At 68.0% G+C, this 48,354-nt stretch carries 43 protein-coding genes and 1 pseudogene; 11 read left to right on the top strand and 33 right to left on the bottom strand.

The features are described 5' to 3' along the window. The 3 genes and pseudogenes from NAM01S_RS14490 to NAM01S_RS14500 form a co-directional block, all read right to left on the bottom strand. A pseudogene (locus NAM01S_RS14490) lies at window positions 1-2,655 on the bottom strand (hypothetical protein); the annotation flags it as partial. 17 nt (window positions 2,656-2,672) lie between these two features. Then, entirely contained in the window at window positions 2,673-3,185 is a 513-nt protein-coding gene (locus tag NAM01S_RS14495) for a YbaB/EbfC family nucleoid-associated protein (RefSeq protein ID WP_169810854.1), read from the bottom strand. A 58-nt stretch (window positions 3,186-3,243) separates the two neighbouring features. Further along, a complete protein-coding gene (locus NAM01S_RS14500; protein WP_067785176.1) occupies window positions 3,244-3,564 on the bottom strand; it encodes a hypothetical protein in 321 nt (106 codons plus the stop codon). A 320-nt stretch (window positions 3,565-3,884) separates the two neighbouring features. Here NAM01S_RS14500 and dtd point away from each other — a divergent pair, with 320 nt between their 5' ends. Beyond that, the gene (gene dtd, locus NAM01S_RS14505) at window positions 3,885-4,316 is read left to right on the top strand and encodes a D-aminoacyl-tRNA deacylase (protein ID WP_067785181.1); all 432 of its coding nucleotides are present in this window, start codon (window positions 3,885-3,887) and stop codon (window positions 4,314-4,316) included. Between the two features lie 151 nt (window positions 4,317-4,467). After that, the gene (locus NAM01S_RS14510) at window positions 4,468-5,973 is read left to right on the top strand and encodes a hypothetical protein (protein WP_067785184.1); all 1,506 of its coding nucleotides are present in this window, start codon (window positions 4,468-4,470) and stop codon (window positions 5,971-5,973) included. Between the two features lie 907 nt (window positions 5,974-6,880). Here the strand turns inward: NAM01S_RS14510 and NAM01S_RS14515 are convergent. From NAM01S_RS14515 to NAM01S_RS14575, 13 genes are all read right to left on the bottom strand, one after another. Next, entirely contained in the window at window positions 6,881-7,228 is a 348-nt protein-coding gene (locus NAM01S_RS14515) for a type II toxin-antitoxin system PemK/MazF family toxin (RefSeq protein ID WP_174554807.1), read from the bottom strand. Then, window positions 7,225-7,443 (bottom strand): ribbon-helix-helix protein, CopG family, encoded by a 219-nt coding sequence (locus NAM01S_RS14520; RefSeq protein ID WP_067785190.1) that lies wholly within the window; start codon window positions 7,441-7,443, stop codon window positions 7,225-7,227. The genes NAM01S_RS14515 and NAM01S_RS14520 overlap by 4 nt, the downstream gene beginning before the upstream one ends. A 48-nt stretch (window positions 7,444-7,491) precedes the next feature. Beyond that, complete coding sequence (map, locus tag NAM01S_RS14525; protein WP_067785192.1) at window positions 7,492-8,295, bottom strand: type I methionyl aminopeptidase; 804 nt, start codon at window positions 8,293-8,295, stop codon at window positions 7,492-7,494. A gap of 29 nt (window positions 8,296-8,324) precedes the next feature. Continuing rightward, window positions 8,325-8,870 (bottom strand): adenylate kinase, encoded by a 546-nt coding sequence (locus NAM01S_RS14530; protein ID WP_067785195.1) that lies wholly within the window; start codon window positions 8,868-8,870, stop codon window positions 8,325-8,327. Then, a complete protein-coding gene (secY, locus tag NAM01S_RS14535) occupies window positions 8,867-10,189 on the bottom strand; it encodes a preprotein translocase subunit SecY (protein WP_067785198.1) in 1,323 nt (440 codons plus the stop codon). Before secY ends, NAM01S_RS14530 begins: the two co-directional genes overlap by 4 nt. A gap of 178 nt (window positions 10,190-10,367) precedes the next feature. Continuing rightward, entirely contained in the window at window positions 10,368-10,811 is a 444-nt protein-coding gene (gene rplO, locus NAM01S_RS14540) for a 50S ribosomal protein L15 (protein ID WP_067785201.1), read from the bottom strand. Window position 10,812: 1 nt separating this feature from the next. After that, window positions 10,813-10,992 (bottom strand): 50S ribosomal protein L30, encoded by a 180-nt coding sequence (gene rpmD / locus NAM01S_RS14545; RefSeq protein ID WP_014349110.1) that lies wholly within the window; start codon window positions 10,990-10,992, stop codon window positions 10,813-10,815. A 2-nt stretch (window positions 10,993-10,994) separates the two neighbouring features. Further along, the gene (gene rpsE / locus NAM01S_RS14550; RefSeq protein WP_067785204.1) at window positions 10,995-11,642 is read right to left on the bottom strand and encodes a 30S ribosomal protein S5; all 648 of its coding nucleotides are present in this window, start codon (window positions 11,640-11,642) and stop codon (window positions 10,995-10,997) included. A 31-nt stretch (window positions 11,643-11,673) separates the two neighbouring features. After that, window positions 11,674-12,081, bottom strand: coding sequence for a 50S ribosomal protein L18 (gene rplR, locus NAM01S_RS14555; protein ID WP_067785206.1), 408 nt, complete (start codon window positions 12,079-12,081; stop codon window positions 11,674-11,676). Between the two features lie 2 nt (window positions 12,082-12,083). Beyond that, the gene (gene rplF, locus NAM01S_RS14560; RefSeq protein WP_067785209.1) at window positions 12,084-12,623 is read right to left on the bottom strand and encodes a 50S ribosomal protein L6; all 540 of its coding nucleotides are present in this window, start codon (window positions 12,621-12,623) and stop codon (window positions 12,084-12,086) included. A gap of 14 nt (window positions 12,624-12,637) precedes the next feature. Continuing rightward, on the bottom strand, window positions 12,638-13,036 hold the full coding sequence (rpsH, locus tag NAM01S_RS14565) for a 30S ribosomal protein S8 (protein WP_067785212.1): 399 nt from the start codon (window positions 13,034-13,036) through the stop codon (window positions 12,638-12,640). 253 nt (window positions 13,037-13,289) lie between these two features. Beyond that, the gene (locus tag NAM01S_RS14570; protein ID WP_067785215.1) at window positions 13,290-13,610 is read right to left on the bottom strand and encodes a type II toxin-antitoxin system PemK/MazF family toxin; all 321 of its coding nucleotides are present in this window, start codon (window positions 13,608-13,610) and stop codon (window positions 13,290-13,292) included. After that, window positions 13,607-13,831: a hypothetical protein gene (locus NAM01S_RS14575; protein WP_067785218.1), complete on the bottom strand. Its 225-nt coding sequence runs from the start codon at window positions 13,829-13,831 to the stop codon at window positions 13,607-13,609. Before NAM01S_RS14575 ends, NAM01S_RS14570 begins: the two co-directional genes overlap by 4 nt. 561 nt (window positions 13,832-14,392) lie before the next feature. Between NAM01S_RS14575 and NAM01S_RS14580 the strand changes: the two genes are divergently transcribed. From NAM01S_RS14580 to NAM01S_RS14590, 3 genes are read left to right on the top strand one after another with little or no spacing between them, the layout of a single operon-like run. Continuing rightward, on the top strand, window positions 14,393-14,899 hold the full coding sequence (locus NAM01S_RS14580) for a hypothetical protein (RefSeq protein ID WP_067785221.1): 507 nt from the start codon (window positions 14,393-14,395) through the stop codon (window positions 14,897-14,899). Between the two features lies 1 nt (window position 14,900). Continuing rightward, on the top strand, window positions 14,901-16,076 hold the full coding sequence (locus NAM01S_RS14585) for an MAB_1171c family putative transporter (RefSeq protein ID WP_067785224.1): 1,176 nt from the start codon (window positions 14,901-14,903) through the stop codon (window positions 16,074-16,076). Between the two features lie 8 nt (window positions 16,077-16,084). Next, window positions 16,085-17,497, top strand: coding sequence for a cytochrome P450 (locus NAM01S_RS14590; protein WP_067785227.1), 1,413 nt, complete (start codon window positions 16,085-16,087; stop codon window positions 17,495-17,497). Window positions 17,498-17,933: 436 nt separating this feature from the next. Here NAM01S_RS14590 and NAM01S_RS14595 read toward each other — a convergent pair whose 3' ends face one another. The 6 genes from NAM01S_RS14595 to rplN all read right to left on the bottom strand — a co-directional run bounded on the left by NAM01S_RS14595 (window position 17,934) and on the right by rplN (window position 21,158). Further along, on the bottom strand, window positions 17,934-18,173 hold the full coding sequence (locus NAM01S_RS14595) for a hypothetical protein (protein WP_157107743.1): 240 nt from the start codon (window positions 18,171-18,173) through the stop codon (window positions 17,934-17,936). A gap of 120 nt (window positions 18,174-18,293) precedes the next feature. Beyond that, the gene (locus NAM01S_RS14600) at window positions 18,294-19,574 is read right to left on the bottom strand and encodes a Fic family protein (RefSeq protein WP_067785234.1); all 1,281 of its coding nucleotides are present in this window, start codon (window positions 19,572-19,574) and stop codon (window positions 18,294-18,296) included. Window positions 19,575-19,719: 145 nt separating this feature from the next. Next, window positions 19,720-19,905 carry a type Z 30S ribosomal protein S14 gene (locus NAM01S_RS14605; RefSeq protein ID WP_014981705.1) on the bottom strand — a complete coding sequence of 62 codons (186 nt, stop codon included), beginning with the start codon at window positions 19,903-19,905 and terminating at the stop codon, window positions 19,720-19,722. Window positions 19,906-19,908: 3 nt separating this feature from the next. Continuing rightward, on the bottom strand, window positions 19,909-20,472 hold the full coding sequence (rplE, locus tag NAM01S_RS14610) for a 50S ribosomal protein L5 (protein WP_067785237.1): 564 nt from the start codon (window positions 20,470-20,472) through the stop codon (window positions 19,909-19,911). Window position 20,473: 1 nt separating this feature from the next. Further along, window positions 20,474-20,788, bottom strand: a complete 315-nt coding sequence (gene rplX, locus NAM01S_RS14615; RefSeq protein ID WP_067785240.1) for a 50S ribosomal protein L24 — start codon at window positions 20,786-20,788, stop codon at window positions 20,474-20,476. 1 nt (window position 20,789) lies between these two features. Then, a complete protein-coding gene (gene rplN / locus NAM01S_RS14620; protein ID WP_014981702.1) occupies window positions 20,790-21,158 on the bottom strand; it encodes a 50S ribosomal protein L14 in 369 nt (122 codons plus the stop codon). Window positions 21,159-21,488: 330 nt separating this feature from the next. Here rplN and NAM01S_RS14625 point away from each other — a divergent pair, with 330 nt between their 5' ends. After that, a complete protein-coding gene (locus NAM01S_RS14625) occupies window positions 21,489-23,534 on the top strand; it encodes a M13 family metallopeptidase (protein ID WP_253798659.1) in 2,046 nt (681 codons plus the stop codon). Between the two features lie 49 nt (window positions 23,535-23,583). Here the strand turns inward: NAM01S_RS14625 and NAM01S_RS35955 are convergent, their stop codons facing one another. The 3 genes from NAM01S_RS35955 to NAM01S_RS35025 all read right to left on the bottom strand — a co-directional run bounded on the left by NAM01S_RS35955 (window position 23,584) and on the right by NAM01S_RS35025 (window position 25,134). Beyond that, the gene (locus NAM01S_RS35955) at window positions 23,584-23,775 is read right to left on the bottom strand and encodes a hypothetical protein (protein ID WP_067785243.1); all 192 of its coding nucleotides are present in this window, start codon (window positions 23,773-23,775) and stop codon (window positions 23,584-23,586) included. 70 nt (window positions 23,776-23,845) lie between these two features. Beyond that, window positions 23,846-24,934 carry a DUF6545 domain-containing protein gene (locus tag NAM01S_RS14635; RefSeq protein ID WP_157107744.1) on the bottom strand — a complete coding sequence of 363 codons (1,089 nt, stop codon included), beginning with the start codon at window positions 24,932-24,934 and terminating at the stop codon, window positions 23,846-23,848. Window positions 24,935-24,981: 47 nt separating this feature from the next. Continuing rightward, the gene (locus tag NAM01S_RS35025) at window positions 24,982-25,134 is read right to left on the bottom strand and encodes a hypothetical protein (RefSeq protein WP_157107745.1); all 153 of its coding nucleotides are present in this window, start codon (window positions 25,132-25,134) and stop codon (window positions 24,982-24,984) included. A 113-nt stretch (window positions 25,135-25,247) separates the two neighbouring features. Between NAM01S_RS35025 and NAM01S_RS14640 the strand changes: the two genes are divergently transcribed. Both NAM01S_RS14640 and NAM01S_RS14645 read left to right on the top strand, forming a co-directional pair. Beyond that, entirely contained in the window at window positions 25,248-26,228 is a 981-nt protein-coding gene (locus tag NAM01S_RS14640; RefSeq protein ID WP_067785249.1) for an ABC transporter substrate-binding protein, read from the top strand. Between the two features lie 32 nt (window positions 26,229-26,260). Continuing rightward, entirely contained in the window at window positions 26,261-27,643 is a 1,383-nt protein-coding gene (locus NAM01S_RS14645; RefSeq protein ID WP_067785252.1) for a SagB family peptide dehydrogenase, read from the top strand. Here NAM01S_RS14645 and NAM01S_RS14650 read toward each other — a convergent pair. The 7 genes from NAM01S_RS14650 to NAM01S_RS14680 all read right to left on the bottom strand — a co-directional run bounded on the left by NAM01S_RS14650 (window position 27,612) and on the right by NAM01S_RS14680 (window position 44,747). Next, entirely contained in the window at window positions 27,612-28,682 is a 1,071-nt protein-coding gene (locus NAM01S_RS14650) for an MAB_1171c family putative transporter (protein WP_067785255.1), read from the bottom strand. The genes NAM01S_RS14645 and NAM01S_RS14650 overlap by 32 nt on opposite strands. Window positions 28,683-28,740: 58 nt before the next feature. Continuing rightward, on the bottom strand, window positions 28,741-29,796 hold the full coding sequence (locus NAM01S_RS14655) for a DUF6545 domain-containing protein (protein ID WP_157107746.1): 1,056 nt from the start codon (window positions 29,794-29,796) through the stop codon (window positions 28,741-28,743). Between the two features lie 91 nt (window positions 29,797-29,887). After that, on the bottom strand, window positions 29,888-34,921 hold the full coding sequence (locus tag NAM01S_RS14660; protein WP_067785261.1) for a non-ribosomal peptide synthetase: 5,034 nt from the start codon (window positions 34,919-34,921) through the stop codon (window positions 29,888-29,890). A 41-nt stretch (window positions 34,922-34,962) separates the two neighbouring features. Further along, complete coding sequence (locus NAM01S_RS14665) at window positions 34,963-39,540, bottom strand: non-ribosomal peptide synthetase (protein WP_067785264.1); 4,578 nt, start codon at window positions 39,538-39,540, stop codon at window positions 34,963-34,965. 13 nt (window positions 39,541-39,553) lie between these two features. Continuing rightward, on the bottom strand, window positions 39,554-42,649 hold the full coding sequence (nbtC, locus tag NAM01S_RS14670; RefSeq protein ID WP_084482941.1) for a nocobactin polyketide synthase NbtC: 3,096 nt from the start codon (window positions 42,647-42,649) through the stop codon (window positions 39,554-39,556). After that, window positions 42,642-43,964 (bottom strand): beta-ketoacyl [acyl carrier protein] synthase domain-containing protein, encoded by a 1,323-nt coding sequence (locus NAM01S_RS14675; RefSeq protein ID WP_067785269.1) that lies wholly within the window; start codon window positions 43,962-43,964, stop codon window positions 42,642-42,644. Before NAM01S_RS14675 ends, nbtC begins: the two co-directional genes overlap by 8 nt. Window positions 43,965-43,991: 27 nt before the next feature. Beyond that, window positions 43,992-44,747 carry a thioesterase II family protein gene (locus NAM01S_RS14680; protein WP_067785271.1) on the bottom strand — a complete coding sequence of 252 codons (756 nt, stop codon included), beginning with the start codon at window positions 44,745-44,747 and terminating at the stop codon, window positions 43,992-43,994. A gap of 172 nt (window positions 44,748-44,919) precedes the next feature. Here NAM01S_RS14680 and NAM01S_RS14685 point away from each other — a divergent pair, with 172 nt between their 5' ends. Beyond that, the gene (locus tag NAM01S_RS14685; protein WP_067785273.1) at window positions 44,920-45,585 is read left to right on the top strand and encodes a GNAT family N-acetyltransferase; all 666 of its coding nucleotides are present in this window, start codon (window positions 44,920-44,922) and stop codon (window positions 45,583-45,585) included. A 3-nt stretch (window positions 45,586-45,588) separates the two neighbouring features. On the opposite strand, the gene NAM01S_RS14690 is transcribed toward NAM01S_RS14685, so the two are convergent. After that, complete coding sequence (locus tag NAM01S_RS14690) at window positions 45,589-46,875, bottom strand: SidA/IucD/PvdA family monooxygenase (protein ID WP_067785283.1); 1,287 nt, start codon at window positions 46,873-46,875, stop codon at window positions 45,589-45,591. A gap of 157 nt (window positions 46,876-47,032) precedes the next feature. Between NAM01S_RS14690 and NAM01S_RS14695 the strand changes: the two genes are divergently transcribed. Both NAM01S_RS14695 and NAM01S_RS14700 read left to right on the top strand, forming a co-directional pair. Then, a complete protein-coding gene (locus tag NAM01S_RS14695) occupies window positions 47,033-47,500 on the top strand; it encodes an MTB12 C-terminal domain-containing protein (RefSeq protein ID WP_067785275.1) in 468 nt (155 codons plus the stop codon). 96 nt (window positions 47,501-47,596) lie between these two features. Beyond that, on the top strand, window positions 47,597-48,304 hold the full coding sequence (locus NAM01S_RS14700; RefSeq protein ID WP_067785277.1) for a siderophore-interacting protein: 708 nt from the start codon (window positions 47,597-47,599) through the stop codon (window positions 48,302-48,304). Window positions 48,305-48,354 lie beyond the last annotated feature (50 nt).

The raw sequence follows: 48,354 nt of genomic DNA on the forward strand, positions 1-48,354 counted from the left end.
ACCCGTGTCCGCGTCGGGGGCGGGGGTCCTGGCGTCGGGGTCGAGATCCGGATCCAGGTCTGGATCGGGGTCGCGGTCGGGGTCCGGTCGAGAAGCCGGGTCGGTATTCGAACTCGTGTCGGGCGCGAGCGCCGCCCGATCACCGTCGGTGGCCGGGCGTGAACTGCTCGGTGCGGGTCGGCTAGGCGGCGCCGGTGGCGGCGGGGACAGCGCGAGAGCTGCGGCGGCCGGGTCCACCGCGAGAGCGCCGTCCTGATCGGATCGGTCGTCCGTATCCGGCTGTCGGGCAGTCGAATCCGTTCCGGCGCGGGAATCCGCCCCGGCGTCCGAATCCGACCTGCCGTCCGAATTCGCCGCGCTATCCGAATCCGCCCCGTGGTTCGAATCCGCTTCGCCGTCCGGCCGCGTCGTCGCCGGGTCGGGTGAAACCAGGTCGGCAGGGTCCACCTGCACCTGCCGCTGATCGCTCGCCGCGGCGTCGTCCTCGGCCTGCGAGCGGGCTTGCGGCGCTTCGGAATCCGCGATTCGCGCCTGAACCGGCCCGGCTTGGTCCGACAAGCCGCCGGGGACATCGACCGCACGTGCGGAGCCAGCGTTCGCCCTCGACGCGCTGTCGCCGGTCGACACGGCACCGGCCCCGTCGGGCGGGACAGCGCGCGTCGTGCCGTCCAGCACGGCGGAACTCCCCTGCGCACCGACGGGACGGGAAGCACTCGACCCGGCGGCGCTACCGGACTGCTGCGCAGGAGCAGCGGACGAGGTGGGCGACGAAGACGCGGACGACGACGCACCGGGGGCGACGCTCGAGGCGGCGGAGCCTGCGACCGCGGGCGTCGAACCGGAAACGGCCGCACCCGGGGCGGCGGCACCCGTCGGCGCGCCAGGCATGCCCGCCCCGACCGGTCCGGCGTTCACCGCAGCGGCGCCAGGCGCCTGCGCCGCGGGCGACGCTCCGCCGACCCCGGTCGTACCGGTACCGGACAGGGGTGTCCCCGAATCGGTGACTCCGGCAGCCGACGTTCCCGGCGTCGAGCCGTCGGCTACGCGGTGGTCGCTCGCAGCGGAACTGCCCTCCGGCGCAGCCGAATCCGAAGCAGACGTCGCGGAATGACCAGCATGTGCACCGGAATCCGCACCCGTTTGCGCCGAGCCCCCGCCCGCTTGCGCGGAATCGGCGCCAACCTGCCCCGAATCTCCGGTCGGCGCAACCGAATGCGCGCCCGTGGCGGGTGCGCCGCCGTTCTGTGCGGCGGAATCACCGGCCGAGGAGTTCGAAGAGCCTTCGTAGGCACCGGAATTCGTAGCGGTTTGACCGGCAGGGGCCGCACTTTGCTGACCTGCCGAGTCACCGCCGGTGTCGTTCGAGCTCGCCGCACCGGCATCGGAAGTACCTGCTGTTCCGCCATATTGGCCGGCGTCCGGCGACCCGGACGGCCCCGTGGACGCGGCTGTGGTGCTCGGCGAACCAGCATCACTACCGGCAGTGGCATTAGCTCCAGAACCATTCGTTCCAGCGCTGGTGGTCCCCGCTCCGTTGGTCCCGCCGCCGTTGGCTCCACCATCGTTGGTGCCCGTACCATCGGCAGCGTTCGATGCGGGAACCGGGGACGTGCCGTCGGCGGCCGGTCCGGATCCAGGCAGCGTGCCGACCCGGACGGGTTCCCTGTTGAAGTTCATCGGCCCGTTGTGCTGCGTCTGGCCCCGTGCCCCGTAGACACCGCTCGGCCCCGCGCCGGAGATCGCGCCACCGACGAAGGAACGCGGATCCCAGTTCCCTGTCGCCCATGCCGCGACGAAAGCACCGGCCAAGCCGGCACCCGCACCAACGATCGCCCCGCCTGTGAAGCCGCGGACACCGCGGTTGTTCATCAGACTGGGCGCGATCCGGCCCATCGCCCGGTTCAATCCGAAGCCCGCACCACCACCGGCGCCACCCGCAAGCGCGGAAACCCAGGCGTTCTCCCAGATCGCTCCCGTGTCCCAGCCCTGGCTGTTCAGGCCCTCGGCGATGACGATGCCCTGCACCGCCACTTCTTGTGCCGTGCCCTGGAAGACTTCGACGATCGCTTCCTGGACGATCTCGTAGACGAGCTTCGAGACCACCTGCTTCGCCGCGTCCGACAGGAAGGTTCTGGCGAGCATGGCGGCGATCCGGCCCTCCAACCACCGCGCCATGGCTCGAAACACGGCTCGCGTCGCCGCGATGGCGCCGGCCTGCACGGCGCCCGCCCCCGGCCCCGCGAAGAAGGACAGGGCAAGCTCCGCCGCCAACCAGCTCAGCGAGAAGATCGCGTTCAGGTGATTCGCGTGAACCGCACCCGCGAAATCATCGACCGAGACGGCCAGATCGTTGAACGAGTTGCCCATCAACTCGATCGAACCGTGCTGCGGCGTCCCGCCTTTGGGCGTGTCGTCGTGAATCATCGACCGCAGCGAATCGACGATCTGCTGCCCGCCCTCACCCTGCGGATACGCGTGGACCACCGCAGCGGCGGCGACGTCCGCCTCCGCTATCGCCTCGGACAGGATCTCTTCGGCGATCTCCCGCAGCACAGCGGAAACCTTGACCACATCGTCGGGATCGATGCGCGTGATCTCCGCGCCCGCCACCCATTCGAGCCACGCGAGCTCCGGCGGGATCGCCCAATAACCCATCGAGAGGCCGATTCACGTCACCAGGCTTGGCCTGCGACGCTCTCCGTTGGCCCCCTGCCACCGCCGTGGTCGTAGCTCTCGACATCGGTGAACGTCATCACCTCGTCGCTCTCGGCGCGTTCCGACGAACCGGGGGGCGACAGCGAAACCGGCGGCTCCATGGGAATTTCGGCCTCGATATCCGGCATTCCTGGGATCACATCGGACAGTTTCGGCAGCCGTGCGCGCTCGTCGAACAGCGGCGCCGCGAGCGCCTTGCTCTTGGCGAACACCTCGTCGGCCGCCTGCTGCGCCATCCGGGTGACCGCCTTGGCGATCTGGTCGTAGCTCAGTTCATCGACGCGGTCGGAGAAGCGAGTCTCGATGACGACACCGTTGGCGTTCACCGTCACCGACACCGTCTTGTCGCGCGTGGTCGCGGTCGCCGTCAGCTTGACGCGCTCCCGCTGCGCTTCCGCGATATCCCGCATGCGGCCGCGGAAGTCCTCCAGCAGCCCGGCGATCTCCCCCTCCATACGCCCAGATGTCATGTCGCCCACTCCGAACTCCATGGCGGCGCCCAGAAGGCCCGCCTGCCACCACCGCCGCTCAGACCTGCTCGATTGCCTGCCGAGCGGCCTCCTCGTTCCGGTCGGCGGCGACCGCAGCCTCGTACTGGCCCTTCGACAGGTTCGCCCAGGACTCCGCCATGGTGCTGGTGCCGTCCACCGCACCTTGCAGCCGCTCCGTCAGGCCGGGACTACCGTTGCCCTTGACGTATTGGCTGCCGAAGTTGTCGCTGCCGATCACGGAAAGCAAGGTGCTCAGCTGGTCCTGAACCCGCCCGGAGATGTTCTCCAACCGAGCCCGGACCTTGTCGGTCTCGTACCCGGCGGTCCTCAGCTTCTCGGAGTAAGTCTCAGTCGTCATCTCGCACCTCTACCCCCGGGGTGGCAGGCCCACCGGTCGACTACGGTTCGAACTCCTGCGACGATGGCAGTCCAGTGCAACTCGTCAGTAACCTTTACATGAACTTAGGACAGCGTGGGAGTGACGCACAGATGCGCGACCACCTGCGGGCCGATAGCCTGACGAACGCCTGATGACCTGCGGCACAATCACATTGGCAGGTGCCCGAATGCCCCGACGCAACCGTTCACGCCCTGTTCACCCGAGGCACGGGAACGTCCTCGCAACCACCGTGAGCGCGCGTGCTCGAGTGCGCGTGCCGCGAGTGCGATGATCACCCGATGCGAGTTCTTGTACAGCGAGTGACCGCCGCGCAGGTGACCGTCGACGGCGAACTCGTCGGACGGATCGATCCCGACCCCCAGGGCTTGGTCGCGCTCGTCGGCGTGACCCACGACGACACCGAGGCGACCGCGAAAGCGTTGGCGGACAAGCTGTGGCGGCTGCGCATCCTGGACGGCGAGCGTTCCGCCGCGGACCTGAACGCGCCCGTGCTCGTCGTCAGCCAGTTCACCCTCTACGCCGACACCGCGAAGGGCCGCCGCCCGTCCTGGTCGGCAGCCGCGCCGGGTTCGGTCGCCGAACCGCTCGTCGACACCTTCGCCGAGGCGCTGCGTGCCCTCGGGGCGACCGTCGCGACGGGTCGTTTCGGCGCGCACATGCACATCGATCTCACCAACGACGGCCCCGTCACGCTCCTGCTGGAGGCCTGAGCACGCGGTTCGCGCCGAGTTAGCTGACAGCTAGCAGCGAGCCCTGTCGTTCCCGGGCGACGGCACCCGATTTGTGGCAGACTTTTCGCGAGAACAGGTGCGGCCGAAGGAACGACCGTCTGTGGAAGGTGATGCGGGAGTTGGGTTCGCGATGGATCTGAGTGCTGTCGAACGACAGGTTGCGGTCGATCGCAGTGCGGCCCGAGACCGAACGGTCGATTCCGAACTCCGCCTGGCCACTTCGCTCGTCGAACTGGCCAAGGCGCTGGTCGCCACGAAGAACGATCCCACCGCGCGCCGGGACCGCACCCTGGAGGCGCCCGCGCCCGCGCAGGAAGCGGTCGGCATCCGGTTGCACTGGCTGGCCGCCGGAATGGTCGAGGCGCGGTTCGCCGGTGAATTGCAAGAGTCCCTACGGGTCTTCGAACAGGTGACAAGGGCGGCCGGTCGCCGCGACCTGGCCACGACCACCATCCGTGGCGCCTGCGCCACGTATCGCCAAGTGGCACAAACCCATCCGCACGTGGCGGGTATGTGTGCCGACGGCCTCGGCAAGTGCGGCGTGTGGCTCGGCAGGCTGGACCAGGACGCGGCCGTCGCCGCCGTCGAGGACGCCGCCCGCATCCGCGCCGAGCTGGCCGCCGCCAACCCCGAACTGGCGGGCAAGTACCTGGCCAGCTTGAGCACGCTGCTGCGCACCCTGATGGTCGGCCGCTCTCGCAAGCAGGCGATAGCGATGTATCGCGAACGGTACGCCGCGTTCACCTCGACAAGCATGTCGATCCGTTTGCGCGCGTGCGGGATTCGTGATCTGGACCTCACGCCGAAGTCCTACAACGCGCTCGTCGAACTGGAGTGCCGCACCCTGGAGCAGGCCGGGCGGCTGACCCAGCAGCAGATCGTGCGCAAGTCCTCCGGCGACCTGTCCACGGTGGAGGAGATCAACTGGCGGCTTGCGCTGGTCGGGCTGCGGCCGCTCGCGCCGGGCGAGGATCCCGAACCGCCGTCGACTCCGGTCGAGATCGGCCCCACCTTCGGCGCGCTCGGCGTGCGCTGCCCGGATCGCGACGCGATGACGCAACTGCGCGCCGCCATCATCGAGGCCTACGCCCAAGACGACATCCAGCTCGTGGACAGCGCCACCTATCACAACTCCGACGACGAGGACTGGGTGCTCGGCGAGGCTGAACTCAACACGGCGAGCACGCTCGGCGACGACGTGGTGCTGATCGAGATGTCCTACGGCGGTTGGGTGACCGTGATGAGCCTGAACTGGGAGCTGGCTCCCGTCGGCAAACACCCGCTGGCCCTGCGGCTTTCCCAGCGCTGGCCGGTGGTCGGCGTGACGGCCACCGCGAACATGTCCTACGAGCTGTGCCGCTACGAGCACGGCAAGGCGACGCAATACGCGGCGCTCGGCCGCCCGGCCGGACCCGCCACGCTCGACGAGCCGCTCGCGCCGTTGGACTTCGGCGTGCTCGCCGCCTACGGCGCCAGCCACGCCACCGAGAACAAACTCCGCTCGGCGTTCGGCAACACGCAATCCTTCGCGAACCTGACCTACCTGCCCGGCGCGGGCATCCGGCAGCTGCGCAAGTCGATGACGCTCATCGACCATGATCACGTGCTGTTCTTCCGCAAAACCGGCCAGAGCTGAAACCGTCTCGGCGGCAGGTCATTCCGGGTAGCGCGGCGCGCCGCGCGCGTTGCTCGGACGTCAACTGCGGTCCGCTCCAGCGAGATTCGAGTAGTTCGCTACTCGGGAGCCGACCACCGCGCGGAACCTAATCTGACTGCATCGTCAGAGTCCACCGCGGAACAAAGGTCACCGCGGGGTTCACCGCGGAGCGAAAGTAGCCGCGGGACAAGGTCCACCGCGGAGCGAAAGTAGCCCGCGGGACAAGGTCCACCGCGGAGCGAAAGTAACCGCGAGACAAGGCCCACCGCGGAACGAAAGTAACCGCGAGACAAGGCCCGCCGCGGAGCAAACGTCACCGCGGAGGGTTCGCCGCGGAGCGAAAGTATCCGCGGAACAAGGTCCACCGCGGAGCAACAGTCACCGCCGGACAGAGTCGTCCGCGGAGCGAAAGTATCCGCAGAACAAGGTCCACCGCGGAGCAACAGTCACCGCCGGACAGAGTCGTCCGCGGAGCGAAAGTCACGCGGAGCGAGGGAGGTACAGAAACGCGAAACCGCCGAATCCCCAGCACCGCCGAAGGTTTCGGTCAGGCGCGCAAGGCGCGGGTGCAAGGAACGACGTCACCGATCCAGCGGCGAGCTGGGGATCGCCGGGCGACCGAGGACGGTCACCGCGGCGAGATCGACCGAGACGGGCCCGGCCCGCGGCGTCGGTGCGAATCGAGTCCTCGCCGCGCGAGCGAACGTCCGAACCGGGGAGCGTCGGTAATCGTTCCGACCGGTCGTGCCATGCGGGCGATGTCCGCCGGGAAACGTCCGGCGTCGACGGCAGCCGCGGAGATAGTGTGTTGCGCCCTTGCCATTTTCTCGTAGGGCAGCGTCCGGTCGGAGTGGCGACGCCGGCGGCCCGATCCGGCCGCAGCGTTCTACAGAGACAAATGCAGCCGTAGAGCGTTATCCAGCTCTTTCAGTTGGGTGGTCGTCACCCGCCCGAGCACCCGCCCCATTCGTTCCAGCGATACAGAGCGAACCTGCTCCGCTTGCGCTTTCGACGTAACACGCAGTCCGGGAACGTCTTCCAGCAAGACCTGGAACGGAAACACTCGCTCGACATTGCTGGTGACGGGAACCACCGTCAGCACACCGCGGCCGAGTTGCACGGCCCGTCGGTTGGCGCCGTCGTTGCTCACCACAACGGCGGGGCGCAACTTGCTGACCTCATTGCCACGGACCGGATCGAAATCGACGAGCACAAGGTCGCCGCGCCGCATCACGCCAACCCGTCGCCAGTGGCGATCGACCAGACGTTGTCATCATCGCTTGCGTCCCACTCGTCCCACGCCGCTTCGTAGGCGTCTTCGAGCGAACGGCTACGCAGCAGATCGATGGCCTTGTGGATCGCGGCGGACCGACCAGGCAGACCCGACCTGCATACCTCCGCGTCGAGCACCGCCACATCGTCTTCGGATAGGCTCACACTCAGTTTCATACCCCAATGCTACCCGGGTAGGAATCGCAGTGCTACCGCAAGGCGCCCCTACTCCGGGCGCGGGGTGAGGATGCGCGGCCCGTCCTCGGTGACCGCGACGGTGTGTTCCCAGTGCGCGGCGCGGCTGCCGTCGAGGGTGACGACTGTCCAGTCGTCGTCGAGCACCTTGGTCTGGGTGGTGCCGAGCGTGAGCATGGGTTCGATGGCAAGCACCGAGCCGACCACGAGCTTCGGGCCCTTGCCCGGCGCGCCCTCGTTCGCGAGGAACGGGTCCATATGCATCTCGCGGCCGATCGCGTGGCCGCCGTATCCGTCGACGATGCCGTAGGCGCGGCCGTGCAGTTCCTCGACGGCGCGGGTGCCCATCTCGATCGCGTGCGACACATCGGTCAGCCGGTTGCCAGGCACCATGGCGGCGATGCCCGCCTCCATGGACAGACGCGTCGCCTCGCTCAACAGTCGATCGGCCTCGATGATCTCGCCGACACCGAAGGTCCACGCGGAGTCGCCGTGCCAGCCGTCCAGGATTGCGCCGCAGTCGATCGAGATCAGGTCGCCCTCGACCAGGATCTCTTCCGCGGTCGGAATCCCGTGCACCACACGGTCGTTCACCGACGCGCAGATCGAGGCGGGGAAACCGTGGTAGCCCTTGAAGGACGGCACGGCGCCCGCGTCGCGGATCGTCTGCTCGGCGACCTCGTCCAGTTCCAGGGTCGAGACCCCTGGCTTGGCGGCCGCACGCACGGCGACGAGAGTGCGGCCGACCACCGCGCCCGCCGCCGCCATGGCGTCCAGCTCACCGGCGGTGCGGAACGGCACCACCTTCTTGCTCTTCTTGCGGCCGAAGACCATGACGGCTCAGCGCTCCCGAGACAGGGACATCAGTGACCCAGTGCGCGCAGCGCGCGGGCGTTGACCTCGTCCACCTCGCCGACGCCGTCCACCGTGACGACGAGACCGTCGTAGTGCTGCAGCAGCGGCTCGGTCTCCTCGCGGTACACCCGGAGCCGGTTGCGGATCACGCCCTCGTTGTCGTCGGCGCGGCCACGCGCCAGCATCCGCTCGACCACGGTGTCCTCGGCAACGACGAAGCACAGGACTGCGTCCAGCTTCTTGTCCATGTCGCCGAGGATCTTCTCCAAGGCCTCGGCCTGATCGATGGTGCGCGGGTAGCCGTCGAGCACGAAGCCGTTGGCGGCGTCGGGCTCGTTGACACGCTGCTCGACCATGCGGTTGGTCACGTCGCTGGGCACCAGATCGCCGGCGTCCATGTACTTCTGCGCCTCGCGCCCAAGCGGCGTCTGCTGGCCGATGTTCGCGCGGAAGAGATCCCCGGTCGAGATGTGCGGGACGCCCAGCTTCTCCGATAGCAGGACGGCCTGGGTGCCTTTGCCGGCACCCGGCGGACCGAGCAATACAACTCTCACTTGAGGAACCCTTCGTAATTTCGATTCATCAGCTGGCTTTCGATCTGCTTCACGGTGTCCAGGCCGACGCTCACCATGATCAGCACCGCGGTACCGCCGAACGGGAGGTTCTGGACGCCACCGGTGTTGCCGATATCGAGGAAGAGGTTCGGCAGGACTGCCACCAGACCGAGGTAGATGGAGCCGGGCAGGGTGATGCGGCTCAGGACGAAGTTCAGATAGTCGGCCGTCGGCTTACCGGGACGATACCCCGGGATGAAGCCACCGAACTTCTTCATCTCGTCGGCGCGTTCCTCCGGGTTGAAGGTGATCGCGACATAGAAGTAGGTGAAGAACACGATCAGGCCGAAGTAGATGGCGATGTACACCGGGTTGCTCGGGTTCACCAGGTACTTCTGAATGATCTCCTGCCACCAACTGGGGTCAGGGTTGTTCTGCGACGAGGTCAGCTGCGCGATCAGGTTGGGCAGATACAGCAGCGACGAAGCGAAGATGACCGGAATGACACCGGCCTGGTTGACCTTCAGCGGCAGGTAGGTCGAGGAGCCGCCGTACATCTTGCGGCCGACCACGCGCTTGGCGTACTGCACCGGAATGCGGCGCTGGCCCTGCTCGACGAAGATCACCGCGACGATGATGGCGAAGGCGGCGGCGCACACCAGGCCGAAGACCAGACCGCCTCGGCTGTCCAGGATGGCCTTGCCCTCGGTGGGGATGCGCGCGGCGATGCCCGCGAAGATCAGCAGGGACATACCGTTGCCGACGCCGCGCTCGGTGATCTGCTCACCGAACCACATGACGAGCGCCGCACCGGCGGTCATCACGAGCACGATGATGATCATGCCGAAGATGCTTGTGTCGGCGAGGATGTCCTGCTGGCAGCCCTGGAGCAGCTGGCCACGCGCGGCGAGGGCGACCAGACCGGTCGCTTGCAGCACGGCCAACGCGATCGACAGGTACCGCGTGTACTGCGTCATCTTCGTCTGGCCGGCTTGGCCTTCCTTGCGCAGTTCTTCGAACCGCGGGATGACGACGGTGAGCAGCTGAATGATGATGCTGGCGGTGATGTACGGCATGATGCCGATCGCGAAGACCGACAACTGCAGCAGCGCACCACCGGAGAACAGATTGATGAGCTGGTAGATGCCTGCGTTCTCACCGCCGGAGACCAGGTCGACACATTCCTGGACGGCCTTGTAGTCCACGCCGGGCGACGGCAACGCGGCACCGGCACGGTACAGCGCGACCAACCCCAGCGTGAAGAGAATCTTCCGCCGTAAGTCCGGAGTCCGGAAGGCCGATACGAAGGCGGAAAGCACAGATCCTCCTGGCGCGAACGACATGGTCATGACATGGATGTTTCAGCTTGTCCGAGTTCCACGCGGAACAGGAGGACGCCGAAAACCATGACGAGGCTTGGCAGACAACAATTGAACTCTAACAGTGGCACCGGACGAGCTCGTCACTCGTCCGGTGCCACTGCTTGTCAGAGTACCGTCAGCCCAGCTCGGTGACAGTGCCACCGGCGGCGGTGATCTTCTCCTTGGCGGCGCCGGTCACCTTGTCGACGGTCACCTGGACCGCGACGCCGATCTCGCCGTCACCGAGAACCTTGACCAGCTGGTTCTTGCGGACCGCGCCCGCGGCGACCAGCTCGGCCTTGCCGATCTGCCCGCCCTCGGGGAACAGCTCGGCGATCTTGCCGACGTTCACGACCTGGTACTCGGTACGGAACCGGTTCGTGAAGCCCTTGAGCTTGGGCAGCCGCATGTGCAGCGGCATCTGCCCACCCTCGAAGGCGGCGGGGACGTTCTTGCGAGCCTTGGTGCCCTTGGTACCGCGGCCCGCGGTCTTGCCCTTGGAGCCCTCACCGCGACCCACACGGGTCTTCTCGGTCTTGGCGCCGGGAGCCGGACGCAGGTGGTGCAACTTGATGGTCATGTCAGACCTCCTCAACTGTCACGAGGTGGCGCACGACGTTGATCAGCCCGCGGTTCTGGGCGTTGTCCTCACGCACGACGGACTTGCGGATGCCGCGCAGACCGAGGGTCCGCAGGCTGTCGCGCTGATTCTGCTTGGCGCCGATCGAACTCTTGATCTGGGTCACCTTGAGATCTGCCATGGTCAGGCTCCCTGTCCCGCACGCGCACGCAGCATGCCCGCCGGAGCGACGTCCTCGAGGGGCAGGCCACGACGGGCCGCGACCTCTTCCGGACGCTGCAGCTGCTTGAGCGCGGCCACCGTCGCGTGCACGACGTTGATCGCGTTGTCGCTACCGAGCGACTTGGCCAGAATGTCGTGAATGCCAGCGCATTCCAGCACGGCACGAGCCGCGCCACCGGCGATCACACCGGTACCGGGGGAAGCCGGGCGCAGCATGACCACGCCGGCCGCCGCCTCACCCTGAACCGGGTGGGTGATGGTCGAGCCGATCATCGGGACGCGGAAGAAGCCCTTGCGAGCCTCCTCGACGCCCTTCTGGATGGCCGCGGGAACTTCCTTGGCCTTGCCGTAGCCGACGCCGACCAGACCGTTGCCGTCGCCGACGATCACGAGGGCGGTGAAGCTGAAGCGACGACCACCCTTCACGACCTTGGAGACGCGGTTGATCGCGACGACGCGCTCGAGCTGGTTCTTCTCGGCCGCGTTGTCCCGACGGTCGCCGCCACCGCGACGATCGCCACCGCGACGATCGCCGCGGCCGCCCTCGGGGTTGCTGCCATTCTGTCCGGCGGGTCCGTTTCCGCCGTCACGCCGCTGACGTCCCGGCATCAGACGTTCCTTCCGTTCGCAATCTTCATCATCAGAACTTCAACCCGCCTTCGCGAGCGGCATCGGCCAGAGCGGCGATGCGGCCGTGGTAGTCGTGGCCACCACGGTCGAACACGACGGCCTCGACACCGGCAGCCTTGGCGCGGGCGGCGATCAGCTCGCCGACCTTCTTGCCCTTGGCGGTTTTGTCGCCCTCCACCGCGCGCACGTCGGCCTCGATCGAGGACGCGGCGGCGATGGTCTTGCCGAGCGAGTCGTCGACCAGCTGCGCGTGCAGGTGGCGCGAGGAGCGGTTGACCACCAGGCGCGGACGCTCGGTGGTGCCGGCGACCTTCTTGCGCAGGCGGAAGTGACGACGCGTCTTCGACAGACGACGCTGGGTCGAGGAGTCCTTGCCCAGCGGGATGCGCTTGGCCTTCTGGTTTTCGGTTTGCGCCATGATCACTTACCCGTCTTTCCGACCTTGCGGCGAACGACCTCGCCTGCGTAGCGGATGCCCTTGCCCTTGTACGGGTCGGGCTTGCGCAGGCCGTGGATGACCGCCGAAATCTGGCCGACCTTCTGCTTGTCGATTCCGGACACGGAGAACTTGGTGGGCGATTCCACCGCGAAGGTGATGCCCTCGGGAGCCTCGACGGGCACCGGGTGGCTGTAGCCGAGCGCGAACTCGAGGTTCGAGCCCTTGGCCTGCACGCGGTAACCGACGCCGAAGATTTCCATCTTCTTCTCGTAGCCCTTGGTCACGCCCTCGATCATGTTCGAGATCAGCGTGCGGGTCAGGCCGTGCAGCGAGCGGTTGCGGCGCTCGTCGTTCGGGCGGACGACCTCGAGCTGGCCGTCTTCGCCGCGGGCGACGGTGATCGGCTCGGCGACCACGTGCGACAGGGTGCCCTTGGGACCCTTCACCGACACGTTCTGGCCGTCGATGGTCACCTCGACACCGGACGGAACTGCGATGGGCTTCTTACCAATACGCGACATTGTCCTGACCTCCCTTACCAGACGTAAGCGAGGACTTCGCCGCCCACGCCGCTCTGTGCCGCCTGCTTGTCGGTCAGCAGACCCTGCGACGTGGAGATGATGGCCACGCCGAGGCCGCCCAGGACCTTGGGCAGGTTGGTGGATTTCGCGTACACACGCAGACCGGGCTTGGAGACGCGGCGCACGCCGGCGAGGCTGCGCTCACGGCTCGGGCCGTACTTGAGGTCGACGATGAGCGTCTTGCCCACCTGCGCGTCCTCGGTCCGGTAGTCGGCGATGTAACCCTCGCGCTTGAGGATCTCGGCGATGTTCGCCTTGAGCTTCGAGTGCGGAGCCTTCACCTGATCGTGGTACGCCGAGTTGGCGTTGCGCAGACGGGTCAGGAAGTCTGCGATCGGATCAGTCATGGTCATAGTTCGACCTCGACACCTTTCTCGCTGCGGTTCCCATACAGCACCCGCGCGCCCGGAAGCGCGCCAATGGTGGGCCTACAACAATTCGGCTGGTCCGGTCGGCAACTGCCGACCGGCGGGGTACGTATCGCCCGGATCGGTACACATGCGGACATGGAGGTGCCCAGGCAACCGCTCTAGTGTAGGCAATGGGCTGACCAGGACAAAATCGGGGTCGGACGACCCGAGCGACACCGGCCTACTTCAGCTAGCGCTAGAGAAGACCGAGTTTCAACATCAGACCGCGATCCAGGTCAGCGAGTTCCGCAGCATCCAAACTGCCCTTGAAATCTCCGAGTCGTTCCGGGGCGACGGTGTAGATTTGGTCCGTCAGCACCCGGGTACGAACCCCGTCGAACTCGATCTCCGGCCGATATACAGCCGGACCAGCGCTGGTCGAGGTGAGCGCGACGATTACAGTGCTCGCCGGGAACCTGTCGGACTGGATGATCACCGCGTAACGCTTGCCTTGCTGTTCATGGCCGCGCCCACCGGGCAGGGTTTTGATCTCATAGATCGCGCCCCGAAAGATCATGCGACGCCCATGAACCGCTGAATGGCGAGCATCTCGGCTTGATCGTCCGGATCCACAGCGAGCCGCTCTGCGTCAGCGGCGGCCTGCTCCAAGAGAAGTTCTTTATAAGTGCGCAGCAGCGCATAGCGGACCGCCTCTGAACGGGTCCGGCCCGAGTTCGCCGTCAGCTTGGCCAGAGCGGTCTCCATGGCCTCATCGGTGCGTACATTCAGCGTTCCCATCTACCCACTGTAACACAAATTGTGTCACATCGGCCTCGGGGAACGGTTTCGAAGCGCCGGAAACGGCTGCGGATCGCATAGAGATCGAAGCGGCTCCGCCACCATGCACCGAACAAGCGATCTGCAACGGCGGCGAGTTCGCCGAATTATTCTGTGCGACAACATCTTCGCCGATTCTTTGGCTTCGCGGAGTAGCTCGATCACGTAGCGAGCCCATCGTGGGTTCATCAGATACCCTGGGGCTCAACCGAACTCAGTCGCCATGCACTGTCGGCCGGAGACGGTTCTCGGCGGACGGCTTTCCGAGGATCGTGACCGCCCGATGCCGAGGAACGGTTGCATCGCCGTCGCCTAAAAGGCGGCGCATCCGACGACGAGGTCGGCGCCGCCATCGGAGCCGGCATACGAACACAGCAGCCAGGCGCAGCAAAGAGGTGCAATACATGCTGGTCAGTGAGGGTTCTCTCCGGCTTCGTCGCTACCCGCGTACAGCACCGCGGCAGAGCGGGGATCGGCGAAGCGAGCCGACCGGCGCGACGCCACTGAACAGATGACGGTGCAGTGGACCGACTGACCGCCGAATTCGAAGAGCTGGCCCGCGTCGTCGCGATTCCCTACCCATGGGACACCTCGGCATATGTCGCCCGCGTGGCCGAGTACCGAGGGCGCCCGATCCACCTGTGCGCGATCGATTCCGATGCTTTGGCGGGAACAGGTTGCGGCACCGGGTCCGGACTGTGGATCGCCCGTGAGCACGACGACGTCATCATGTACGGCGGCGAGACACCGTGGCACAACGACCAGATCATCGCCCACGAGATCGGGCACATGCTGCTCGGACACGGCGCCGACACCGACACCGCCGACGCCGCCGACCTCCCCTTGCACGAACTGATGCCGTCACTGTCGGCCGAAGCGATACGCAGCGTGCTGCGACGCGACGACTACGGCAGCGATCGTGAGCACGACGCCGAAGCCTTCGCCGACCTGCTGATGGTCCACGCAATGCTGCCCCGCCGGCGCGCGAGCCGGTTACGGTCGACCTTCTTTCGCGCACGGCACCGGTGAGATGACCTCCCCGATACCGGCGTACCTCACCGTGCCCATGATCGCGGGCATCGTCCTGACCATGATCGGTCGGTGGTCGCTGCTGCGCGACACCATCGTCGACCGGCTGATCAACCGTGCCATCGGCGCGTCGCTGGTCGGCATGCTGCTGCGCGAGTCGTGGTTCGAGCAAGCCCTGACCTCGGCACTTCCCGGTGACGACGACACCGTTGTACACCTCGCCCGGCAGCTCTCGTTCGGCGCGATCTTGCTCATCGTGTCCAACATCTACGGCATAGCGAAGCTGTGGGACGGTGCGGATCCGGACAGAGCCTGGCAAAGACAGCGTCGCTACGACTTGGTCGTCGCCACCGCAACCGTCACGATCCTCATCGCCGGAACACCGGCACGCCGCGCGAATCTACTGGTGGACCAGCTTCTCGGCTGGCCGACCGTAGTGCTCTGGATCGTGTTCTGCCTGCCCGTGGGTATCACCGCCGTACTCGTCGGCAGGATCTGCATGCGGGAGATGCTGACCGGAGACATCACCCGCCAGGAACGTGTGGTCTTCATCGTCATCTTGTGCACCGCCGTCGCCCTGGGGCTCGACGCGGGCAGCATCGTCATCGAGACGATCGGATGCGTGCTGACAGATCACCCGGTCCTCGATCCCGAAATGCGCCGCAAGGCTTGGTCCTTCGCCACCGCGACCTTCTTCGCGGTCAGCGTCTCGGCTATCCCCATGATCAGCACGCTCACCACGCGTCTCGGCTGCGATCGCACCGGCCGTTACCTTCGACGGCTGCGGCCACTGTGGAGCGACCTGACCGCCGCCGTACCCGAGGTCGTGCTCACCACCACGGCCCGAGGTCCGCTGGACCCCGCGATCCAGCTCCACCGCATGACGATGGAGATTCGCGACAGCCTGTTGCACCTGCGCCGCTACGTCACCATCGATGCGGCCGACTACCACGATCCGCAGGTCTATACCCGCCGCATCGCCGAGGCCATCACCGCGAAGACCACCGGCCGACCGCCCGTCGACAGCGCCGCGAAACCCGAGAACCGAGCGCAACCCGGCGTCCGGGACCTCGAGGCCGAGCTCCACGAACTGCTCGCGCTCGCACACGCATGGTCGCGGGTCCGCGGCCTGATCGCCACCCATGGCCCGCGGCGCGACGCGTCGCGGGCCCGATAGGAGTTGCCATGGCAGTTCGCACGCCCTCGACCACCGAGTCCAGAGCTCCGCTTCCGCATCCGCGGTGGCGGTTGCCGGTGGTCGGCGATCTGCTCACCACCGACCCGGTCAAGCCCACCCAGATGTCGATGCGTGATGCGCAGACGCTCGGGCCTATCTTCGAGCGAAGGATCATGGACTGGCCCATGATCGTTGTCTCCGGCGCCGACCTGATCGCCGAGATCAACGACGAGAAGAACTGGACCAAGCACGTCGGGGTGCTTTTCAAGAAGATCCGGCCCGTCGCCCGTGACGGCCTGTTCACCGCGTACAACAGCGAGCCGAACTGGCAGAAGGCCCACAACATCCTCGCCCCCTCCTTCACCAAGGAGGCCATGATCGGTTATCACGACACGATGAACGCGGTGGCCGGGGACCTGATCGCCTACTGGGCTTCGCGCCGGGGCCAGTGGGTCGACGTCGCGGAGGACATGAACCGCTTCACCCTCGAGGTCATCAGCAAGTGCGGATTCGACTTCACCTTCGACTCGTTCACCCGCGATAAGACCCACCCGTTCGTGGCGACCATGTTGCGGGGACTGCGGTACATCAACAGCAACGCCAACCTTCCGCCGTTCATCCAGAAGACCATCGGCCGCCCCGCCGCCGTCCAGCACAAACGCGACATCGCCTACGTCCACAAGGTCGTCGACGAGATCATCGCCACCCGAAAGTCCAGCGGCACGGTCGGCAAGCACGGTGACCTGCTCGACCGCATGCTCACGGTTCCGGACCCCGAGACCGGCGAGAACCTCGACGACCTGAACATCCGCAATCAGATCCTGACCTTCCTCGTGGCCGGACACGAGACCAGCGCGGGCGTGCTCGCCTTCGCGCTCTACGAGATCGCACGCAATCCCGAGATCGCCGCGAAGGCACGCAAGGAGCTGGCCGAGCGATTCCCCGGCCAGACCCACCCGACGATCGCATTCGACGACGTCGCGAAACTGCGGTACATCCGGCGCATTGTCGACGAGACCCTGCGGCTGTGGCCGATCGCGCCGGGTTACTTCCGGGAGGCTCGCCACGACGTGGTCATCGGCGACGGCCGCTACCACTTCAAGGCCGGTGAGTGGGTTCTGGTCCTGACACTCCAGGCCCACCGGGACAAAGCGGTGTGGGGCGAGGACGCCGAGGAATTCGATCCGGACCGCTGGCTACCCGGCCGCCAGCGCGACCAGCGCGCCTACAAGCCCTTCGGCACCGGGTTACGCGCCTGCATCGGCCGCCAGTTCGCCTACCACGAAGTGATGCTCGCCCTGGCCCACCTCCTGCACGCATTCGACTTCGAGCACGACCCCGGCTACAAGCTCGACATCAAGGAGCAGATCACGCTCAAGCCTTCGGGATTCGAGCTACGGGTGGCGCCCCGCGCCAGCTGAAACCCTCCAAGCCTGCGCCATCGCCGTGGGCGAGAGTTCAGGCGACCGCCTCCTAGCGAGTCGGTCGGCGGGGCACCGGGTGGCTGGGATCCGAGGTTCGCGTGCCGCCGTCCGGACTGGCGGGGCAGCGTTCAGAATTCGAGCTCATCCCAGGGGATATGGATATGTCGAGATCGATTCCGTGCGACTTCCCGGCCATCCATTTGCCGATCAGGAGGTAATTGGCTGGGTGCAGAGGCCGTACGCCCGGCGGAAGTTGTCCATGAGTGGTCCCCAGCGCATAGGCATGGACATAGCGGATCGCGCTGCGATTCGCTCGATCTGCGGACTCGGCATAAGCGCCATCGTAATCCAGGGGGCGAGTAGCGAACTGCGCATCGAACGCGCGAAAGCGCGGACTCCGGGAGTCCACGCTTTCGCCTTACCTGGCCGACGCTCAGCGGCAAGTCGGGTTCGGGTGCGGCTGCGTGCTGCCCCACGGACCACACAACAGCAGCTTGAGCAGCCCCAGCGGGAGGTCGATGGCCGCGGAGCCGGTGCCCGAGGAACCGGAATCGGCAACCGGTGCGGCCTGCGGCGCCACGGGAGCCGGAGCCGCCATCGCGGGCGCGGCACCCGCGCCCAGGATGGCCACAGACGCGACGGCGACAGCGAATTTTGTTGCGAGATGGTTCATTTCATCCTCCATGTGATGGTCCACACGGAAGATCGGTAATCAGAAACGTTTGTTACTACCATTTGAGATGACGCCCCGATCCGAAGCTGTTCTTAACATTGCCCAGGTCCCTGATCAGAGTTAGCGGGAGGGGCGACGGGGTACCGGGCGGTTCGGCTCCGAAGTCCGCGTGTCACCGTCTGGACTGGCGAGGCGGCGTTCCAGGGCGGTGAACGCGGTGATCGCTTCTGGCGACTCGAAGGCTCGGTTGCGGCGGCCGATGGTGAGCTGGCGCAGGATTCCGGCCTCGGTCAACCGGTCGACCGCGGCGTTCGTGGCGGGGAAACTGCGTCCGATGAGGGCGGCCGCGGTGGACACGGTCAGAATCGGGGCTCCGATGAGCTTCCCGAGCAGCAGGTCCAGTGCGGAGTTCGCGCGCACCGGCGCCACGCGCTCTCGCCAAGATTTCTGCAGGGCAGCGGCTTTCACCTCGAAAGCGGTCGCGTCGCCGGCCGCCCGGGTGCACGCCGCGGCGAAGCGCGCCACCCAGGTGTTCAGGTCGTCGGTGGCCGACCCAGAGTCGGCCGGACCGATGTGCCGGAAGCGATTCAGGCCATCGATATAGCTGTCACTCCACGTGGCGAGCACCAGAGACACGGGCGCGATGACACGTTCGGCCACACCGCGGCGGCGCAATACGAGATGGATCAGCGCCCGTCCGGTGCGGCCGTTACCGTCGATGAACGGATGGATGGTCTCGAACTGCGCATGCGCAATCGCCGCTTGCGCGACAGCAGGCAGGTCGTCGCTGTTGCAGAAGTCGATCAGGTCTTTCATCAACTCGCGCACGTATTCCGGCGGCGGCGGTACGAAGGCGGCCGAGCACGGGTTGAAGGAACTGCCGCCGATCCAGTTCTGTTCGTCGCGCAGGCATCCGCCGTGGTGTGCGAGCTTGGTGCCTGCCAGCAGTCGGCGATGGACCTCGAGCAGCACGCCTTCGCTGATCGGTTGGCCGCGACCGACGGCGTTGGTGGCCACCGCCATCGCATCGATATTCGCCAGCACCTCGGTGGCCGTCACATCGGAGGATTCGCCTTCCAGCTGCCGGGCGGCCTCCGCGCGTAGGAGTCGACGCGCGCCTATCTCGAGGCCCTCGATCCGCGAAGAGGCGACAGCCTCGGCGCGAAGCAGCAGTCGAGACAGCGCTTCCGTCTCGATCAGCGCCTTGGCCTCAGCGTCCAGCCGGGCAATAGCCACCTCCGCATCGACGACATCGGCAGCGGTCTCGCTGGTCAGAACGATGGGTCGCCCGACCAACGGATCGGGCAGGTACGCCTGGTAGGTGCCGGAACCACGGTCCCTGCGAGACAGACCGCCGCCATCCAGCTTGCCCACCCAGCGCAGCTGAACAAGCTTCGCCATGGCTCCTCCTTATTTAAGGTTATCAGATAACGTTAAATAAGGTGACCGATAGTTATAGGTTGCCCACGAACGCACGAGGGCACGGACTCGTCGGAGTCCGTGCCCTCGTGGGGTATTTCGTCAGGCGCTCACGAGGAGCGCGAGCTCACCAGGAGCTCTTGTGCACGCCCGGCAGCTCGCCGCGGTGCGCCATTTCGCGCAGGCACACGCGGCACAGGCCGAACTTGCGGTAGACAGCGTGCGGGCGGCCGCAGCGCTGGCAGCGGGTGTAGGCGCGCACCGCGAACTTCGGCTTGGCGTTGGCCTTGTTGACCAGTGCTTTCTTAGCCATGGCTCAGTTCTCCTTGAACGGGAAGCCGAGGTGCTTCAGCAGGGCACGGCCTTCTTCGTTGTTGGTCGCCGTGGTGACCACGGTGATGTCCATACCGCGCGGGCGGTCGATCTTGTCCACGTCGATCTCGTGGAACATCGACTGCTCGCTCAAACCGAACGTGTAGTTGCCGTTGCCGTCGAACTGCTTCGGCGACAGGCCGCGGAAGTCGCGGATACGGGGCAGCGCGATGGAGACCAGGCGGTCCAGGAACTCCCACATGCGGTCGCCGCGCAGGGTGACCTTCGCGCCGATCGGCATGCCCTCACGCAGCTTGAACTGCGCGATGGACTTGGTCGCCTTGCGGATCTGCGGCTTCTGACCGGTGATCAGGGCCAGGTCCTCGACGGCGCCGTTGATCAGCTTGGCGTCGCGAGCGGCGTCGCCGACACCCATGTTCACGACGACCTTCACCACGCCGGGGATCTGCATCACGTTGGCGTAGTTGAACTCGCTGTTCAGCGCGTCCTTGATCTCGGCGCGGTAGCGCTGCTTGAGGCGCGGCTGGGTCTTCTCAGAGGTGGTCATGTCAGATGTCCTTCCCGTTCTTACGGGAGATCCGGACCCGCTTGCCGTTCTCGTCGGTCCGGTAGCCGATACGGGTCGGCTTGCCGTCGGAGTCGACGACCATCACGTTCGACACGTGGATGGGGGCTTCCTGGGTCACGATGCCGCCCGAGGAGGCGCCGCGCTGGGTGGCGGAGTTCGCGACGTGCTTCTTGATCCGGTTCACGCCCTCGACGAGGACCTTGTTGGTCGCCGGGTAGGCCTGGATGACCTTGCCCTTGGCGCCCTTGTCCTTACCCGAGACGACGAGCACGGTGTCGCCCTTGTGCACCTTCATGTCAGAGCACCTCCGGAGCCAGCGAGACGATCTTCATGAACTTCTTGTCGCGCAGCTCGCGGCCGACCGGGCCGAAGATGCGGGTGCCGCGCGGATCGTTGTCCGCCTTGATGAGCACGGCGGCGTTCTCGTCGAACTTGATGTAGGAACCGTCCGGACGACGACGCTCCTTGACGGTGCGCACGACGACGGCCTTCACCACGTCACCACGCTTGACGTTGCCGCCGGGGATGGCGTCCTTCACGGTGGCGACGATGATGTCGCCGATACCGGCATAGCGACGCGACGAACCACCGAGAACGCGGATGCAGAGGATTTCCTTCGCACCCGTGTTGTCGGCGACGCGCAGTCGCGACTCCTGCTGAATCACTTCAGCCTCCTTGACCTGGACGTATACGCACGCCGGATTGCCGACCCGACGGGCATGGTCGTGTTACCACCCGAACGCGCGCCTACCAGCGGTTTCGTACGGTCTGAGCAAGAACTCGAGAGCCGACCACTGGGGGTTCGCGGCCAGGATGCGGGCACAGCTCCCGCAGGCAACCGGTCTAGTGTATGGGAATCCCCAGGTCGTTCCCAAATCGGGGGCGCGGGGCGAGGAATCCGTGCCCGCGACCCGCCGCGCCGGTAGCCTCGGCCGAACGAACGTCGCCATCGATCACAACGTGCGGGCGTGGACCGCATCGGGGAGAGGATTCACGTGACATCAACCGGTCGTCGGGTCCAGCTGGACCGTCGCGCCTTCCTGGTCGCGCTCGGCGTCGCCGCTCCCGCCGCGGCGCTGCTGGCGTCCTGCTCGAACGACGGCAACGCGAACACCGTACAGCTGACCGGTGTCGACATGGGCGGCGCCGACCAACTGATCCGTCCGCAGGACGACCTGTACCGGCACGTCAACGGCGCGTGGTTGCGCGACTACCAGCTGCCGCCGGACAAGTCCGAGGTCGGCGCGATCAGCGAGGCGATCGACCGCACCAACGAACAGCTGCGCGCCATCATCGAGGGCATCGAGAATCCGGAGCCCGGCTCCGAGGCTCAGCAGATCCGGGATCTGTACGACGCGCGGCTCGATCTGGAGGAGATCGAGCGGCTCGGCATGAGCCCGCTGGCTGACCTGTTCGCGAAGATCGACGGCGCGGCCACCAAGGCCGAGTTGGCCAAGGTGATGGCCGAACTTCCGATCGGCGGCCTGATCGGCCTCGGCATCAATATCGACCGCAAGAACTCCAACGCCTACATCCCCTCCGTCAGCCAGTCCGGCCTCATCCTGGGCGAGCAGTACTACCGCAAGCCGGAGTACGCCACCCAGCTCGCGGGCTACAAGGTCTACCTGGAGAAGATGGCCGCTGGGGCGGGCTTCCCCGATCCGGTGGGACTGGCGCAGCGGGTGCTCGACCTGGAGACGAGGATCGCCGCCGCGCACTGGGACAACGTGCGCGTTCGCGACACCGACGCCACCTACAACCTGATGAGCTGGACCGAAATGACGGCTCTGGCACCGCAATTCGACTGGGACCAGTGGATGGCGGGCAACACCGACCGGCCGAGGTCGCTGTTCGACAAGATGGTGGTCGGGCAGCCGTCGTTCGTCATCGCGGCCGGTCAGCTGTGGGCCGAGGTGGACATCGCGCAGTGGCGGGAGTACCTGCGCGTGCACGTCACCAACGCCTACGCCCGTTTCCTGCCAAAGGCCATCGCCGACGCGCGGTTCGACTTCGTCGGCAAGGTGCTCGGCGGGCTCGAGGAGCGGCCGGAGCTGTGGAAGTCGGCGGTCGGCGTTGTCGACGACAACCTCGGCGAACAGCTCGGGAAGTTGTATGTCGCCGAGCACTTCCCGCCGGAGGCGAAGAAGCGCGCGCAGGAGATGATCGACGACCTGATGGCCGCGTACCGGGACAACTTCACCAATTCGTCCTGGATGTCGCAGCCGACCAGGGAGGCCTCGCTCGCCAAACTGGCCAAGATCAACACCAAGATCGGCTACCCGGACAAGTGGGTCGACTACTCGGAGCTGAAGATCACCAGGGGCAGGCTGATCGAGTCGCTACGCGCGGTCAACGCCTTCGAGGTGAAGCGGGCGTTCAACCGGCTCGGCACCCCGGTCGACAAGGAAGAATGGGCGATGTCGCCGCAGACGGTGAACGCCTACTACTCCCCCACCAACAACGAGATCGCCTTTCCCGCAGCGTATTTGCAGCCGCCGTTCTTCGACAAGGACGCGACCACCGCGGTCAACTACGGCGCGGTCGGCGCCACCATCGGCCACGAGATCGGCCACGGTTTCGATGACCAAGGTTCCAAGTACGACGGTGACGGCAACCGCCGCGACTGGTGGACGCCCGAGGATCTGGCCGCGTTCAAGGCGAAGACCGATCAGGTGATCGCGCAGTTCGACGGGCTGGTGCCGGAGGGTCTCGATCCCAAGTACAAGGTGGACGGCAAGCTGACCGTCGGCGAGAACCTGGCCGACCTGCGCGGCCTGCAGATCGCGCTGGCGGCCTACCGGATCGCCGCCGAACGCGAGGGCATCGAGCCCGACTACCGCGAGATGTTCTTCTCGCACGCGCGCACCTGGCGGGAGAAGCAGACCGAGGAGTCCACCATCTCCCGTCTGCAGGACACCCACTCCCCCAACGAATTCCGCTGCAACCAGGTGGTGCGCAATATCGCCGAGTTCTACACGACGTTCGAGGTGAAGGAAGGCGACGAGCTGTTCCTGCCGCCGGAGCAGCGGGTCAGCCTGTAAACGGACAACCGACCGAAGGTGACCGTCACGTGCCCTGGCGCGGTGACGGTCACCTTCGGTCGAGCAACCCGTCGACGAGGGCGCGCAGACCGTCCGCGTAGGTGTCGGTGGCGCTGAGGGCGGCCCACCGCGGGCCGAGTTCGGCTAGGCGCGGCAGCGTCTCGGGGTCGATCCAAGCGATACCGAAACCGTGGTTCCCTTGCGCGCGGGCGCCGCCTTCGTTCCTCGAAACCGTTGGCACCGTATCGAACTCGACGAACCCTCGAGCATCATGTCCATCGGCCTACGCGGCGGAACCCGCCAGGAGCGTGTCACCCCGTGACGCCGACACCCCGCTTCGGCCACTCCTTCGCGAGCCGGAGCAGATCGCGCAGACCCGTGGAGCGGTCGTCGGTCCTGATCAATTCCGCGGCAGTGGTGTGCACGCCGCCGCGCGGGCGTGGCGGCAGGCCGGAAGCCTTCGCCCGGACGGCGTGCGCGATCCGCCTGGCGTAGTCCTCCATGCCCGGGTCCGCCGACGGTTCCGGCTCGTACGGCCGCAGGTGCATCAGCGCGTCCTGGATCTCGACCGTCATCCGATACAACCGCGACATCGGCTCGTCGCGATGCGAATCATCGGGCAGCAAAACGATTTCCGGGACGGCCGCGGTGAGATCGCGCCACAGCGGACGCAACCGCCTGCACGCGCGGCCGTCGGGATCGAGCCCGCTGCGCACCAGGACCGCGCTGAGCAGCGGGATCGCGATCAGCGTGGTCACAACCGCCAGCATTACGAAAGTGGCCACGGCCCACGGCAAACCGGGTTCGATGGTCCGCATGCCCGCGATGATGCGGAGCGCGCCGACGGCCGAGGCGAAGCAGCAGTACAGCCCGAAGACGAGCAACGCGAAGTACGCCCAACGTTCTCGCGTCGTCGGATCCGGCGTGCGCAGTTCCCGTACGCACGCCCTGGCGATCAGCGCTCCGCAACTGATCGCGACGAAGCTGCCCGCCGTCCAGATCACCCTGTTCTGGGCGGCGGGTGTGCCGATCGGCCAGCCGAGCAGGTCGACCAGCGCCGGACCCAACAGGATGACCGCTCCCGTCGCCACGCCGACCCTGTTGTACTGCCGCTGCCGGGATCGCAGCGTCTCAGCGTCCATACCGTCGAGCAGCCTGGCGAACCCGTACGCGTAGGCCAGCGTCATGGCGCCGATGCCGAGGAACAACCGCTCCCCCAGATCGCGCATGCCGAGCATGCTCGCGATCTCGTACAGCACGATCGCCGCCAGGTCCCAGCTCAACGTCGCGTTGATCAACCGGTCGATCAGCAGCTCGTTCACCAGCAACCATCGCCCCACGACAATCGCGGCGAGGAACACGGTCACCGCCCCCACGACCGCGAGCGGCACAGTACTCACGCCAGCACCCTACGCCGCCACGGCCCGGAAAGACCCCGGTCGGTCTCCTACCGAACCAGGTCCGCGAAACCGATCTCCCCGACCACGACGTGCTCCAACCCGAGGAATCCTTCCCGGTGCAGCCGGTGCAAGCGATACTCCCCCGCGTGCGCGTCCAGACGGAATTCGCGCACCTCTTCGATCTCGTACTTTCGGCACATCGCTATCCAACCTGGGGCGGAGGTGAGATATGGATAGGTTAGGCTTGGCTGACTTATTCTGGTGGCTCGGTAGAGCCGGTCGAGGGAGTTCCTCGATGAAGGAGGGTTCAACGATGAGGTCTGTTCGGGCGTCCCGCGGGTGGGCGCGGGCGGCGGTGGCCGTGCTGGCCGGTGCCATGGCCCTCGGCGTCACCGCGTGTGGATCGTCGAGCGACGAGGCGGGCGGCGACGGCGAGTCGATCACCGTCAGCCACGTCCGTGGCGAGACCACCATCACCGGCGTCCCGAAGAAGATCGTCGTGCTGGGCAACCAGTGGCTCGACACCAGCATCGCGCTCGGCGTGACGCCCGTCGCCTACATCGATAATGTCGCCGTGCTCGGCAAGGGCGCGCCGCCGTGGCAGCCGAAGATGGCCGAGTCCGCGAAGCCGCTGAGCACCACCGGCAACCTGCCCGAACAGGTCGCCGCACTGGAACCGGACTTGATCCTGGCCGACTCCTTCATCGCCGATCAAAAGAACTACGAAGAGTTCACCAAGGTCGCGCCGACCCTGCCCGGCCTGAGCAAGGAAATCATCACGCCCTGGCAGGATCTGGTGACCACGCTCGGCAAGGTGCTGCACAAGCAGGACGAGGCGACGAAGCTGATCGCGGGCGTCGACGACAAGATCGCGGGCATCACCACCGCCAACCCGGGCCTGAAGGGCAAGACCTTCGCCAGCACCTGGCTGGCGAGCATGACCCAGCTGATGGCGCTCAACGACCCGAACGACGGATCGGCCAAGGTGTTCGCCCAGCTCGGCCTCGGCATCCCGAAGAATCTCGTCGACCTGCCCGCCAACCAGGGCCGCGTCGCGTTGTCGCCGGAGCGCATCAACGAGCTGACCGCCGACCTGCTGCTCGCGGGCTACTCGGCCGGTATGGACGAAAAGTGGCGCCAGCTGCCCGGTTACGCCGAGCTGCCCGCGGTGAAAAAGGACTCGGTCGTGTTCCTGACCACGCAGGAGATCACCGCGGTGAACCAGCCGACCGTGCTGTCCATTCCGTACATCCTGGACAAGCTGTCGCCCGCGCTGGCCAACGCCGCGAAGTAAGCGAAAACGCAAGAGGTAAGAGGAGTCTCCCGGTGTCCGCCGTCACGTATCCCGACCAGACCCGGTTCGCCCTGCGCGACGGCGTCACCTGCGTCACCGTGCCAACGGGCGCGGTGTTGCTGAATCCGCCCAACAACCAGAAGCTCACCAACCTCGGCGCGGCCCAGGTGCACGCGCTGAAGACGCTGAACCAGGGCCCGTCCACGCTCGGTGAGATGACGGGTGACGGCGGCGGCGCCGATGTCGGCGAGCTGGTCGAGCGGCTGACCGACGGCGGCTGGTTGTCGGTCACGGTGCGCGACGGCGGCCGGGATCTCTACACGATCCGGCCCTTCGCGAACCCGCCTGCCCGGCCGAAGACAGCGCTGCCGTGGTCGGCGACCCTGTCGAAATTCGCGGTGCTGCATCGCGATTCGGAGGGCTTCGTGCTGGAGCATCCGCTGGCCTGGTGCGATCTGCGCATCCACGACCCGCGTCTGCTCGCCCTGCTGGACGGTCCCGGCGCGGCCGATTCCACGCTGCCCGTCGCGATCAAGTCCCAGCTCGCCGACGACCTGCACTGGTGCGGTTTCCTGGTGGCCGATCCGATGGCAGAAGAGCGCGAGTTCACCACCCGCAGCTGGAGCGCGCCGGACCTGTGGTTCCACCGCCGCAGTACGCTCGGCCCGCGCACCATCACCTGGGAGCACTTCGGTCCGACCAAGTGGGGCAAGCCGTCCTTCCCGCAGCCGCCCGCGCGCAAGCCGAACTACCCCGGCACTCCCGTCCCGCTCGCCAAACCCGACCTGGACAAGCTGCGCATCGCCGACCCCAGCCTCACCGACGTGCTCGAAGACCGGGTCTCCTGCCGCGATTTCGACGACGCGGCGCCGATGACGATCGACCAGCTGGCCGAACTGCTCTACCGCACCGCACGCACCCGCTCGGTCCGCCAGGTCGCGGAGGGCGAGGAGCTCACCTCGCGCCCGTATCCGTCGGGGGGCAGCGTGTACGAGCTGGAGCTGTACCCGATCGTGCGCAACGTCGCGGGCCTGGAACCCGGGATGTACCACTACGATTCGTTCGATCACGTGCTGCGTCCCGTCGCTCCCGCCGACTCGCCCGCCGTGCAGAAGCTGATCCGCTCCACCTCGGCCACGCTGGTCGACGGCGGCGAACCGCAGCTGGTACTGGCGATGGCCGCGCGCTCCGGGCGGGTCATGTGGACCTACGAGCAGGTCGCCTACGCCAGCATCCTCAAGCACGTCGGCGTGCTCATGCAGACGGTGTATCTCGCGGCCACCGCGATGGGTCTCGGCGCGTGCGCGCAGGGCTTCAGCGACACCGGGGCGTTCGTCTCCGCCGCGGGCGTGAACGAGCTCGAGGAATGCAACGTCGGCAGCATCATCGTCGGTTCGCCCGCGCGGGCTCGCTGACCACGCCGGGCCAGGCCCTGGCCAGTTCGAGCAGGTGGCCGAGTTCGGCGGCCAAATCCTGGCCCGCGTAGGCGTTCTCCCGCGCCGCCCGTTCCACGGACGGCACAGCCCCGGCCGCCTTGGCGTCGACGGCTTGCGCGATCCGGCGCGCGTAGGCCGCGATGCCGAACTCACCGGAATCACTGCCCGGCATGTACATCCGCAGATGTCGGAGCGCGTCCCTGGTCTCGACGACCATGCGATAGAGCCGCGAGTCCGGTTCGGCGCTCTGTCCCGCCGCAGGGCGCAACACGACTTCCGGGACGGCGGTCGTGAGGTCCCGCCAGAGCGGGTGCAAGGTGCGTAGTTCCCGCCCGGTGCGGTCCAGTCCGCTGCGCGCACCGAAGGCCCGGACCAGCGGAATGGCCGTGAGTATGGCGACGAACAGGTAGACAAGACACGAGGTCACGGTCCACCTGGTCGGGTAGGCGACACCATCGAGCACCGACGTCGCGGCGGCGAAAAGCGCTGCGGCGCACCAGTAGGCGGCGGTCACCAGCAGCGCAGAGTAGGCGATCCGCTCCAGATACGAACGGGTGCGCGGCATTTCGCGTAGACACGCCCGCACGGTGCGCACCCCGGCCGCCGCCATCGGCAGTTGGAAGATCGCGATCCAGAGCAAGGTCCGCCACCACGTCACGGGCGCGGCCAGACCGTCGCCGAGCAACAGCGGCACCGCACCGCTCACCGCGAGCCCGTCGTAGGCCCACTGCCTGCGGCGCACCGCCGCCGGATCGGCGCCATCGAACAGCTCGGCCAATCCGTACACACTGGACAAGGCCAACGCGCCGCAGACCAGGAAGACCTTGCTCGGGTAGCCGTCGGCGCCGAGATCGGTGTCGACCAGCGCCGAGAACACGCACACCGCACTGAAACTCGACGCCCGATTGATGAGTTCGTCCGCGCGCGTGTCGTTCACCAACAGCCAGCGGCCGATGGTGACCGTTGCCTGTATCAGGAACACCGGCACCATCAGCCACATCGGCGCCGCGCCGCTCACGCCGGGAGCCCCGTCGTACGGGGCATCGGCGGGACGCCCCTGTCGAGCCGACGCCCGTTCACCGTGCGGACGACCGGACGATATCCGCGCGGAGGACAGGCCATTCGCGGGCCAGCTCGAGCAGCATTCGGAGTTCCCCGGCACGCTGCCCTTCGCCCATACCGGTATCGGAGAACGCCCGCGTCATCGCGGCGGTGTTTCGGGCGGGCGCCCCGTGCTCGTCGGTGGCGTTCGGCGGCGACTCGCGATCCAGCTTTCTGAGGTGCAGCAGCGCGTCCGAGATCTCGACCATCATGCGGTAACGCCGCGCGATCGAATCCGCCTGCGGGAGTTCGCGATCCAGGACCACGCCCGGCACCGCGGTCGTGAGGTCGAGCCACATCGGACGCAACCGGCGGCAGTCGCGACCGGCCCTGTCCAACCCCAGTCGTTCGAGGACCACGATGACCAGCGGCACCGCCAGGAGTACGGCGTAGAGGAGCAGACAGACGAAAGCCCCGACACCGCCTCCCGCACGCGGCTCGGCGGGCGGCCTGCCCGCGACGATGTCGATCACCGCGACGACGGTCAGTACACCGGAGGTACAGGCGAGCAGCAGCAGACTGGTGTAAGTCAGTCTTTCCCGCACGGTGCCGACGAAACCGCGCAGCTCGCGCAGGCACGCCTTGGCTATCAACACCACGGATATCGCGATCATGACGTCGGATCCAACCCAGAGCACCGCGGACCAATCGACGATCCGATCGATGGACAGCGCGCTGCCGATCGGCGACACCGCGACGAACGCGGCGCTGGATACCGCCACGGCGACCACGTGGTAAGTCCGCAGCCTGCGCGGCGCGTTCTCGGTGTCGCCGCTGTCGAGCAACCGGGCCAGCGCGTAGACGTTGGCCATCGCGAGCAACCCGCTGGTGATGAACATCAGCGGCGCGAAGTCGGCGAACCCCAGCCATACCGCACCGCCGTACGCGAACACACCGCCGACGCTCCAGGTCAACGCGCGATTGAGCAGCCGATCGATCATGCTGCCGCGGAGCAGAACCCACCGTGCGCCGATGATCGCGGTCGTGACCACGAGGATCGGAACGAGGATCGAGGTGGAGGTCGAGGTCATCGCCACCGACCGTACAGCCCGGTCCGAGGCGCGCCAACCGGCGATCGCGGGCACCCGGTCGGCCGATCGAAGACCGGCCGACCGGTGCGCGTCAGTTCTGCGCCGCCCAGGAGCTCTGGAGCGCGGCGAGGGCGTCCTGATCGAGACCGGAGACCGACATCGCCTCGTGCCGGTGCTCGTCCTCGTTCTCGGCGGGCGGGTTCGCCGCGGCCTCGTCCACCGCGGCGGCCAGTTCGGCGATGGTGAAGTACTCGAACACCAGCTGCGGGGTCAGCGGCAAGCCCGCTTCGCCCGCGCGGGCCGCCCATTGGATGGCGATGACGCTGTCGCCGCCGAGCCCGAAGAAGCCGTCGTCGCGGCCGACGTCGGTGATCTCCAGCAGTTCCTCCAGGATGGCGATCAGGGTGCGCTCGGTATCGGTCTGCGGCGCTTCGCTTTCGCCGCCGGCAGGCCGCGCGGACGCGGGCGTCATGTGCACGACCGACCTGGCCCTGTCCCATTCGGCGGGCAGCACGTCCAGCTCGGTGAGCGCCCGGTCCGGCTGCTCGGCGAAGGCCTCGAACACCTTGGCCAGCACATCGGCGAAGATATCGCCGGTCGCGGCCTCGTACAGGTCGGGGTTGACCACGACGCGCGCGATCAGGTCGCCGGTGATGTCCACGGTGTAGTCGAAATGGAAGTCCATGAACGACACGTCGTAGAACTTGGCGATGCCCTTCAGCGTCGTCGCGCCGTCCTCGCTGAACGCGACCGGCGCCTGCCGGTGCCGGAAGTGCATCATCACCTGGAACAGCGGGTTGCGGGCCAGCGAGCGCGCCGGGTTGATGGTCTCCACGAGTCGCTCGAAGGGCACACCCTGCTTGCTGATCGCGTCCAGCGCCGAATCACGCACCCGGTCAAGGACGACCCGAGGAGTCGGGTCACCCGAGACGTCGTTGCGCAGCACGACGACGTTGGCGAACAGGCCGATCAGGTCGTCGGTCGCCTCGCCGATGCGGTTGGCGACCGCGGCGCCGATGGCCAGATCGTCGCCCGCGCCGAGCGCGTTCAGCACCACCGCGCTGACGGCCTGGCACAGCATGAACTCGGTGGCACCGGCCTCCTCGGCCCGTGCCCTCGCCTTCTCCCAGATCGCGGCGGGTACGGTGCGCGCGGTGCCGATACCGTTGCGGCCCAGCACCTGTGGGCGCGGGCGGTGGTGTCCGACAGCGATCTCGTCCGGCAGCCCGGCGAGCGCCTCTCGCCAGTAGTCCAGCTGCGCCTGACCGGCAGCGCTGACCTCACGATCGGGTCCTCGGTCGAACATCTCCCGCTGCCACATCGCGAAATCGGCGAACTGGATCGGCAATTCGGACCACTCGGGGGCGGCGCCGCGCACGCGGGCGCGGTAGGCCGCGGTGAGATCGTCGACGAAGATCTGGCAGGACCTGCGGTCGGCGATGATGTGGTGCATCAGGATCGACAGCACGGTGGTCCGCTCGTCCAGCACGAGCAGCCGCAGTCGCAGCAGCGGCTCGGCTTGGAGGTCGAATACGTAGTCGGCGTCGGTGGTGAGTTCCTCGTCGAGCTTCGCCTCGTCACCGTTCAGGTCCAGGACAGGGACCTCGACGTGCGCGATGGGATGCACGAGCTGGTACGGCGTGCCCTCGTGCTCGGGGAACGTGGTGCGCAGCGACTCGTGCCTGGCCACCACGTCGTCGATCGCGGCGAACAGCGCGGCGCGGTCGATCGGTCCGTCGAACCGGATCGGATAGGTGACGTTCTCGCCGTCGATCGAACCCTCCATGCGCCGCTGCAACCAGTACGCGCGCTGCGAGTACGACAGCGGGATGTGCTCGGGCCGCTCCCTGCGCACCAGTTCCGGCCGCGAGCCGCGCGCCTCGGCGACGGCCTGGTCGGCGTCCGACGCCTCGGCCTCGCCGAGTTCGTCCAGGTCGATACCGAATTCGTCGAGGAACGAGGCGACCAGGTGCGCCGCGAGCCCGGCGACGGTCGGCTTGTCGAACGGCACGCGCATGTCGATCTCGATGCCGAACTCGGCGCGGATCATGGTGATCAGGCGGGCCGCGAGCAGCGAGTGGCCGCCGAGTTCGAAAAACGAGTCGTCGGCGCCGATGCGGTCCCGGTCGAACAGGGTGGCGTACAGCGCGGCGACGCGAATCTCGGTGGGCGTCTTCGGTTCCCGGCAACTGCGCGCCACCGCGAGCTCGGGCTTCGGCAGCGCGCGCTTGTCCAGCTTGCCGTGCGCGGTCAGCGGCACCTCGTCGATGACGGTGAGCGCCGCGGGCACCATGTACTCCGGCAGACGGGCGCCGACGAACGCGCGCACCACATCCAGGTCCAGCTCGACGCCCGGCTTGGGCACCACGTATCCGGCCAGGATCGGGCCGAGCGACTCGTGCTCGGTGACGATAACGACGCAGTGCGCGACGCCGGGGTGATCGGTGACGGTGGCCTCGACCTCGCCGAGCTCGATGCGGTGCCCGCGCACCTTGACCTGCTCGTCGGCACGGCCGACGAACTCGATCTCGCCGTGCGCGTTGCGCCGCGCGAGATCACCGGTGCGGTAGAGCCTTTCGCCGGGCAGGAAGGGGTCGGCGACGAAACGCTCCGCGCTCAGACCGGGTCGGTGCAGGTAACCGCGCGCCAGCTGGCGGCCGCCGAGGTAGATCTCGCCGACGACGCCGTTGGGCACCAGTTGCAGCGCCTCGTCCAGCAGGTAGAGGTACACGTTCTGGTTCGGAACGCCGATCGGCACGATGCCGGTGCCCTGCGGGCCGTCGACCGGCATGTGGGTCGAGCAGACCACGGCCTCGGTCGGGCCGTAGTGGTTGCGCAGCTCCGCGTCGAACTGGGTGGCGAACCGGTCGGCGACCTCGCCGGGCAGCGCCTCGCCGCCGACGGGCACGTGGCGTAGTGTGCGCCAGTCGTTGACCTCGGGAAGCACGAGGAAGGTCGCCAGCATCGACGGCACCATGTGCAGCACCGAAATGCCGTGGCGGGTAACGAGATCCGCGACGTACGGAATGTCGCGGTAGGCGTTGGGCTTTGGCACCACGACTCGCGCGCCCGCCGCGAGCGTGACGAAGATGTCCATCAGCGAGGCGTCGAAGCTCACCGAGGTGGACTGCAACACCCGATCCTGCGGCGTCAGGTCCCATTCGGCGTTGAAGCAGGCCAGGTGCTCGGCGATGGCGTCGTGCGGCACCGGCACGCCCTTGGGCTTGCCCGTGGAGCCCGAGGTGTAGATGACGTAGGCGGTGTTCGACGGGCGCAGCGGCGCGCGGCGATCGGCGTCGGACGGGTCGGTCTCGGGGCGATCGGCGGCCTTGCCCTCGGCGGCGGCCAGCGCGTCGGCGTCGAGCACGAGCGCGGGCTCGGCATCCGAGAGCAGGTACTCGATGCGCTCGGCCGGATAGGCCGGGTCGATCGGCAGGTAGGCCGCACCCGCCTTGAGCACCGCGATGGACGCGACGATGAACTCGACGGAGGTCGCCATGCGCAGCGCGACGATGTCCTCGGCCCCGACGCCGAACGCGATCAGCCAGTGCGCCAACCGGTTCGCGCGCCGGTTCAGCGCGTCGAAGGTCAGCTCGACGTCGTCGGACGCCACCGCGACATGGTCGGGCGCCGCCGCGACGCGCTCCTCGAGCACGGCGACCAGGGTGGTCGCGGGCGTCTCGACGAGCGGGCCGTGCGAGGCGGCGAGCAGTTCGGCGCGGTCGGTGTCGCCGAGAATGTCGATGTCGCGCAGGCGAAGCCGGGGGTCGCGCAGTGCGCTGTCGAGCAATTGCACGTAGTGGTCGAGGAATTGGGTGACCAGGTGCTCGTCCAGCGCGTCGACCAGGTAGGTCGCCTCGACCCGCGCACCGGCGCTGTCGAGCACCACCATCAGGCCCAGTTCCTCTTGGGCCACGCCGCTGCCCAGCGGCAGTTCGGCGGATTCGACGCCCGCGAGGTCGAAGCCGTTGGCCTCGCCGCGCACACTGAAGCTGAGCTGCACCAGCTGCGCCATCGCGTCGCGACCGGCGACGCGCTCCGGGCCGACCTCGCGGACCACGCGGTCGATGCCGACGCCCTGGTGGCCGAACGCGCCGACGCACGCGGTGCGGGTCTGCTCCAGCAGTGCGGCGAAATCGGCGGAGCTGTCCAGGTCCGCGCGGACGAGCACGGCGTTGCCGAAGTAGCCGATGAGGCCTTCCGCGCCCGCGCGCCGGTTGACGACCGGAACCGAGACGAGGAAATCCGTTGCGGCGGTGTACCGGTGGATCAGCGCTTCGAACGCGGCGAGCAGCACCGTGAACGGCGTCGCCGAGTGCTCGCGGGCGAGATCGGTGACGCGGGCCATCAGCTCCGCCGACAGCGGCCGCGTCCGCTTGTCGGCATTCTTCGACGGGGTGCCGACCACCGCCTTGCTCGGCAGTTCGAGGCGTTCGGGCAGCGGCGTCAGGTTCTCGCGCCACCAGGCCAGATCCGCGTCCGAGCCGCTGTCCGCGCCGACCTCCACGTCGACGTACTGGGCGCGCAGTTCCGGCAGGTCCGCGCCGCGGTAGGCGGCGTTGACCTCGGCGAAGAACACCGGCCACGAATCATCGTCCCAGCCCACGTGGTGCACGACGAGGATCAGCACGTGCTCGTCGGCCGCGGTGCGGGCCAGGGTCGCGCGCAAGGGCAGGTCGGTGGTCAGATCGAAGGGGCGCGCGAACTCGCGGCGGGCGAGCACCTCGACCCGCAGGTTCCTGCTCGCCTCCGGGAGCGCGCTGAGATCGTGCTCCTGCCAGGGCAATTCGGCGTCGTCGCGGGACACCTGGAACGGCTCGCCGTCCGCGTCCACGCTGTAGGTGGTGCGCAGCACCTCGTGCCGGGCCAGAACGGTGGCGCAGGCCGCGCGCAGCCGCTCGGCGTCCAGCGCCCCGGTCAGCCGGTAGGCGACGCAGACGTTCAGTGTGGTGTCGGCCGGATCGAGACGCTGCACGAACCACATGCGCCGCTGAGCCTCCGACAGCGGGCTGGGCTCGCCGCTGACCCGGGTGCGCACCGGCTCCGGCGCGGCCGCCTTCACGGCGTTTTCGCGCAATCGGCGCTGTAGCAACTGCTTACGACGCTCGAGAATGTCGTCTGACATGGTGGTCCTTCGATTCGGCTGACGGTCTTGGGGTTCCGGGTTCACGCGGGCGTCGCGGGCGGTCCGCCGACGGCGACGGGCGCGATGGCGCGGGCCAGCGCCGCGACGGCGGCGTGCCAGATCTCGGCGAGCCGCGCCACCTCGGCGGCGGTGAACAGCGCGTCGCTCCACCGCAGGAGGGTGACCAGCTGCGGCCCGGCGTCGGTGGGCTGCACGCCCGCGATGACGTCCATGGCGTACCGGAGCGGGAAATCGGGTTCGGGTGCGGTCGGCAACTGGGTGAACAGCTCGACCTCGTGGACCGGCGACCACGGCTTGCGGGTGACGGCCAGATCCATCCGACCGAGGTAGTCGAACAGCACCTGCGGCTCGGGTGCCGCGGCGAGTTCGGCATCGGCCTGGAGATAGCGCAGCACGCCGTAGTCGACGCCGTTGTTCGGCACCGCGGCGAGCGTCGCGGCGACCGAGGCGAGAAGCGCCCGCGCCGCGGCCGGATCCTGCTCGGCGGCAGCCACATCCACCGCGTCCGCGCCCGCGCCGAAGCGCGCGGGGAAGACGCTGGTGAACCAGCCGACCGTCTGCGCGGTGTCGATATCGTCGCCGAGCACTTGGTCCTCGCGGCCGTGGCCCTCCATCGCAAGGTACGCGCCGCCGCTGGCGTCTTCGCCGCGTTCCCGGCGCCAAGTGACCAAGGTTGCGGTCAACGCGGCGAGCAGGAACTCGCGTACGCCGAGTTCGCCGGTGAGTCCGTCGAGAACCGCGGCGGTCGTCTCGGGCGCGGTGAACAGTGGCTGCACCCGGTAGGAGGACCAGGTGTCGGTGCTCGGGTCCGGCCGCCTGGCCGCAAGCACCGGGTCCGGCGCGGTCGTCTGCGCGACCCAGTAGTCGCGCTGCGCCGCGACCTCCGCGCTGCCCGCACGGGCGCGGGTCCGCTCGGCCCAGGTGCGGTAGGACGTGTACTCCACCGGCGAAGCGAGTTCCGGCGTGCCCTCCGACAGCTGTTCCCAAGCCGCGGCCAGGTCCGCGCAGATGATGTGCCAGGAGACCGGGTCCACCGCGAGGTGGTGGATGTTGAGCAGCAGCAGGCCGGGGCCGTCGGCGCGGGTGAACCAGACCGCGCGCACCAGATCACCGGTGAGCGGGTCGATCTCGTCGGCGACCGCTTGGGCGTGGGCGCCGAGTTCCGTCGGGAAGTTCGGGCCCGCTTCGATTTTCGTCAGGATGTCCGCGGCGCGCACAGCGCCCGGCTCGCGGGTGACGACGTCGTAGCCCGCCGCGGTCTCGACGAAGCGGGCGCGCAGCATGTCGTGACCGTCCAGCAGAGACTGGAGGACCGCTTCCAGGCGCGGGCCGTTCACGTCGGCGGGCAGCTCCAGCAGGGTGTTCAGCGCCAGCCTGCGGTAGTTGCCGTGCTCGTGCATCCACGACAGGATCGGCACCTGACCCACCGAGCCGTATTCGGCGACAGCACCGGCCCTTTCGGAGCCCGCGCCCGCGTCGATGGCCGCCGCGAGTTCGCGGATCGATCCCGCGGTCAGCACCGCGCGCGGGCTCGTCGCGATGCCCTTGCGGCGCAACGCGTTCACCAGCGAGATGGCGACGATGCTGTCCAGACCCAGCTCGACCAGATGCTCATCGATACCGGGCTCCGCGCCGCCGGTGAGTCCGGCGACGGTCGCGCACAGCGTGCGTTCGGTGTCGGTGGTCGGCGCGGTGCTCACCGCCGCGCTGTCCAGCGCCGCGGTCGCCAGCGCCTCGAGCTGCCGCGCGTCGAGCTTGCCGTTGCTGGTCACCGGCAGGCCGTCGACGGTCAGGATGCGGTGCGGGACCATGTAGCCGGGCAGCCGATCGGCGAGTTCGGCTCGGAGCAGGGCGGATTCGAGTTCCGCGCCCACCGCGAAGCCGACGAGGACCGGTCCGCTCGGGCGGCGCAGCACCAGGACAGCGGCCTCGCGGACGCCGGGCAACGCGTGCAGCGCGGCCTCGATGTCGCCGATCTCGATGCGGTAGCCGCGGATCTTCACCTGGTCGTCGGCGCGGCCGAGATAGGCGAAATCGCCGGAGGACAAGCGCCGCACCAGGTCTCCGGTGCGGTACATGCGCTGGCCCGGCCGGAACGGGTCCGCGACGAACCGTTCGGCGGTGATGCCCGGCTTACCCGCGTAGCCGCGCGCCAGCTGGGCACCGGAGAGGTAGAGCTCGCCGATGACACCGTGCGGCGTCGGACGCAACCGCGAATCGAAGACGTAACCCGTCATTCCGGTGGTGGGCGAGCCGATGGTCGGCGTCGCCTTCGGGTCGGAGACGGACGCGACCACCGCTTCGACCGTGGTCTCCGTGGGTCCGTAGCAGTTGTGCACGGCGGTATTCGGCAAGGCGCACAGCTGTTTCCACAGCGGTACGCCGATGGCCTCGCCGCCGAGGGCGAGGACCGCGAGGTCCGAACCGCGTTCGTGCACCAGGCCCGCGGCGGCCAGCTGGGCGAACATCGACGGCGTTGTGTCGATCATGTCGATGCCGTGCCTGCCGATTCCGCCGACCAGACGCTGCGCGTCGCGCATCTCCTCGGCGTCGAACAGGTGGATCGACTGGCCGTCGAGCAGGCCGATCATCGGCTGCCAGGACGCGTCGAAGCTCAACGACCAGGCGTGTGCGATGCGCAGCGGCCTGCCGAGCCGAGCCGTCGCGGGCCGGTACACCCGGTCGCGGTGGTCGGCGAAGTAGGAGGCCAGTGCGGCGTGGGTGCCCATGACGCCCTTGGGTTCTCCGGTCGATCCGGAGGTGAAGATGAGGTACGCGCACTGTTCCGGATGCCCGGGCACGGGCGCCGTGAGCGCCGCGGAGTCGGTCACGACCGCGCCGAACGCCTCGACGGGCGGCAGCGACTCGATCTCGTCGAGCGCGGGCACACCAGCGCCGTCCACCAGGATCAGGCGCGGATTCGACTGACGCACAATCGATTCGATACGCGCGGCGGGCAGCGTGATGTCGACCGGCACATACGCCGCGCCCGCGGCGAGCACACCGAGAATCGCCACGATGGACTCGGCCGAACGCGGCATAGCAAGAGCGACAACATCTTCCGAGCCGATACCGCGCGCCGCCAGACCACCGGCCAGGCGCAGCGCGGCGTCGGAGAGCTCCCGATAGGTGTAGCGCTCGCCCTCGGTGCTCAACGCCAACGCGTCCGGCGTCGCGGCCACCTGGCGGGCGAACAGCTCCGGCACCGTCACGCCGAGCACGTCGGTGGCGGGCGACGCGGGCGGTTGCGGCCGCTCCCCCAGCAGCAGCACGTCGAGCGAATCCTGTCCCGCGTCACCGATATCGGGCAGCTGGCGCAGCACCTCCACCAGGCGCGCGCCCAGGTCGGCGGGCGAGATCTCGCCGAGCACCGCTTCGACGGCCTCCACCACCACGGCCAGTTCGCCGTTGAGCAGATACGACACGACCGCGAGCGGGTAGTGGGTCAGGCTCTCCGACGCGGTCGGCCGGAACGTGGTGCCGTCCGCGGTGGTTATCGCCTGGAGCACGTCGGCGACCGGCGCGTTCTCGTACACGAAGAGCGTGTCGAACAGCGCGCCGCGCCCGGTGGCCCGCTGGATCGCGGACAGGCTCAGATATCCGTTGTCGCGCATGGTCGCCGACGCGCGCTGCAACTGGGCGCAGCCTTGCGCAACCCCGCCCGCGGCGGCCAGCTCGTCGAGCCGGATGCGCATCGGGATGGTGTTGATGAACAGGCCGATCATGGTCTCGACACCGGCCAGCTCGTCCGGCCTGCCGGAGACGGTGGTGCCGAAGACGATGTCGCCGCGGTCGGTCAGCCTGCCGAGCACGATCGCCCACGCGAACTGGACGACCGTGTTCATGGTCAGCCCGTTCGCGCGGGCCCAGCGCTGCACCCGGTCGGTGTCGGCGCCGTCGAGGACCACCTTGTGGATGGTCGGCACGATCGTGTTCACCGCCGCGTCGGCGCGGTCGGCGAGAATCAGCGGGTCGACGTCGGCGAGGTAGTCGGCCCATTCGCGCAGGGTGGCGTCGTTGTCGCGGGCGGCCAGCCAGCCGATGTAGTCGCGGTAGGGGCGCGGCGCGGGCAGCGCGGCCGCCGAGCCGCCCGCCTCGTAGACCGCGAACAGCTCGCGGAAGAACACGCCGAGCGACCAGCCGTCCATCAGAATGTGGTGGGCGGTCACGATCATCCGGTGCGACCCGTCGGGCAGGGCGACCATCGCGACGCGCAGCGCAGGACCACGGGACAGGTCGAAGCCGTGGCGGGCCTCGGAGGCCACGATCGCTTCGAGTTCCCGTTCGTCGGCCGCCCTTTCGAACCACGGCAGCTCCACCGAGCTGGGCACGATCTGCACCGGCTTGGGCACGTCGCGGTCCCAGAACGCGGCGCGCAGGTTGGCGTGCCTGCGCAGGATCGCCTCGACGCTGCGGCGTAGCAGCTCCGCATCGACCGGGCCCGCGACCTCGATCACGAACTGCATGTTGTACAGGTCGTCGTCACCGGCCAGCTTGGCGAGCGAGAACAGGCCCTCCTGCAACGGGCTGAGGGCGAGCACGTCCTCGATCTGCGGCGGCGCCGCCTTGCGCTCGGGCGCCTGCGTGGTCTCCGACATTCCAGCGGACTCCTCAGCCTTTGTTCTCGGACATCAGCGACACGACGTCATCCAGGGACGCGCCGCCGAGAATGGCGGCGACGGGGAGGTCGCGGTTCAGTTCGGCCTTGATCCGTTTGCGCAGATCCAGCGCCTGCAGCGAGTCCATGCCCAGCGAGACGAGCGGGACCGAGCCATCGATGGCCTCGCTGCCGTCGGAGAGCATGACGCGGTCCAGCGCCCTGCGGATGCGTTCGGCGAAGCCCGCTTCGGGGACCGACGGCACGGAAATCACCGGGGCAGCGGTCGTCTCGGCGCGCACCGGCTCGGCAGCCGGTGCGAGCGTCGGCGCGGGAGCCTGTTCGGCCAGCGCGTCGAGTGCCGGGGCGAAAACCGCTGCGAGCCCCACGGTTTCGGTGACAGCGCGCAGCTTCGACCAGTCGGCCGCGAGCACCAGGCTGTTGGCGGAGGTGTCGGCCAGTCCGGCCGCCACCGCGTCGGCGGCCGCCATCGGCAGCAGGCCGGAGCCCTCGATCCTGGCCTCGACCGCCGCGTCGGCCTCGGCGGGCAGCACCCACAGACCCCACTGCACCGACGTGCACGCGCGACCCTCGGCGCGCAGCCGCAAGGCCATGGCGTCGAGCATGCGGTTGGTGCCCGCGTAGAGCGCCTGGCCCCAGCCGCCGAGGGTGGCGGCGAAGGACGAGCACAGCAGCACGGTGGCTGTTGGCGTCGTCGGCAGGGCGCGCAGCACCTCGCCGAAGCCGACCACCTTGGCGGCGCCCGCCTGTGCCACGGCCGCGGCGTCGGCGTCCGTCGCGGCGGAGTAGACGTAGTCGACCGCCGCGTGCGCGAGCAGGCTCACCGGGCGTTCCGCGTGCCGGGCGGCCAGTCCGGCGACCGTGGCGGGATCGCTGATGTCGCAAGCCAATACATCGATCTCGGTGTTGCCGAGTGCGCGGACGGCGCGGAGTTTTTCGGTCAGCGCTGCGGTCTCGCCGCTGCGATTCACCAGGGTGACCCGGCGCGCGCCGTCGCGGACGAACTGCGCGCAGAACTCCAGGCCGACGTGCCCGGTGCCGCCGAGGATCAGCACCTCGTCCAGATCGGGAGCGGCGGTAGTCGGGGCCTGCTCGGCCACGACGAGTCGCTTGGCGTGCAGCTTGCCGTCACGCATCGCGAGTTCGGGCTCACCCGCGAGTTGCACGGCTTCCAGAATTTTGTCGGCGGGCAGCTTCTGCTCCAGCGCCGGGTAGTCCGCGGGCAGGTCGATGCGGCGGAAGGTGACGCCGATGCGTTCCAGCGCGACGCAGCGGAACGCTGCACCGGCCGCGGCGGCGGCAAGTGCGGGAATCTCGTTCTCCCCCACGGCTTCCGCACCCGCCGTGACCAGCCAGCACTCGGTGACACGCGGGCCGAGCGCCGCGAGCCAGCCCTGATCGGTGGCGAAGTCGGCGAACTCGGCGACCGCGGCGGCCTCGTCCGGCGCACCGCTCGGCGGCACCAGCACCACGACGGTATCGGCCTGCTCGACGGGCGAACCGTCGAACATCGTCACCGTCGCGCCGTGCCGTTCGGCGCGCTCGCGCAACGCGGCGGCCAAGTCGGCGCAGCGACCATCGCGGTCGACGACGGTCACCGTGCGCGGCGGCGTCAGCGTGCGGCGCGAGAGCCGAGTCCAGTTCTCCACCAAGCGAACCGGCGCGACTTCGGCCGCCGCCACCGTCTCGGCGGCGGACCCGTAGTGTGCCCACAGCCGCTTCGGCGACATCTGGGTGTGCGGGAAGTTCGGCAGCGGAAGACGGACGGCGGAGCCTGCCACTTTCAGGCTCTGCCAGTCGTAGTTCAGGTCGTGCACGGCGAGGGTCGCGAGGTTGCGCGTGAAATCCTCCAGCCCGACCGCGGTGCGCCGCGAGGTGCCGAGCACCTGGAAGTCGCGCGGGCCGGTGGCCGGGTCGTCCGGCACCGTCGCCAAGTTCTCCTGCAACGCCAGTTGCAGCGTGGGGTGTTCGGCGACCTCGATGAAGGTGTCGACCTCGGCGGTGGACGCGACGACGGCGCGATCGAAGCGGACGCGGTTGCGCAGGTTCCAGTACCAGTACTGCCGGTGCGTGATGTCCGGGGTGATCGGTCCGCCCAAGGTGGCGCCGTAACAGGTGATCTCGGTGGGCGAGAAGGTCGGCGCGCTCATCTCGTCGCCGAGCATCGACTCCATCTCTTCCCTGATCTTGATCAGGTACGAAGTGTGCGCCGGGTAAGAGACCTTGATCTCCTTGGCGAACTTCCCCGCGGCGTTGGCCATCGCGACCATCTCGGTGATGGTGTCCTGGTCGCCGGAGATGGCCAGGATGTGCGGCGCGTTCACGACAGAGAGCTCGGCCCAGCCGGAATGCCTGGCCAGCAACGCCTCACACGACTCGCGGTCCATGCCGAGCACGGCCATCGAGTACAAGTCCGGCGGCACGATGTCGTCGACGAGCCTGGCCCGGTGCGTCACGGCGAGCACGGCGTCGCGGCGCGTCATCACACCCGAGATCCAGCCTGCGGCCAGCTCACCCTGGCTGTGGCCGATCGTCGCGACAGGGCGCACACCGTAGGCCTGCCACATCGCGGCGAGGCCGACCATGTGGAACATCAACGCGGGCTGCACTTCCCAGACGATGTCCTGATACTTGCCCTCGTGGCCGAGCAGGTAGTGCAGCGGCGCGATGTGACCGTAACGCTGCTCGTGGATCTCGACGCAGGCGTCGACCTCCGCGCGGTACTCCGGTGAGTTCTCGTAGTAGGAGCGGCCCATGCCAGGCCGCTGGCTGCCCTGGCCGGGGAATACGAAGCCGACGCGCCGTGGCGCGGCGAGGCCGACGGTGCTCACCACCGCGGAATGCGGCGCGTCCGCGACGACGGCACGCAGCGCGTCGATCAGGTCGTCGCGGGTGCGCACCATCGCGAGTGCTCGGCGGCGACGCGCGATCCTGGTGCGGAACAGCATGTCCGCCACGGCATCCGGCGTCACGCGCTCGTGGCGCTCCAGGTAGGAGAGCACGGCGGCGGCTTCGGCGCGCAGCCCGTCGGCGGTGTCGGAGGACAGCAGCACCGGAACGGCGCCGTCCGGGAGACGGTAATCAGGCATCGATATCCTCCAGAACCGGCATGGCCAGGATGGCGTGCGCGTTCGTGCCCGCGACGCCGAACGACGAGACCGCGCCGTAGCGGAAGCCCTCGTGCGCGTCCCACGGCTCGAGCTCGGTGGCCAGGCGAAGGCCGGTCGCGCTCCAGTCGACCGCGGTGGCGGGGTCGTCCGCGTGCAGTGTCGGCGCGATCTGGCCGTTGGCGCCGCACAGCAGCACCTTGATCAGCCCGAGCATGCCCGCGGCGGCTTGGGCGTGGCCGACATTGGTCTTCACCGAGCCGAGCCGAGGCCCGCGCTCGACGTCGGCGCCGTAGGTGTTGCACAGGGCGGTGAGCTCGAGCGGGTCGCCCACCGGTGTTCCGGTGCCGTGTCCCTCGACGAGGCCGACCAGACTCGGGTCGATGCCCGCCGCGTCGATCGTCTTGCGCACCAGCGCTTCCTGCGCCTGCGCGCTTGGCACGGTGATCGGCGCGCCCTTGCCGTTGTGGTTGACCCTGGTGGCGAGCACCCTGGCGTACACACGGTGGCCGAGCTCGCGCGCCCGCGACTCGCGTTCCAGCACGACGACGCCCGCACCCTCGCCCCACACGGTCCCCGTGGCGTTCGCGGAGTAGGCGCGCAGGTGACCGTCCACGGCCAGCGCGTTGTTGATGGCGAATTCGTAGAACGCGGCGGGCGAACCCATCACGCACACGCCGCCGGCCAGCGCCCAGTCGCATTCGCCGTTCCGGATCGCGGCGGCGGCTTGGTGCACCGCGGTCAGCGACGACGCGCACGCGGTGTCCACGGTGACCGACGGCCCGACCAGACCGAGACCGTGCGAGATGCGCCCGGCCACCGCGCCGAGCGCGGTGCCGACGACCCGGTACCCGGTGTACTCGTTGACTTCCGCTGCGCGCGGACCGTATTCGATGAACGAGGCGCCCATGAAGCAACCCACCTCGTCACCCGCCAGCGCGCCGGGGTTGATGCCCGCGTGCTCGAGCGCGCGCCAGGCCACGCGCAGCGCGACCCGTTGCTGCGGATCCATGGCGACCGCTTCGCGCGGCGTGATGCCGAAGAATTGCGGATCGAATTCCGTTGCCCCGGTGAGGAATCCACCGGCGTCGGGAACCGAGCCCCAGCCTTCGTTGCGCTGCAGGGAGAAAACTTCCCGCAGCGGCCATTCCCGGTCGCGCGGGAAAGGACCGATCAATTCTCGTGATTCGGCGAGTGCCGACCAGAAATCGTCCAGATTGTCGACGCCCCCCGGCGCCTCCACCGCCATACCGGCGATGACAATGTGATCTTCTTCCCCCGAAACAGCGCGTGCCATGCCAAACCTAACGTGCGAATTCGCGAACTATCTCGCGGAAAGAACTTCGGACGTCAGCAATTCCGCGATGCCGTCCACGTGGTCGTTCAGGTAGAAATGTCCGCCGTCGAAAAGGGTGACGGTGATGTCCTGCTCGCTGTGCGTCGCCCACTCCTGCAGGTGCCGCGCGGTGACGTGCTCGTCGTCGGAGCCGCCCATGACGTGCAGCCTGGCGCGCAGCTTGACCTCGGGCCCGCACACGTAGCGGTCGAAGGCGGCGTAGTCGGCCTTGAGTGCGGGCAGCGTCATGCGCATGATCTCGCGGCTGCCGAGCACATCCGCGCCGGTGCCGTTGAGCCCGGCGAGGTGATCGAGCAGCGCCTCGTCCTCGGTCGGGTGTTGCGGCATGTCGACGACGCGGTACGGCGCGACCGCGCCCGAGGCGCCGAACAGGTTCACCTCGACGCCCGCGGCCTCGGCCTGGCGGACGAATTCGAACCCGACCATCGAACCCATGCTGTGCCCGAAGGCGGTAACCGGCTCGCCGCGGTGGTATTCCGACTCGAGGAACGCGCTCAGCGCGCCCGCCGCCACCTCGGGCAGAGTCGCCGGCATCGGCTCGGCGGCCCGGTCTTGGCGGCCCGGGTATTGGAAGATCACGACGTCGAAATTCTCGCTGAGCGCCTTGGAGAAGGTGCGGTAGGCGGAGGCGCCGCTGCCCGCGTGCGGGAACATCAGCAACGTCGGGCTCGAGTCCGAGCTCGGCTTGTGGAATTTGCGAATCCACCCAAGGGTTTTCGGCATAACGGCTCCTGCATCACGGTTTCGCTGCGCTAGCCGCTCGACGCCGCCGTCGAACTGGCGACGGGCCGGGCAACGCTAACTCAGCGACGTTAGCATAGGGTAACCTTACCGATGTAAGCCTAGGGTAACCTTACGGCGACTGTGCAGCCGAGCGAACGGGAGCCCTAGCACGATGAACCAGACCGGGACGCCGTACGTCCTCAAGCGCGAATTGACCGATGTCGCAGAGGAGGTCCGCAGCGCACCGGCCCCGGTGGTCCCCGAGTTCGACGAACCGTTCGGCCTACGACTGGCCGATCCGGAGGGCGGCGATCCGGACATGCTCGCCAAGTGGATGGCGCTGCCGCACCTACTGGAGACCTGGGAACAGGACTGGCCCGCGGACCGCCGCAGGCTCGACTTCCTCGCGCAGTTGGCCGGAACCTATTCGCGGCCGTGCATTCTCAGCTACGACTTCGCCGCGATCGATCGCCCCGAGCTCGGCCGTCGCGATATCGCCTACGTGGAGATCTACCGCGCGGCCAAAGACGAGAACGGCCGACTCTACGACGCCGACCCACTCGACATGGGATTCCACATCGCCACCGCGGATTCGAACCTGATCGGCCGGGGCGTCATGTCGGGTTGGATGGACCGGCTCGCCGCCGCGCTGTTCGCCGCCGAGCCGGCGTGCAGGCGTCTGATCTGCGATCCGGACTACCGCAACGCACCGATGCGCAAGGCGCTGTTGAAGAACGGCTGGGTCGAACTCGGCGAGTTCGACGTGCGGCCGGACCGCCGGATCGCGCTGCACATCATGCCGCGCACGGCGGCGGACATGCCCGCGATCCGGCTCTGAACCTCAGCCGAAGGCCCGGTCCCGGTTTCTCGTCGCCGCGGACCGGGCCTTCGCCGATTCGGTGCGCAGCACGCGATCCGAGAGTTCGCCCAAGCAGCTGAGATTCGGGAAACCGGGTCCCTGCGCCAGCGCGGCGAGGTTCGGCAGGTACAGCTTCGCGTCCAGGCCCTGCACGGCGAGGTCGTAGCCGATCGACGCTTCGATCCTGGCCTGGGTCAGCTGCCCGCCGACCGCGAGCTCCAACAGGTCGGCGGCGTTGGCGTCGAACATCTCCAGGAACCACAGCGGCTGTCCGCCGGTCGCGTCGATCACCAGATCGAAGTTGTGGATCTGGTCGGGGCGCATCTCGTTGCGCAGCGTCAGCGCGACGCCGTCGCCATTGTCGGCGACCCGCACGACCCGGCCCTGCATGTGGTGCACGCGGTTGTCGGCGAGCAGGCTTTCCTGCACCCGCACCGAGAACACGCCGCGATCGGTGCGCCGAATGACGTCCCTGCGCTCTTCGGTACTGAGCGATCCCCACTTGATCGGATCGCTGAACAGCGAGTTCTCGAAATAGCTTTCGCCGCGCGTGTAGATGGTGGCCATCGGGGAGATCACCGAGATGGACAGCATGCCGTGGCGGACCAGCTCGTCCAGCGCCGAACCTGCCGTCTCGCCGCCGCCGATCACGGCGGCACGCGAGGAGACCGGCAGCTTGCGCTTGCCCGCGAGGTCCCAGAATTCCGCGACACTGAGCACCTTGGGGTGCTTGGCGAGGGCCTTCTCGCTGCGGCCGGGACCGGTGATCATCAGTGCGTCGGCGTCGATTTCGGTCGGAATGCCGTCGGCGTCGACCGCGGTGATCAGCCAGCCGTCGGCCGCGGCGGCGATGGTGCGCACGGTGCCGAGGACGAGCTCGAAATCGGTTCGCGCGGCGACCCACTGGAGGTACTTGGCCCAGACGTGGTGCTGCGGACTGGGACGTCCACGGTCGATCCACTCGGCGTAGGTGCCCTGGTCCACCAGGAAGGAGGTCCAGCTGAACGCCGTCATGGCCTCGTTGATCGCGCGGTTGTGGCCGCGCGCCCAGGTGGAGTGGTAGGGGAAGCCCACGTCCTTCTCCGGGCTGGTGCCGAGCCGGTGCTGGCCGTCGGTCCAGCCGCCGCTCGGCAGCCAATTGCCGCCCACCGTCTGCGCTTCCACCACGACGACCCGCGGTGCGGGCAGCCCCAGTTCGCGCAGCACGTGCGCCTTGGCGGCGACGGCCATCGCCTTCGGACCCGCGCCGATCACCACAAGTGTTTCCACCGGTTCTCCCACTCTCACATCGCGCGTATCCGTGTTCGCGCCCACATCGACGAGCCCCCGCCTTCATGTTTGCATAGGCTTACCTTACAGTGAACCGCAGTGTCGATCCCCACAGCGGGGAAAGCACTCCGGCACGAGAACGATGGGAAGTACTTTCATGATCAGCACCCGAAAGAAGCTGGGCACGGTGGCCTTTGCCGCCGCCACCCTGGTCGGCGCGTTCGGCACCGTCACCACCGCCGCGATCGCCGAGGCCGCGCCGATCACCGCTCCGCTGCAGACCAAGGCGCCGAGCACCGGCGAACTGCGGGCGAAGATGGCGCTGCTGTTCAACGCGGGTGCGCCGCGCGCCGCGCGTGCCGCCGAGCTGGAGACCGGCGCCGCGGGCCTCGGTGTCTTCGACACCGCGGCCACGCTGATCGCCATCGCCCCGCCGAGCTGGCGCTGGGACATCACCGGCCCGGTGACCGTCAACGGCGACACCCTTTCGGCCGTGCTGTACACCGCCACCGAGGGCTACGAGCCGTGGACCTTCGACCTGACCTGGAAGCAGATCGACGGCACCTGGAAGCTGAGCCGCGAATCCGTCTGCACCATCGGCAACTTCGTCGGCCAGGGCTGCTGAGCGGACTCTTGCGCGATTCGGCCCCCGCTTCGGCGGGGGCCGATGCCGTTTCGCCGGAGCCGTGACATTCAACTCAGCTTAGGCTAACCTCACCTCATGGGCAGAGGTTTCAACGGCGTCATTGTGAAAGCGTGGGGCGGTCAGGACTACCGGCTCACCGTCACCGCGACGGAATACGTCACCGACAAGTACATTCGACTGGGCTTCAACGCGGGCGGCCTGCTCGCCGACCACCCGGTGCACCCGACCCAGTGGATCCGCCTGTGGATCCCGGACCTCGAGACCGAGAAGCGGCACCACCGCGGCTACACGCTGGTCGACCCCGATCCCGAGGGTGACAAGTTCGCCATCGAGTTCGCCGTGCACGACGGCCCCGCCGCGCGCTGGGCCATCAACGCGGCGGTCGGCGACGTGCTGGACGCGACGGTGCTCGGCTCCAATTTCGAACTCCCCGAAACAGCGCCGAGCGAATATCTGATGTTCGGCGACACCGCCTCGCTGCCCGCGATCAACTCGCTGCTCGACGCGATCGGCGACGTTCCGGCCCGGGTGTGGCTGGAATGGCAGTACGAATCCGACCAGACGCTGCCCGTGCGCAACAAGCCGCACCACCAGGTCACCTGGTTGCAGCGCGTCGACGACGGTCGGCTGCTGCGCGAGCAGTCGCAGGAGATCTCCTGCCCGGCGGACGCTTTCGCGTGGGTGGCGTGCGATGGCCACACCACGCGCTCGATCGTCAAGACGCTGAAGCAGACCCACAATCTGCCGAAGACCGCGATCAAGTCGCAGGCGTACTGGAAGTAGATCTCCGCGTTCACTCCGGCCGTGCGCGCTGTGGGCACACTCCGCATTCG

The sequence above is a fragment of the Nocardia amikacinitolerans NBRC 108937 genome (assembly GCF_001612615.1).
GTDB classification, from domain to species: domain Bacteria; phylum Actinomycetota; class Actinomycetes; order Mycobacteriales; family Mycobacteriaceae; genus Nocardia; species Nocardia amikacinitolerans.

Coding starts and splice junctions, on each gene's coding strand:
- NAM01S_RS14495 (WP_169810854.1), bottom strand. CDS start 3,185: ATGACATCTGGGCGTATGGAGGGGGAGATCGCCGGGCTGCTGGAGGAC.
- NAM01S_RS14500 (WP_067785176.1), bottom strand. CDS start 3,564: ATGACGACTGAGACTTACTCCGAGAAGCTGAGGACCGCCGGGTACGAG.
- dtd (WP_067785181.1), top strand. CDS start 3,885: ATGCGAGTTCTTGTACAGCGAGTGACCGCCGCGCAGGTGACCGTCGAC.
- NAM01S_RS14510 (WP_067785184.1), top strand. CDS start 4,468: ATGGATCTGAGTGCTGTCGAACGACAGGTTGCGGTCGATCGCAGTGCG.
- NAM01S_RS14520 (WP_067785190.1), bottom strand. CDS start 7,443: ATGAAACTGAGTGTGAGCCTATCCGAAGACGATGTGGCGGTGCTCGAC.
- map (WP_067785192.1), bottom strand. CDS start 8,295: ATGGTCTTCGGCCGCAAGAAGAGCAAGAAGGTGGTGCCGTTCCGCACC.
- rplO (WP_067785201.1), bottom strand. CDS start 10,811: ATGACCATCAAGTTGCACCACCTGCGTCCGGCTCCCGGCGCCAAGACC.
- rpmD (WP_014349110.1), bottom strand. CDS start 10,992: ATGGCAGATCTCAAGGTGACCCAGATCAAGAGTTCGATCGGCGCCAAG.
- rpsE (WP_067785204.1), bottom strand. CDS start 11,642: ATGCCGGGACGTCAGCGGCGTGACGGCGGAAACGGACCCGCCGGACAG.
- rplR (WP_067785206.1), bottom strand. CDS start 12,081: ATGGCGCAAACCGAAAACCAGAAGGCCAAGCGCATCCCGCTGGGCAAG.
- rplF (WP_067785209.1), bottom strand. CDS start 12,623: ATGTCGCGTATTGGTAAGAAGCCCATCGCAGTTCCGTCCGGTGTCGAG.
- rpsH (WP_067785212.1), bottom strand. CDS start 13,036: ATGACCATGACTGATCCGATCGCAGACTTCCTGACCCGTCTGCGCAAC.
- NAM01S_RS14570 (WP_067785215.1), bottom strand. CDS start 13,610: ATGATCTTTCGGGGCGCGATCTATGAGATCAAAACCCTGCCCGGTGGG.
- NAM01S_RS14575 (WP_067785218.1), bottom strand. CDS start 13,831: ATGGGAACGCTGAATGTACGCACCGATGAGGCCATGGAGACCGCTCTG.
- NAM01S_RS14585 (WP_067785224.1), top strand. CDS start 14,901: ATGACCTCCCCGATACCGGCGTACCTCACCGTGCCCATGATCGCGGGC.
- NAM01S_RS14590 (WP_067785227.1), top strand. CDS start 16,085: ATGGCAGTTCGCACGCCCTCGACCACCGAGTCCAGAGCTCCGCTTCCG.
- NAM01S_RS14595 (WP_157107743.1), bottom strand. CDS start 18,173: ATGAACCATCTCGCAACAAAATTCGCTGTCGCCGTCGCGTCTGTGGCC.
- NAM01S_RS14600 (WP_067785234.1), bottom strand. CDS start 19,574: ATGGCGAAGCTTGTTCAGCTGCGCTGGGTGGGCAAGCTGGATGGCGGC.
- NAM01S_RS14605 (WP_014981705.1), bottom strand. CDS start 19,905: ATGGCTAAGAAAGCACTGGTCAACAAGGCCAACGCCAAGCCGAAGTTC.
- rplE (WP_067785237.1), bottom strand. CDS start 20,472: ATGACCACCTCTGAGAAGACCCAGCCGCGCCTCAAGCAGCGCTACCGC.
- rplX (WP_067785240.1), bottom strand. CDS start 20,788: ATGAAGGTGCACAAGGGCGACACCGTGCTCGTCGTCTCGGGTAAGGAC.
- NAM01S_RS35025 (WP_157107745.1), bottom strand. CDS start 25,134: ATGTGCCGAAAGTACGAGATCGAAGAGGTGCGCGAATTCCGTCTGGAC.
- NAM01S_RS14640 (WP_067785249.1), top strand. CDS start 25,248: ATGAGGTCTGTTCGGGCGTCCCGCGGGTGGGCGCGGGCGGCGGTGGCC.
- NAM01S_RS14655 (WP_157107746.1), bottom strand. CDS start 29,796: ATGACCTCGACCTCCACCTCGATCCTCGTTCCGATCCTCGTGGTCACG.
- NAM01S_RS14660 (WP_067785261.1), bottom strand. CDS start 34,921: ATGTCAGACGACATTCTCGAGCGTCGTAAGCAGTTGCTACAGCGCCGA.
- NAM01S_RS14665 (WP_067785264.1), bottom strand. CDS start 39,540: ATGTCGGAGACCACGCAGGCGCCCGAGCGCAAGGCGGCGCCGCCGCAG.
- nbtC (WP_084482941.1), bottom strand. CDS start 42,649: ATGCCTGATTACCGTCTCCCGGACGGCGCCGTTCCGGTGCTGCTGTCC.
- NAM01S_RS14675 (WP_067785269.1), bottom strand. CDS start 43,964: ATGGCACGCGCTGTTTCGGGGGAAGAAGATCACATTGTCATCGCCGGT.
- NAM01S_RS14680 (WP_067785271.1), bottom strand. CDS start 44,747: ATGCCGAAAACCCTTGGGTGGATTCGCAAATTCCACAAGCCGAGCTCG.
- NAM01S_RS14685 (WP_067785273.1), top strand. CDS start 44,920: ATGAACCAGACCGGGACGCCGTACGTCCTCAAGCGCGAATTGACCGAT.
- NAM01S_RS14695 (WP_067785275.1), top strand. CDS start 47,033: ATGATCAGCACCCGAAAGAAGCTGGGCACGGTGGCCTTTGCCGCCGCC.
- NAM01S_RS14700 (WP_067785277.1), top strand. CDS start 47,597: ATGGGCAGAGGTTTCAACGGCGTCATTGTGAAAGCGTGGGGCGGTCAG.